This window comes from Pseudoalteromonas sp. NCIMB 1079, from assembly GCF_040567695.1.
Lineage (GTDB): Bacteria > Pseudomonadota > Gammaproteobacteria > Enterobacterales > Alteromonadaceae > Pseudoalteromonas > Pseudoalteromonas distincta.
Genome location: NZ_JBEWZA010000001.1, coordinates 749,731 through 807,401, shown reverse-complemented (window position 1 = coordinate 807,401; position 57,671 = coordinate 749,731). Strand labels below are relative to the sequence as shown.

Genomic DNA, 57,671 nt, shown 5'->3' with positions numbered 1-57,671 from the left:
TTAGTCATTAAAGATCGAACTTCACCTCATCAATTAGCTTAAGTGCTAACGGACGATATTTACTAATCTCATCAAGTGGCAAGCTGTCTTCTTTAAAGCTACCCCAAGAGGCAACCAAATTTGATAATTCAACACCCGACTTAACTGGATACTCCATATTTAATGAGGCATACATGTTTTGTGCTTTGCTGTCGGTCATATATTCTATGAGCTTTAATGCATTTTCAGGGTTTTTAGCGTATTTGGTAATAACCGCACCCGATACATTTATGTGTGAGCCACGATTAACTTGATTCGGAAAGTTAATATTTACGGCCTCTGCCCAACCTTTTTGTTCTTTATCTTCTAGCATTTTGCCAAGGTAGTAACTATTACCTAATGCCAAGTTACATAAACCTTCTTTAACAGCTTTAACTTGAGCACGATCGTTACCTTGAGGCTTGCGTGCTAAATTAGCCTTAACACCTTCAAGCCACTCTTTAGTTTGCGCTTCACCATGGTGTGCAATCATAGAAGCCACTAAACCTAAATTATATGGATGTTTGCCAGAGCGCGTACAAATTTGTCCTTTGTATTTAGGGTCTGCTAAATCTTCATAAGTGAGCTTAGGTAACTCACCAACTCGCTCTTTTGATGAATACACATTACGCACTCGCTTAGTAAGCGCAACCCATTGGCCATCACCGTCACGAAAGGCGGCTGGAACATTATTATTTACACTGTCACTTTTTATAGTTTGTGTTAATTTTAAATCTTCTAATTGAATAAGCGCACTAAAGTTAGAGGTTAATACTAAATCAGCTTTACTGTGCTTGCCTTCGCGTTTAACACGCTCAATTAGCCCTTTTTTAGCAAAAACAACATTGGTTTTTATGCCTGTTTGCTTTGTAAAGTCTTCTAAAATTGGCTGAATTAAAAACGGTTGACGAAAAGAGTAGATGTTAACAACATCGTTTGCAAAGACTGGTGCCGATGCAACTACCCCTAAAACAAGTGCAAATACTTTCTTCATTATTCCACCTAAATAACTGTTATTATCAACGAATTCTACCGTGCTCATTCTAAAAGTGCACACTTTAAATAAATGTAAATATGTAAATAACGCCCAAAAAGGAAATACGGTGTAAGAGATGTCTTACGGATGTGACAGCTAATGAGTAAAAAATAAGATAAAAAAACAACCTAAAAACAATTAAACACATGAATTATATGAAATTTATTTTTATTACTATTGCAAAAACACTAATTGAATGTAGTTTTATCTCTATTTTAGTTGCTCTATTGCACTATAATTTACGCATCAACCAAGCAATGACGCTTATTGAGTAAAAGGAAATGGACTGCTTACTCAACCAACCAATGATTAGGTTATCAGGACAACACGGATTTTAGGACAGGCTCAGGATGAGTATCACAACGCAATGTTGTAAAAAGGACAGCGTCAGGAAGATGCGAAAAGGATAACAACAAGGCTAAGTTGTTCAACAGGATGTTGAAGGAATAAATGGACAGGCCTTTAAGGCAACACAAGGGATTGGTTAAAACAAGGATACACTAAGGAAGTGTAATTAAGGATTTGGTAATAGTATTTACCCTACAGGACGTTTAGGAATTTAAGGATACGGGCCCGGACGGTCTACATTACATAGAACTAAAAAGTAATATAGTAATAAACATGGATTAGTGAAAATTGGAGTTGATTAAGTTCAATTGCAGGATGCAGAAAATTAGAAGATTCCGCAAGCGCGCCTAGAGATAGAGCGCGCTTTTCTTTGTCTAAAATTTGGGTTGAGTAAAGCTCTGAGCAACTATCACTAATTTTTACTGAGTAATATATCGCATCCCTGCCAATCAATGCTAAGACCTTAAAATACTTTATTTATATTTTAAATTTCGCTAAGTTTTTTATTAATTGCGCCGATAACTAAATAACGCAAGGATCATAAATACTCAATGGATATGAATTTTAAAACACCCCAAAGTAATGCCTTTTTATGTAAATTATCAGACGCAAGTACAGCAAAACCAATTGGTGTTTTTAGTGCCCAAACTCCCAACGAAAATCCCTATAAAGCTTTATTTAACCCCAAAGGTTATAACTTTTTAAATATGCCAATGAGTGAGTTTAAAAATATACTTAACGAAATTATTAAGTTAGAACGCGATATTCGTATTAGCAAGTGGGGTGAAGGTGCTCGACCTGATGAGTTTAGCTATCAACTTAATAGAATAGCAGACGCAATTGCAACGACTCAATTTAATGGCAAAATAGACATTAGCTGCTACTTTTTAAAGCGAGTTGAAGAAGCAAAAGAAATGATTGGTGAAGACTGTATCTCGTTTATTCAAGTGCATAATAGTATAAGTCAATTGTATAATACTGTTTTACAATTAACATCTGAAGAAGGCTTCAGAGCTATTCAAAATAAAGCACTTGCTCACTTAAAAAATCAGCAAGCATTTGCTTAACTTCGTAAAATTAATCTTCTAGCGGTCGGCCCTTGTTGCGCTTACCCAATAAATACGCATCACGAAACTTAATAAAATGCTGCTCTAATTTTGTCGATGCATCCATTTCGCCCGCAAGTGCTAATACCATAATAGCCACTTCAGCAGTGCCTAGTTGATGTGCATGAGGGGCTACACGTAATCGGTAATCAGACAGTTTATCAGCAGTAACAGAAAGTACAGGCAAGTTATCTAAATAAGGGCTTTTACGAATCATTTTCTTAGCTTCGCGCCACGTACCATCTAAGAATATAAATAGCGGCTTTTTACCTGATTCAATACTCACTTCTGTAATGGCTCTGCCCTCTTCTACATCTTCTGCGGGAAAGACGACCATAGGCTGATACTGCGAATCATTTATTAAAGCTAAAAGAGCGGGGTTAGGATCTGTTCTATCCCATCTAAATGCGTGGTTATCTGGCACTATTTCAGCAATTAAACGCCCTGTATTAGAAGGTTTAAAGCTTTCATTATGATACATCAGTAAGCATACAGCGGCCTTACAATCTGCGTGCTCAACACCTTTACAAATACAGTAGTGCTTAGCAATCAGGCATTGTTCACAGCGATCTAATTTACCGCCTCGAGCATTAAACTCTCGACGAGATTCACTTATTTGTTGAGCGCGTAATGCTAGAACTGAGTTTTTCACTGTATTTACCTTCAATTAATTAAGCGCGCATTGTAACTATATTTGGTGATAATAGATATGTGAGGGCTGTGAGATGGATATTCTAGCGCTCAGGTTAGGCATTAACAAAGTAGTAAAAAACCGTATGCGGAGTTTACCTCACGCAAATTTTTAATTTAACAAGCGCCCCCGTAGTCGCGAGTTTACCTCGCGCAATTTTTTGAATTTAAAAAACGCGGCATAAAGCCGCACCTACCCATAATTAAAACACTGTAATTTAAAACCTGCTCTTTCACCCATATCGAGTAGGGTGAGGCTTTTGCCTCATCCCTCTCACAGAACCGTACGTACGGGCCTCGTATACGGCTCCTGTATTCTTCTATCCCTTCGGCTTATTTTCTAAACGCCGATTGAGCAAGCCATCCTGTACTTACTTTTTCCATTGAATATAAACCTTGCTCCTCAAACCATTGGTTTGGCATCGCTACATTCGATAATGGACTTAGAGAGTTTCGCCATGAGTTCATTTTGATGAACTTAAATGGCGGCTTTTTCCCTAATTGTTTTAGTCGCTTATGCAACCTCGCTGGGTTTTTCCACAACCTTAACTGAATTGCCCTTAATCGTCGTCTCACCCACCTTGCCAACAAATTTAGCACTCGTTTACAATTGGCTATACTGAAATAATTTACAAAGCCGCGCACCACTGGATTGAGTCTTTTTATTACTTCAATTAAGTTCATGCCACTATTTCGCTTTGTTAATCGTTTAACTCTTTGTTTAAAGCCTTTGAGTTTTGTGGCTTGGATACGCGTCCAATTACTGCCTATCTCCACTCCCAAAAATTTTACGCCTTCACTACTATGCGCTATGTGCGTTTTCTTTTGGTTGACTGTTAACTTTAAGCCTTTTTCGAGTATCTGAGTCGCTACTGTGAGTGCATTCTTGGCTGCTTTTTCTGTGCAGCATAAGATCAATATGTCGTCGGCGTACCTCACTATTCTGTGATTTCGCTTTTTCATTTCTTGATCAAATGCATCTAGGTAGATATTCGCCAACAGTGGACTGATAACACCACCTTGTGGACTTCCTAGCTCACTCGCTTCCCAATTATTGCCTATCATTACTCCGCTTTTTAAAAACTGTTTGAGCAGTTTTAAGATGCTACCGTCTGTCACTTTGCGTTTGACGCTGCTTATGATCAAGTCGTGATCGAGTAGGTCAAAACACTTCGACAGATCCATATCAACCACCCACTCACGGTGATATTTACGAATAAATACCGTGGCTTTGCTGATGGCGTCATGACAACTTCGTTTCGGCCTGTACCCATAACTTGATGGGTGAAAGTCGATGTCGAAGAGCGGTTGGAGAATGTTCAATAGTGTTTGTTGTACTATGCGGTCGCGAACTGTTGGAATTCCCAGCAGTCTCACACCACCATCATCTTTCGGTATTTCTATCCGTTTGACTGGCTGTGCGCGATACTGCTTGCTTTGCAGTTCACCTTGCAGTTGTTTCAAGTTTTCTTCTAAATTCAAGGCGAACGCGGCTATGGACTGCCTATCTATTCCGGCCGCTCCTTTCGCTGCTTTCACTTTTTTGAATCCCTTGTACAGGTTATTAATATCTAATAATTGCCCATACAAGCTGTAGTAAACTGTCATCAATTGCCTTTGCTTACGGTATGTCTGTCGTTTCACATTGATGTATAGTGGTGTTCTTCATGAGGACATTAGGTGTGCTAGCCGAATGGCAATCTGCCTAAGTGGTCGCTCATTACTCCCATGCTCGGCCTTCAGTTCTCAGCGTCCACATTCCTGCTTAGCCGTCATCTATTGCCTATTTCCGTCGAAATACATGTGAGCCTATACGTCGATACTCCTGATTTTCATACACTTAAAGAATACTTCCCCCCTTCGCAATCAATTAAAACTTTTGATTAAAATTGACCCTATCAAACATTCTGTTGATAGTCGGCTTGGTTTTGTCCTCCACACCATTACTGGCTTTCATCGGCCTAGCCTTACTCACTACTACGGGTTCATCTGCCACCTCACACCGACGTTAAACCTTGGGTTTCCCCTTGAGTTTAGGCCACTTATTTACACTAAGTTTAGATGCCAGGCTTCCCCAGTTACTGCACTGGCTCCCTGTTAGAAATCCCACCCTCAAGCACAGTATTGGTCTGACTAAGTATAGGGCGTTGCGCTATTTTGCACGCTGACCCACCAATACTGCCGAAACAGGTTACGGTTAGTTGTGTACCTCTAACTTCTTATGGCTTCCTTCAGACCCCACCGTTGGCCAGTGACGCCCTTGCCATTCAGATTATCTTCCCCTTAGTCAGGGTAATAAGGCATCTTTCAGCCTATCGGGTTTGCCAGCTTCGCTGGGCAAACAAAAAAACCCAACCGAAGTTGGGTTTTTAAAGCAAATACTAAAAAGTTAAATTACTTCTTTTTAGCTGCTTTTTTGTTTGGTAAATCAGTGATTGAACCTTCAAAAATTTCAGCTGCAAGGCCGATTGATTCATTCAATGTTGGGTGAGCATGAATTGTAAGCGCTAAGTCTTCACCATCAGCACCCATTTCAATACCTAAACCGATTTCGCCAAGCATTTCGCCCGCGTTAATACCGATCATAGCACCACCGATTATACGGCCACTTTCTTTATCAAAGATAAGTTTAGTAGAACCTTCAGTACGAGCAGATGCAATTGCACGACCAGATGCTGCCCACGGGAATACCGCAGTTTCAACTTTTAAGCCTTGCTCTTTTGCTTCTTTCTCAGTAACACCTACCCAAGCGATTTCTGGGTCTGTGTACGCAATTGAAGGAATACATTTAGGGTCGAAGAAATGCTTCTGACCAGAAATAACTTCTGCAGCAACATGACCTTCATGAACCGCTTTATGCGCAAGCATAGGCTGGCCAACTAAGTCACCAATTGCAAAAATATGGCTTACGTTAGTACGTAATTGCTTATCAACATTAATAAAGCCACGCTCATCAACGTTTACGCCCGCTTTTTCAGCATCAAGTAAGTTACCGTTTGGAGTACGGCCAACTGCAACAAGTACTTTGTCGTAACGTACTGGTTCTGCTGGTGCGTTTTTACCTTCAAACGTTACGTATAAGCCGTCTTCTTTAGCTTCAACACCAACAACTTTAGTTGAAAGCATTACGTTGAATTTTTTGCTTACGTATTTTTGGTAAATTTTGATAATGTCTTTATCAGCTGCTGGTACTAATTGATCAGCAAATTCTACAACATCAATTGCAGAACCTAGCGCACGGTAAACCGTACCCATTTCAAGACCGATAATACCACCACCCAATACAAGTAGTTTTTCTGGTACGTCTTTAAGTTCTAATGCACCAGTTGAATCAATTACACGGTCATCTTCTGGGATGAAAGGTAAGTTAACTGGTTTAGAACCTGCTGCAATAATCGCGTTATCAAACGTGATAGTTGTAGCGCCGTCTGCGCCTTCAACTACTAAAGTATTGCTGCCAGTGAATTTGCCGTATCCAGATACAACTTTCACTTTACGCATTTTGGCCATGCCTTCTAGTCCACCAGTTAACTGGCCAACTACAGAATCTTTCCAAGTACGAACTTGGTCAAGATCGATTTTTGGTGCGCCAAAAGTAACACCGTGAGATGACATTTCTGCTGCGTCATCAATCACTTTAGCTACGTGTAAAAGTGCTTTAGAAGGAATACAACCAACATTAAGACATACGCCACCTAATGTTTCGCGAGATTCTACTAATGTAACTTCTAAGCCCAAGTCAGCAGCACGGAAAGCCGCAGAATAACCACCAGGACCACCGCCTAGTACAACAACTTGAGTTTTTAATTCGTTGCTCATGCTTTTACCTTAATTGTTTGAACGGGACACTGCCCTAAAATTTAACTGCCATGTTTCTGCAAGGCAGAAAGAGTGAGCAGCGCACAAAGTGATGCAATTCGTACAAAGATTGTATCATTGCAAATGGTAAAAATCCCAGCTAAAAACAACTGGCTGGGATTTGATTCTATTTATTTTATTGCGTATACCAATTTTACTAAACTGGTTACATCACCAACTGGCGAATATCGCTCATGTAACTTGCAAGAGTCACAGTAAAGCGTGCAGCTAATGCTCCGTCAATAACCCTATGGTCGTATGACATAGACAGCGGAACCATTAGTTTTGGTTCAAACTCTTTGCCATTCCATTTAGGTTTCATTTCAGATTTAGATACACCTAAAATAGCAACTTCTGGCGCATTAACAATCGGCGTAAATGCCGTACCGCCGATACCGCCAAGGCTAGAGATAGTAAAACAGCCACCTTGCATATCAGACGATGTAAGCTTACCGTCACGTGCTTTAACAGATACTTCCATTAGTTCACGTGATAATTCAATAATGCCTTTTTTATCAACATCTTTAAACACTGGCACTACTAAACCATTTGGCGTATCAACAGCAACACCAATGTTAATGTACTTCTTAAGAATTAAACTTTCGCCGTCGTTAGACAGTGAAGAGTTAAATGTTGGGAAGTCTGCAAGTGCTTTAGCTGCTGCTTTCATCACAAACACAAGTGGTGTGATTTTAACGCCAAGTTTTTTCTTCTCGCTAAGTGCATTTTGCTCTTTACGGAATACTTCAAGGCTTGTGATATCAGCTTCATCAAATTGTGTAACATGTGGGATTTGTACCCAGTTACGGTGTAAGTTTTTACCTGATAGCTTTTGAATGCGAGACAGCTTTTTCTCTTCAATTTCGCCAAATTTAGCAAAATCTACTTTAGGCCATGGAATAAGACCAAGCTCACTACCACCTGCGCTACTGCCTGCAGATAATTGACCAGATTCAACTTGCTTAACTAGGTTTTTAACATAGTTTTGCACGTCTTCTTTAACTATACGGGCTTTGCGACCGGTGCCTTTAACATTGGCTAGGTTAATACCAAACTCACGCGCTAAACGGCGAACAACTGGCGATGCATGAGCATACGCGCTGTTTTCTGTGAAGCTTTCATTACTTGCTTTTGCAGGTGCTGCTTGAGCCGGTGCTGACTCAGTTTTAGCCGCTGCTGCAGGTGCTGATTTTTCAGCTGGTGCAGATGCCGCTGGCGCACTGCCTGCAACTTCAAATACAAAAATTAATGAACCAGTCGATACTTTATCGCCAGCGGCTACTTTAATTTCTTTAACTGTACCTGCAAATGGAGCTGGTACTTCCATTGCAGCTTTGTCGCCTTCAACGTTTAAGATTGATTGATCTTCTGAAACTTCATCGCCAACGGCAACCATAATTTCAGTTACTTCAACTTCATCGCCACCAATATCAGGTACATTAACTTCTTTAGTGCTTGGTGCTGAACTTGCTGTTGAGCTCTCAGCTGGCGCTTCTACAGGAGCCGACTCTTTAGCCGGTGCTGCAGATTCACTTCCTGCTACTTCAAAAACAAACACTAACGAGCCAGTTTTAACTGTGTCGCCAGCGGCTACTTTAATTTCTTTAACTGTGCCGGCAAATGGAGCTGGAACTTCCATTGCTGCCTTGTCGCCTTCCACGTTTAAGATAGATTGCTCTTCTTCAACGGTGTCACCAACAGCAACCATGATTTCAGTTACTTCAACTTCATCATCGCCAATATCTGGTACAGTTACTTCTTTAATTGAAGAACCTGTAGAAGCAGCTGGTGCTGCCTCTTCAGATTTAGCTGGAGCAGCGGCTGATGTATTTTCCTCATCAGTGCTTTCACTCTCGCCTTCAAACAAAAATACTAAAGAGCCTGTTGTAACGGTGTCGCCAACGTTAACTTTAATCTCTTTTACAGTCCCCGCTTGAGAAGCAGGTATTTCCATTGATGCTTTGTCGCCTTCAACATTTAGTAATGATTGGTCAACATCTACTTTATCGCCAACGCTTACTAATATTTCGGTTACTTCTACTTCGTCGTCACCAATATCAGGTACTTTAATTTCAATACTCATTGCAAACCTCTTATGCGTACAGTGGGTTAAGTTTGTTAGTGTCGATGTTGAACTTTTTAAGTGCTTCAACAACTACTGACTTCTCAACTTCACCGCGTTTAGCAAGTTCAGATAACGTAGCAACAACAACGTAGCTTGCGTTAACTTCAAAGTGACGACGCAGGTTTTCACGGCTATCAGAACGACCGTAACCATCTGTACCTAACACTTTGTAGTTGCTGCTTGGAATGAATGAACGCGCTTGTTCTGCGTAGTTTTTCATGTAATCCGTTGCTGCAACAGTCACAGAGTCGTTTAATACGCTTGTGATAAATGCTGTTTTTTGCTCGCTTTCAGGATTAAGCATGTTGAAACGCTCAACATCTTGACCATCACGCGTTAGCTCATTGAAAGATGTTACTGAGTAAACATCTGATGCAATACCATATTCTTCGCTTAAGATTGAAGCAGCTTTGCGCACTTCAGTCATAATAGTACCTGAGCTTAATAGCTGTACGTTGGCTTTTTTACCTTCGTAACTTTCAAGCTTGTAAATACCTTTACGAATACCTTCTTCAGCGCCTTCTGGCATAGCTGGTTGATGGTAGTTTTCGTTCATAAGCGTTAGGTAGTAGTAAATATTTTCTTGGTCGTCACCGTACATACGACGAATACCGTCTTGTACAATAACAGCAACTTCAAACGCGTAAGTTGGGTCATAAGAAACACAGTTAGGAACCGTGTTTGCAAGAATGTGGCTGTGACCATCTTCGTGTTGTAAGCCTTCACCATTTAGCGTTGTACGACCCGCTGTAGCACCTAATAAGAAACCACGTGCTTGTTGATCGCCCGCCATCCATGCCATGTCGCCAACACGTTGGAAACCAAACATAGAGTAGTAAATGTAGAATGGGATCATTGGTAAATCGTTAGTGCTGTATGAAGTTGCAGCAGCAACCCATGACGACATAGCACCTAACTCATTGATACCTTCTTGCAATACTTGACCTGAGGTTGCTTCTTTATAGTAAGAAACAATATCACGATCCTGTGGCGTGTAGTTTTGGCCATGCGGGTTGTAAATACCGATTTGACGAAATAAACCTTCCATACCAAATGTACGCGCTTCATCTGCAATAATTGGTACGATATTTTTACCAATGCCTTTATCTTTTAATAAGATATTAAGTGCACGAACAAAGCCCATAGTAGTAGAAATATCACGCTTTTGCTCTTCAAGCAGTGGCTTAAATGCATCTACTTCTGGCAACGTAAGTTTTTCACTAAAACGTGGAATACGCTTAGGTGTGTAGCCTTTAAGCTCATCACGACGCGCATGTAGGTACTTGTACTCAGGTGAACCTTCTTCAAGCTCTAGGTATGGTAATTCTTTTAATTGCTCTTCAGATACTAAGTCATCAAGACCAAGGCGTGAACGTAAATGTGCAACATGCGACATGTCCATTTTTTTCACTTGGTGCGCAATGTTTTTACCTTCAGCTGCTTCACCCATGCCGTAACCTTTTACAGTTTTAGCAAGAATTACAGTTGGACGACCTTTTGTCTCTTCTGCTTTTTTAAATGCAGCAAATAGTTTTGATGGCTCATGACCACCACGCTTAAGCGCAAAAATTTCGTCATCTGTCATATCTGCAACAAGGGCAGCTGTTTCAGGGTAGCGACCAAAGAAGTTTTCACGTACGTACGCACCATCTTTAGCTTTGTATGTTTGGTAATCGCCATCAATTGTTTCGTTCATCAATTGTAGTAATTTACCTGTTGTGTCTTTAGCTAGAAGAATATCCCAACCGCTGCCCCACACTAGTTTAATTACGTTCCAGCCAGCGCCTTTAAACAAGCCTTCTAGCTCTTGAATAATTTTACCGTTACCCATAACTGGGCCGTCTAAACGCTGTAAGTTACAGTTAATTAAATAACAAAGGTTATCTAGTTTTTCACGTGCAGCAAAAGAAATAGCACCACGTGATTCTGGCTCATCCATTTCACCGTCACCTAAAAACGCATATACACGTTGGTTTTTAGTGTCTTTTAAGCCACGACCATCTAAGTATTTTAAGAATCGTGCTTGATAAATTGATGAAATAGGACCTAAGCCCATTGATACCGTAGGGAACTGCCAAAATTCAGGCATTAACTTAGGGTGTGGGTACGATGGTAAGCCTTCGCCATCAACTTCTTGGCGGAAGTTATCTAGTTGCGCAGCCGATAAACGACCTTCAACAAATGCACGTGCGTAGATACCTGGAGAAATATGACCTTGGTAATAAACTAAGTCACCACCGTCTACATCATTTGGTGCTTTAAAAAAGTGGTTAAAACATACTTCATAAAATGCAGCAGATGATTGGTAAGACGCCATATGGCCGCCTAAGTCGAGATCTTTTTTAGATGCACGTAGAACGATCATAATCGCGTTCCAACGTATAATTGAACGAATACGACGCTCAAGATTTACATCACCCGGGTAAGCAGGTTCTTGATCTACAGGAATAGTATTAACGTAGTTCGTGGTAATACCCGTTGGCATATCAACGCCGTCTAAACGGGCTTGCTCTAATACTTGCTCAAGTAAAAACTGAGCTCGTTCAACACCTTCTTCGCGCACAACTGATTCAAGAGCTTGTAACCACTCTTGTGTTTCTAGCGCGTCTACGTCAATTTTATTGACTTCAGACATATGGAGGTTTCCTTATGTTTAAAATACGAATATTGTTAATTTAATATCACAGCTACTTAATTTGTGTGTTCAAAGTAGTTATGTACTAACTTAATTTTGTTTAGTGCGTCTTAAACTACGTTCAATTCGCGAATGCTCTTTGCCCGCTTCAAGTAGTGCTTCTTCGATAAATGCTAAGTGCGCATTACTTGCTAAACGGGCTTGTTCTGGATTACCGTCAATAACGGCATCCATTAATAAACGCCTGTGTTGGGCTAACTGACTGCTAATATCTGACTTTTTTAATAGAACAGTTAAATTTTGCAATACATTTTGCTCAAGCAGCGCTTTCATACCTCTAACTAAATGCAGTAACACCACATTGTGCGAGGCTTCTGCCACGCTAAAGTGAAATGCATTAATTGCTTTTGCTTTTTGCTGTAAATCATCATTAACTAAGGCAATTTCATCAAAGCTTTGTTTTACTTTGCTAAAATCGTTGCTGGTCCCGCGCAGTGCTGCGTAGTAAGCAGCAATCCCTTCTAATGCATGACGAAATTCAAGTAAATCAAACTGCGACTCAGGGTGTTTACTAATCAAATCAAAAAGTGGATCAGTAAGCCCTTCTTCGAGCTGATTTTTTACAAACGTGCCGCCACCTTGGCGACGCGTAACTAAACCTTTCGCTTCTAATTTTTGAATTGCCTCACGCAGTGACGGGCGAGACACTTCAAACTGCTTTGCTAGTTCACGCTCTGGTGGCAACTTTTCACCTGGTGCTAACGAGCCTTCAAGAATCATATTCTCAAGTTGCTGTAAAATAACATCAGATAATTTTGCCGCTTTAATCTTTAAAGACATGAATCAACGTCCGCGTTGTATAAATACCAAGAGCCCATAAAACGGGGCTTTAAGTAGTATGATTTACCCAAAAGGTAAATTGGTCATACCAAAAATTTTCAATACGGTATCAAAAACACTATTAGCTGTCAATTTACAGGTAGTTTGAGCAATTAAAGTAGCGTAACGCATTTTGAACGAAGATCAAACAATGCGCAATTTACAAAAATTGTTATAACGTTAATAGGATGAAAACAATTGGTCTGACCAGAAAAATAGAGTGTTAACTCTAGTTGAATTTATTAAAGAAATTAATAACAGGATAAAAGTACCAAAGAAATAGCTGCAATTTACACACGATCAGTCCACTAAATATAAAACACAATGCGCGATATAAAATTTCGATCACGCAATATCGTAGCAGCGGGTTTACCCCGCGACATTTGGCAACTAATCTCCCAACCAAAAAAACACGATGCGCGATATAAAATCGCGACTACGCAATATCGTAGCAGCGGGTTTACCCCGCGACTATTGTGCAAGTAATTACCTAAACGTAAAACACAATGCGCGATGTAAAATCGCGACTACGCAAATTTATAAAAATTGCATATGCTTTAAATTCGTGGGTCTGTGATTGCTAAAATACGGGTATGTTATGCATCGTTCATATTTATTACGAAAGGGAAGAGTATCAAAAGCAAACCAATATTATGCTATTACACTGGTTTGTCATGAGCGAAACAACCTATTCACAAGCTTAATAATTAATAGAGCTATTATCAATGAAATGAGGGGATTAGAAAGAGAGCAACTAATTAAATCAAATACTTTCGTGATAATGCCAAACCATATTCATTGGTTATTACAATTATCCGATAGCGCAACATTAAGTGAGGTAATTAGAAGCTTCAAAGGACGCTCAGCCACGGTGTATAGACAATTTGGCAGACAAAAGCTTTGGCAAAAAGGGTTTTATGATCACTTAATAAGAAATACCGAAGACTTAAATAGCTGTGCTAGATACATAGTCGCAAACCCTTTGCGTGCAAATTTAATAGAAAATATTGCAGACTACCCATATTGGGATAGTATTTATCTAAACTCGTAGCAGCGGGTTTATCCCGCGACATTTGGCAACTAACCTCCCAACCGAAAAACACAATGCGCGATGTAAAATCGCGACTACGACAGCCCGCCAAATAATGTCAGCAACGCTATAAGTACTAAGTAAAAGAGCACATTACGCTTAACCAGCTTAATCATACAAGTGGCCTCGTAGGTACAGCCGTAATAACGCTTTTCAACTTGCTCTGCAGCAAGTGCAGTACATGTTACTACTTCTCGGTTTGGAGATTTAAAGTTAAGTACGTAACGTAGCCAACAGCTTGTGCCTTTATTAAAGTTACCTATTACTAAATAACCAAAGCTGGTGATGCGCGCAGGCAACCAGTCAAGCCAGAACAGTAGTTTATGTATAAGTTTAAAACGCTTAGCAAATATTACTTTATGATCATCTCGTACTAAATCAACTAAAGTACGTACCAGTGCATATAAAACGGCGCCCGGCGCGCCTAAAACAACAAACCAAAAAATCACCGCACAGTAAAATCTAAAGTTTACCCATGCCAATGTTTGCCCAAAAGTTTCGCCACCCTCTTGATCATCAGTACGCTTTTGACCTATTTGCAACGCATATAAAGATGCAGCAGTACCGTCATCTCGCGTTAAAGCATTTAAGTAAGACTTATATAAAGCACGCTGTTTGGCACAACCAAAGCAAACCAAAAGCACAGCAATATTAATAGCTAACTGCCATAGTACAAAATCAGATAAACAATAAATAAACGCTATTGCTATTACTGGGAGTAAAAGCCAAATTAAAAAGCCCAGTACAGAACTAAATAAGCCTTTGTCACCTAGTAGCTTATTAGAGCGATTTAAATAAGCATTTGTGTAGTAGCTTATCTGCCAGTAATTAGACCGAGCCCCTAAACGCTCCAGAATTAATGCAATTATTATAGAAACTAAAATCATGGGAATAACTCTCTTAACTTAGTTGTTCAAGCATATTAAAAAACAATGGCCAATTAAAGCTACTACCAGGATCGGTTTTACGCCCTGGAGCAATATCGCAATGCCCCACAATACGCGAAGGGGTAATTTTTGGATAGCGTTGTATTATAGATTTACTAAGTGTAGTTAATACTTCGTATTGCGCTAAAGAGTATGGCGTGGTGTCGGTACCTTCAAGCTCAATGCCAATGCTAAAGTTATTACAAGCAGATACGCCCTCAAACTCAGATTGGCCAGCATGCCAAGCACGCTTTTCAAAAGGCACGTATTGTATAACCTCACCGGTGCGCTTTATAAAGCAATGGGCCGATACACGTAAATTTTTTAAGTCACTAAAACTCGAGTGAGCATTGCAGTCAATGCTACCTATAAATAACTCATCAACAAAAGATGTACCAAACTGCCCCGCTGGCAATGATATATTGTGAATCACCAATAAAGAAATATCAGCCTCATCAGGTCGCTCATCAAAATGCGAACAAGGCCGCTGCGCTACCGTACTTAAAACACCGTTTAAATCTATTTTCATGATACGTTTATTATATAAATATCAAGAGATACATAGTACTGATGCTAAAGGATTTATTAAAACAATGATAGTAACAAGCGAGGTATAAAACCTCACATACAAATAATTCAAACCCACACGTAGGTGCGAATTTACATCCGCTCATGTAACATAACTTTTGAAATTAAAAGCGAGGTATAAAACCTCACCTACAGATAATTCAAACCCACACGTAGGTGCGAATTTACATCCGCTCATGTAACGTAACTGTTGAAATTAAAAGCGAGGCATAAAACCTCACCTATAGACAATTTAAACCCACACGTAGGTGTGAATTTACTTCAAGCGCTTATCTTTATATTGGTGAAAAGGCAATCGCTTCTCTTTCTTTTATAAACATAGTAAAATTTGCTTAATTTATTAACGCTTATGAGCTTTTATTATGTCTATCCCGCACTCTTTAGTTAGCCAACTTGTCACTCTTGCACTCGACGAAGATCTAAATTATCAAACCGCACAAGAAGGCGATATTACCGCGCAATTGATCCCACAAAATGAGCAAGCAAGCGCCAAAGTAATCACTCGCGAAGACTGCATTTTTTGCGGAAAAGACATCATCCTTGAAGTATTCAAACAAGTAGACCCAAGCGTTAAGGTTAACGTACTTATAAATGATGGCGACGCAGTTAAAGCAAACTGCACATTATTTACCGCTATTGGCTCGGCTCGTTCAATATTAACTGCCGAACGTACAGCACTTAACTTTGTGCAAACGTTATCAGGCACTGCAACTACTACAGCACATTATGTAAAAGAGTTAAGTGGTACAACTACGCAACTACTCGATACACGCAAAACCATACCTGGTCTGCGCGCTCTTCAAAAATACGCAGTAAAATGTGGCGGGGGTGCAAACCATCGTATTGGGTTATTTGATGCTTTTTTAATTAAAGAAAATCACATAGCGGCATGTGGCACAATAAACAAAGCCGTAGCTCAAGCTAAACAAAACCACCCAAACAAACCTGTTGAAGTAGAAGTAGAATCACTCCCTGAACTTAAGCAAGCGATTGAGGCTGGTGCCGACATAATCATGCTCGACAATTTTAGCGTAGAGCAAATTAAACAAGCTGTAATTTTGACCAACAAACGTGCAAAACTAGAGGTTTCAGGCAATATGACCCTAGAAACGCTCAAAACTTATTCACAAGCCGGCGTCGATTTTATATCAAGCGGAGCGTTAACAAAAAACTTACAATCAATCGATTTATCGATGCGTTTTGAACAATTTTAAAGCAACAACTGCCAATTAATACCGCTAATCGATTGACAAGTTAAGTAAAAAAGCATTAAATAACCCGAAAGGCTTACTTTGTAACATTTTGTTAAATAAAATCGCTTTTTTATAAGAAGATACGTGCTAAATACTAAAATAAAATGGTAGACTAATTCTGTTGTACTATTTTATTTTAAAAAGTAGTCGTAAATAACTAGTACCTTTAGTTTTTAAAGACATAATTAAAAACTAAAGCAACTAAACTACTTACTTTATGCCTATACTATTTGTTGCTACAACATGTAGTGCACTTAGTAAACTTTTATAGTTAGTACTAAACATAATGAATTCACATACGGCTTTTGTGTTTCATACTCTAAAGCTAAAGTGTAATAAAATTAATTTTAAGTAAAACTGTAAAGTAAATCAGTTAAATTAAGTGAGGCATTTGCCGCTTAAGTGATTTAAGTTACAAAAATCTATCCTTTAGGAGAGGAAACATGAAAACAATGACTCAAAAACAACAGGGTTTCACCCTAATTGAATTAATGATTGTAGTAGCAATCATCGGTATTCTTGCTGCAATCGCATTGCCTGCATACTCAAATTATCAAGCAACATCTAAACTAACTGCTGGTTTAGCTGAAATATCAGCTGGTAGAACTGGTTTTGAAATAGCAAAAAACAATGGACTTGCAACTGCTCCTCCTGTTGCTGACATAGGCCTAACCACCCCGACTAAAAATTGTACTATCACTACAACAGCAACTTCTATTACTTGTGCAATTTTAAGTGCTCCAACACAAGTAGCTGGCGCAAAACTCACTTGGAATAGAAGTGATGCTGGAGAATGGTCATGTGTAACATCGGACATTTCATCTGAAGATGGTCAAGCCCTAGCACCTAAAAGCTGCCCTCATTCTTAATCATTTATTGATTACTAAAAGCGCCTAATTTGGCGCTTTTTTAATGCGTAAGAATCAGCATTCATGAATATAATAAAATCATCGCTTATCAGCTTGTTTTTTCTATGTACGCTAATACCTTTAGTACCTGTAATTTCCTACGATTATCATAATCACCAGCGTATCATCCAAATAGCTTTTTTGCTTAGTATAAGCCTTCTAGTGCTTACTGCTTTTTTAGGTAATAAAAAACCTACTTTTAAGCTTTCACTAAATAAAAAAAGCAGTGTGTTGTACTTGATTTTTATTTTCAGTGGTTGCTTATCTGCATTAATGAGTATGGAGCAAAGCTTTAGTTTGCTTTATACGTTTCATATAAGTCTACTTATTTTAACTATGTGCTATGTAGGTACTATAAATAATAAAAAATCTATTTTATTTATCATTTATGCATTATTGATAACTCATACGAGCTTGATTTTAATATGTTTGCTAAATATTACTTTTACGCTATCAGAGCAACAACCATTAAACCCATACATAATCTACTCCGGTTTTATTAACATTCGCTTTTTTAATCAAGTACAAGTGTTTGTTCTTCCATTTTTGGTGCTACTCCTAAAATTTAAAAGCATTCAGCGTATTGTATTTATTATTTTATTTTTAAACTTATTACTTATATTTATTGGGCAAGCTCGTGGGGCATTACTCTCATTTTTAGCTTTCTCTATTTTTGCTCTTGCTTTAAAAACCACATTAAAAAAACAAGTACTTATTGGATTAGCTTGCTTTATATTAAGTTGTATTGCTTTTTATGCTCTGGACTCATTAAATAAGGGAGGGGCCGAAATACTACGCACATCCTCCTCGGGACGTATTGATTTATGGTTTAATACCCTTTCTAATCTATCTTTAAAGCATTTATTTATCGGCAATGGTCCTGGAGTGTTTGAAATGTCACTTGGCAGCTCAGCTCCTTTTAGCCATCCTCATAATTCGTTAATTGAAATTTTAAATGAGTGGGGCTTAATCGCCCTTATGTGTATTTTAGCCGTTGTTTTTACAACACTTCAAAAAGCTATAACACATTTGAAATGTCATAAAAAAGATATCATTACTGAAAGTCTCTTTTATTCTTTTGCTATAGGAATTACATACTCACTATTCTCTGGTGTGCATGTAATGCCGGTTTCGCAAACACTCTTATTTATCATGTGGGGGTTGCTACTTGGAAGAATTAATAAAAAAAATAACCAAAGCATTTCCATAAATAAATACTTAAAAGCTTTAATAGCCATTTTATTTATCTTTGCATGGTACCTTTACTTACAAAAAGCGATAAGTATTTATAATAATATTGATCCTGATAAAGGGTATATTTACGGACCTAGGTTTTGGTCCGTTGGGCAACGATTTTAAAGCGCCCAACTTTTCTACCAAGAATCATTAGTTTAAGTTATGCTTATAATAATGAAGTTTTAAAGCAAATTCAGCTGGGTACTCTTAATGGCAAAAAAACAACAAGATAAAGGCCTCGATACTTTTCAGTGGGTCGGTGTAAGTGCACGAGGGAAAAAACTTGAAGGCGAGCTTACTGGTAATAGTATTGCGTTAGTAAAAGCCCAACTTCGTAAGCAAGGTATAACTCCCTCAAAAGTAAAGCGTAAAGCAAAACCGTTATTTGGCATTCAAAGTGTTCAAAAGGTAACCCCTAAAGATATAGCACTACTTACTCGCCAAATTGCGACTATGTTGATGGCGGGAGTTCCTTTAATACAGGCCATTGAAATGATTGGCTCTGGCTCGACCAATAAAAGTGTCGTCAAATTAATGGAAACTATTGCCGATGAAGTAAAAGCAGGCCAACCATTATCTACAGCGCTTAGAAAACACCCCCGCTATTTTGATGATTTATATTGTGACCTAGTAGCCTCAGGTGAGCAGTCAGGTGCGCTTGATAGAATATTTGATCGTGTCGCTATTTATAAAGAAAAGTCTGAAGCACTAAAGTCAAAAATTAAAAAGGCGATGTTTTACCCTATTTCGGTATTAGTAATTGCCGGTATTGTTACCTCAATATTACTAATATTTGTAGTGCCACAGTTTCAAGATATTTTTGCAGGCTTTGGTGCTGAACTTCCTGCATTTACTTTATTTGTAATTGGTATATCTAACTTTATGCAAGCATATTGGTGGATGATTCTTGTTGGGATGTTTGCCTTTGGATACGCGTTTAAAGAAGCCAAGCTCAGAAGTTTAAAACTAAGAGATGCAACCGACAGAGCAATACTAAAACTCCCTGTGATTGGCATGATTTTAAATAAAGCGGCTGTTGCTCGCTATGCACGTACTCTTTCGACCACGTTTGCCGCTGGTGTGCCGCTGGTTGATGCACTTGATTCAGCCGCAGGCGCTTCAGGTAATGCCGTTTACCGTTATGCCATTTTAGATATTAAAGTAGAAGTAAGCTCTGGTAATCAGATGAACTGGGCAATGCGTAACTCAAAAATATTCCCTGATATGGTAATACAAATGGTCGCGATTGGTGAGGAGTCAGGCTCATTAGATGGCATGCTTGCGAAAGTTGCAACTATTTACGAGCAAGAAGTTGATGATGCAGTAGACGGCCTTTCAAGCCTACTTGAGCCACTTATTATGGCCGTACTGGGTGTACTTGTTGGTGGCTTGATTGTTGCGATGTACTTACCTATTTTCCAACTTGGCTCTGTTATTTAATTACCAAAAATAACAATTTACAGGAAATAAAAGAGAGGCTTACTTTTTGGTAAGGCATAGCTATTAATGTTTTCTCATTTACTCTCTTTCACTTCTCTTTGTGATAATAATTTCACTTAATTTTTAAACGCTTAATTTTTAAAATAATTTTCAGGTAATATGATGCAAAGTATTATTGAAGTAATGCAAAGCCAATTGTGGTTTTATTTAACCACAGTTGGCTTAATTAGTTTATGTATCGGTAGCTTTTTAAATGTGGTTATTTATCGCTTACCGCTGATGATGCAACGTGAGTGGCAAAGTGAATGTAGACTACTGTTAGAAGATGAGCTTACAGCTAATAAATCTAAACAAGCTAATATCAATGAGCCTTTTAACTTAGTAAGGCCCAATTCTACCTGCCCTAAATGTAAAACAGCCATAAAGCCTTGGCAGAATATCCCTATAATTAGTTGGTTAATACTTAAAGGTAAATGCGCGAGTTGCAGTAACCCTATTTCTGCTCGCTACCCTGCTGTAGAGCTAATTACTGCCCTATTAAGTTTAATTGTTGCCTATAGCTTTGGTGCGACCGAGCAAGCCCTTTTATATATTTTTGTAACGTGGATTTTAGTCGCACTGACCTTTATTGATATTGATCACATGTTACTGCCAGACCAGCTTACATTACCGCTTGTATGGCTTGCACTTATTGCCTCGGTATTAGGTTACACAATTACGCCTACTGATGCCATTATTGGCGCTGCTTGTGGTTATTTAAGCTTATGGAGCGTATTTTGGTTATTTAAGCTATTAACCGGCAAAGAAGGGATGGGCTATGGCGATTTTAAATTGCTTGCTGTATTTGGGGCATTACTTGGCTGGCAGTCATTACTTACTATTATTCTGCTTTCGAGCGTAGTGGGTGCCATTATAGGTATTGCACTGTTGAGCATACAAGGTAAAGACAAAGCGACCCCTATCCCTTTTGGCCCTTATTTAGCGATAGCAGGCTGGATCACTATGCTTTGGGGCAACCAAATTCAAGGCGCTTATTTTAATTTAATAGGTTATTAAAATGAGTGAGCAAATAACTAAAGTAAACAGCTGGGTATTAGGCTTAACAGGCGGTATTGGCTGTGGTAAAACGGCCATCAGTAACATGTTTGAAGAGCTTGGTATTACAATAGTTGATGCCGATATAATTGCGCGTGAAGTCGTACTCCCAAATAGCAAAGGGCTAAAAGCGATTACAGCACACTTTGGCAAAGGTATTTTATTGCCAGATGGCACATTAAATAGAGCAGCGCTGCGCGCAAAAATATTTACTAACAACAGTGACAAAGAATGGCTTAATGCGTTGCTGCACCCTCTTATTCGGTCAAAAATACTAAACGATTTAAATAATGCAACTAGCCCTTATGTTGTTTTAGTAGCGCCTTTATTGTTTGAGAATAATCTTGATAAGTATTGCGACCATACCCTACTTATTGATGTACCAACCTCTGTACAAATAGTGCGTACAGTAAAACGTGACAGCACAAATATTGAGCAAGTTAAAAGTATTATTGCCTCACAAATGTCACGTGCCGATAAACAGCAAAAAGCGAATGATATTTTAAATAACGACCGTAGTTTAAACCTAGTGCATATAGAACTTGTTGATCTTCATAAAAAGTACCTACAATATGCATTACACAACAAAACTAACTCATGTTAACACTGTCCTAACTCACACAAACTCGTATTTTAGTTAGTAAAATCACAACAAAGAATGAAAGGAGATGTAATCCCCTTCTTTTTTCTGATAAATTGCTAACTATTGAAGGAATAAAACAGGTGCGCAATGAATATTAACTCACCGTTATTGAGAAAATTTATAACCCTTGGCCGCATTGATGCCGACACGGTTAAAAACAAACAAAATGAATTTGCCTCAACAGCTGAGCTTATTTCTAAATGTGGAAAAATCGATAGTAAAGATTTAGCTGAACAATGTATTGATTTGTTTCGCGTACCTTATTTTGATTTAAAAGACTTTGATCTTACAAAAATCCCGGCCGATCTCGTAAAAGAAAAACTCATACGTAAACATCACATTTTGCCGCTTGTTCAAAAAGATCGAAAAGTTTATATAGCAGCATCAGACCCAACAGATTACGGCGCATTCGAAAACTTTGAGTTTAGTACCGGTCTTTCATGCGAAATTGTTGTTGTTGATTATATTCAACTCGATAACAAAATTGAGCAGTTACTAGATGCCACTGGTAGCTTAAATCTAACTGATGACGAGTTTCAAGAATTTGCTGATTTAGACTCAGAAAGCCAAAGAGATACAGCACCACAAGATGACGATAAAGATGATGCGCCTATCATCGTTTACATCAACAAAATTTTAATGGATGCCATTAAAAAAGGGGCGTCTGATTTACACTTTGAACCGTATGAGCACAAGTACCGTATTCGTTTTCGTATTGACGGCATTTTGCATGAAGTGGCAAGCCCACCTAATACATTAGCAACCAAGCTTTCTGCGCGCATTAAGGTTATGTCGAGACTCGATATCGCCGAAAAACGTAAACCACAGGATGGCCGTATAAAACTAAAAATTACTGAACGCAAAAGTATCGACTTTCGTGTAAGTACCATGCCTACCTTGTGGGGCGAAAAAATAGTAATGCGTATCCTTGATTCATCAAGCGCTATGTTAGGCATTGATGTATTAGGCTATGAGCCTGAGCAGAAAAAATTGTATATGGATGCGCTTGCCCAGCCTCAAGGGATGATACTTGTAACAGGGCCAACGGGTTCTGGTAAAACAGTATCGCTATACACAGGTTTAAATATATTAAACCAGCCTGAGCGTAATATTAGTACTGCGGAAGATCCGGTTGAGATTAACCTTGAAGGTGTAAACCAAGTACAAATTAATATTAAAGCCGATATGACTTTTGCCAACGCATTGCGTGCATTTTTACGTCAAGATCCTGATGTAGTTATGGTAGGTGAAATACGTGACCTAGAAACCGCAGAAATATCAATAAAAGCGGCGCAAACAGGTCACTTGGTTTTATCAACATTGCATACAAACTCAGCACCAGAAACAATCACCCGTTTATTAAATATGGGTGTGCCGGCTTATAACGTAGCAAGTTCGATCAGCTTAATAATAGCCCAACGCTTAGCACGTCGTTTGTGCCCCAAGTGTAAAACGCCGGAACAACTTCCGAGTGAAGAACTGACTCGCCAGGGGTTTAGTTCCGAGCAAATTGAAGAAATGACATTATATACACCTAAAGGGTGTGATAGCTGTACCGATGGTTATAAAGGCCGAGTGGGTATTTACGAAGTAATGCAAATTACCCCTGAAATTGCCCAAATTATTATGCGCGGTGGTAACTCGCTTGAAATAGCAGATGTATCACTTAAAGCCGGATTTAATAATTTACGTTTATCGGGTTTACGCAAAGCAGCCGATGGTCTTACATCCCTTGGTGAAATTAATCGCGTGACTAATTTTTAAAGGTCCATAGTAAAAGTGACAAGGTTCTGAACACTAAACTCAGAGCCTTACTTATACCTAGAGACTCATATCTAAGTAATGTAAAATGCAGAAAAAGATTGTAAAGAGTAAATTATGCCTACTGTTGTAAACTGCCCGACCTGCAAAACTAAAGTTGAATGGTCAGAGCAAAGCCCATTTCGCCCTTTTTGCTCCAAGCGCTGTCAGCTAATTGATTTGGGTGAATGGTCGTTTGAAAATAATAAAATTTCTGCGCCAATCACCTCAGCAGAAGAGTTTAGCCAATACATGATTGAAGATATTGAAGCTATGCTGGCTAAAAATGAAGATGACTTTTTTAAGTAAACGCTGAATTTTTCATTTAAAAGCACAAAAGCCAGCGCGATGCTGGCTTTTTAGTGTTCAATATAATTGAACGATTAGTCTTTTTGCTTACGATGCTTTTTATTCATACGCTTTTGCATTTTAGCAAACTTCTCTTTTTGCTCAGCGTTGAGAACTTGCATTACTTGGTGCTGCGTTTTTAGTTTAATTAAACCAAATTGCTCACCTTTTTCGCGGCGTTCGTTTAATAGCTCTTTAGCTGCATTTTCGTCAAATGTTGCCGCCGAAAGTAACGCATCCATTTTTGCTTTGTGCGCTTCACGCATTGCTTTACGGGCTTCTTTATCGTCGCCGCGCAATGCTTTCATTTGTGTTTTTTGTGCTTCAAAAATAGCTTTTAGCTTAGTTTGCTGCTCATCTGTTAGGTTTAATTTTTCAACGCCGCGCTCAGAAAGTAAAAAACGAGCTTGAGAATGGCCTTGCTTATGTCCGTCGCCTTTAGCTAACACGCTACCAGCACCAAGCGTTGCTGTTGCTAAGCCACAGATAAGTACTAATTTTGAAAGTGTGTTTACTTTAGTCATAATCATTACCTTAATATTGAATTGGTTGGTTGAGCGATTGTGGCTGCTAAGCCAGTGAGTTAACTATACCTAACTCAACGCAAAGTAACGCAAAGCAGTGTAAAGGTTGTGTAAAGATTCACCTTTGCACTATTTAGCGGGTAAAATAACGCTATAAACAACTCTAAGGGTTTGTAAATGAAACTATTAATGATTGATGACGATACGGGCCTTTGTGAGCTATTAAGTGAATATTTAACTGCTCAAGGCTTTGAAATACAAAGCGTACACGACGGTGAGCAGGGCCTTAAACTAGCACAAGCAAACGACTACGCACTTATACTGCTTGATGTAATGCTACCAACGCTTGATGGCTTTGAAGTACTCAAACAACTTAGGCAAACAAAGCTCACCCCTGTAATAATGCTTACTGCAAAAGGTGAAGACTTTGACCGTATTTTTGGTTTAGAGCTAGGCGCTGACGATTATATTCCAAAGCCTTTTAATCATCGTGAATTACTAGCCCGCGTAAAAGCGATAACACGCCGTATAGAGCACATTAATAGCTTAAATGCAGCTACAACGAGTAAGTTACTCGTTAATGGTATTACTGTTAACCTTGCAGCGCGAGAGGCCTCAATAGACAGCTCTACACTAACCCTTACCGGTACAGAGTACGAAATACTCACGCTATTGTGTAAAAATGCAGGCGAAGTTGTTAGTAAAGAGCAAATTAGCGAAGAAGTGCTAGGCAGGCGTTTAGCTTCTTTTGATCGCTCTATCGATATGCATGTAAGTAATATCCGTAAAAAAATTGCGGAGCATATTCCAGGCGAGCGAATTAAAACAATGCGAGGTACAGGTTATGTCTTTATCCAAGGCGAATAAAAGCACTTATTTTGCTTGGTTAAAGCACCCTGGGCACTACCTATTTTTTAAAATATTTATTTGGTTTTGGTTAACTATAATCGGCACCGTTGCAGCGCTTATATTTTTAAGTAACATTACCGCTATTAACGCGGTAACTAACAAGCCGCTTTATGGCCCTATGAAAAAAAACTTAATATATACCGCCAAAAGTATTGAGCGCACTGCTATTAAACATAAGCGCAGCCTAAGCGATGTATTAGTACACCCTCGCCTATCAAAGCGTAAACTTTTATACTTAAGCGCAGCTCAAAGCGAAGACTCCCTTAGTAGTAAAGAGGTGCCAGAGAGCATCGACTTAAGTTTATTAAACTTTACTCAAAATATGTCACCACAAATTATTTTTACTGAAAAATATCAAGCCTTCGGCCCTGTTAACATAAACGTGCCTGAAGGGAGTTTTTATCTTTATGAAATAGATATTAACCATCAACCGCCGCTATTAATGCGCTTTAAGCTTATGCCTAATTGGATGAAAATAGTCATCGCAATTGTTGCCTCTCTTATTTTAAGCTTTGTATTTAGCCGTAACTTAATAGCCCCTATAAATAGTCTTAAAAAAGCAGCTATTAAACTATCAGCGGGCAACCTAAGCGCAAGAGCCGACATTTCTGTAAACCGAAAAGATGAGCTGGGAATACTTGGGCGAGACTTTAACAGCATGGCCAATCAGCTAGAGCTTTTAATTAGTTCACAAAAACGCTTATTAGCCGACATATCACATGAGTTACGCTCGCCCCTTACGCGTTTAAAAATGGCTACCGGTCTTGCGCAAATGCAAGCTAACGACGCTAGCCAGTCGTATTTATTACGCATAGAAAAAGAAGCAAACCAACTTGATAAGATGATTGCCGACGTGCTGCAAGTTTCTCGCTTAGAAGCAAAAAGCCAAGCGCTTTCACTGCAAAAACAATCATTACAAATAATTGTAGATCACGTTATTAACGATGCGCAGTTTGAAGCAAAACAAAATAATAAGCAGCTTAATATAGTGGGCGCTGTAGACGTAAATATTAATTGCGACGAAACACTTATTGCCAGTGCGCTTGAAAATCTACTTCGTAACGCTATTAAATACGCAAACAATACAATTAGCATTACTCTAAAGCACACAGATGCCATTTATATAGAAATATGTGATGATGGCTCTGGTGTGCCCGATGATCAACTGAGCAAGCTTTGTGAGCCCTTTTTTAGGCAATCAGATGCGCGGGATCGCGTAAGTGGCGGTACGGGTTTAGGGCTGGCGATTGCAAAAAATGCTATTACTGCGCATGGCGGCAGTTTAGTATTATCAAATAAAGAACTAGGTGGCTTGTGTGCTAATATAACCTTGCCATTAATAAAAGAGTAAAGCATGTTTTATAGTTCAGAAGCCCAGCTTGAGAGCAACCAAGAGGCCATTAATGTTTTTTATACTGAAAATTTAATTAAAAGCTACTTAGATACGCCATCAGGAAAGCTATTTTACGCATACGCAATACCTAAAAACGCGACAACCGCAATAGTAGTAAGTACAGGGCGTATTGAAGGCCTAGAAAAATATAAAGAACTGCTATGGGAGCTGTATTGTAATAATTTTGCTGTGTTTATTATGGATCATCAAGGTCAAGGCCGCTCTTACAGGCACCTTAAAAATAAACATAAAGGCTTTGTAAAACATTATAATAACTACAGCAGTGACCTAAATAACTTTGATCAGCAAATAGTTTCAAAACATTGGCAAGGTAAAAAAGTCATGCTGGCTCATTCAATGGGTGGCGCCATTGCTATTGATTATTTAGCAAAATTTGAAAATAGCTATAAAGGCGTGTTTTTGTCTGCCCCTATGTTTGATATTTTTACAAAAGACGTACCAAAAATACCAACGAAGTTTATTGTTAAATTAGCCACTTTACTTGGTTTACACTCTTGCTATGCATTTGGACAAGGCAACTACAACCCGATCCCATTTACCGAAAACGTACTTACTAGCAGCGAGAAGCGTTACACTTACTTTAGGCAAACCTATAAATTAGAACCTAACATACAATTAGGTGGCGTTACGTTTGGCTGGCTAGCAGCTACAATATCGTTTTTAAAGTCTATTGATAACCTAAACGTACCAATCCCTTTGTTTATAGCAAGTGCAGCTAGCGATACAGTGGTAAACAACGAAGCACAGTACGGTCTTGCAAAAAGGCATGCTCATGCAACGATTGAGAGTTTTGAAGGCGCTAAACACGAGCTACTTTTTGAACGTGACGAAATTCGAAAGCCGCTATTAACTAACTTTTATCAATTTTGTGAGTCGGTGACGGCTTAACAAGTACTGACAAGGGGTCGAGGTGGATCAGTATATCTACCTCAGACTCAAAACGTTCTTTGAGCATTGCCTCTACTTCATCAGCCACATTGTGCGCGCGAATCAAGCTTAAATGATCATCAAGCTCTAAGTGCATTTGAATAAACTTAACTTTTCCGCCTTGGCGAGTACGAATATCATGCACGCCATGCACATCAGCATGGGCTCTGGCTATATCAAATATGCTTTGTTTTTCATCATCAGGGAGCTCTTTATCCATTAAATGATCGGCACTATCGCGAGCTATATCCCAACTGTTATAAAGTAAGTAACCCGCTACACCTATTGCAAAAATAGGATCTGCATACAACACGCCATAATAAGCTAACAAAATAGCTAACAGCACAGCAGCGTTTAATATTAAATCGCCTTTGTAATGTACTGAGTCGGCTTTTATAGCAATTGAATCGGTATACTTAACCACTTTATTTTGTACAAATACAATGACGAGCGTACACACAATAGCAAAAATACTTACCCACACACCTAATAAAGAATGGCTTAACTGTATAGGGTTAAATAATCGCTCAATACCATGAAAAGCAAGTAGGCAACCTGAGCCTGCAATAAATGCGGCTTGGCCTAGTCCTGCAAGTGCTTCAGCTTTTCCGTGCCCAAACCTATGGTCATCATCCGCTGGGCGCAGTGCGTAACCCAACACTAAAAAGCTCATAGCGGTGGCAGTAATATCCATTAACGAATCAGTTAACGAGCCAAGCATTGAAGCCGAGCTAGAGGCCAGCCAGGCCCATGTTTTTGCGCCGATCATTAAACTAACCATGACCATGGTAACAATGCTGGAAGTTTTAACCCAAAATTCGTAGCTACGGTTATGCACGCGTGTACCCATTAATCACTGTATTGAATGTGTTGAGTATATCATTTTTTTAAAAGGTTTCGTGTATACTGCCCTTCGTCAAACTACAGATTATTTTATAAGGCTCATTATGCTGGATATTGTTTTATACCAACCTGAAATACCGCCTAACACAGGTAATATTATTCGCCTATGTGCCAATACTGGCTATGCATTACATTTAATTGAGCCGTTAGGTTTTGAATGGGACGATAAACGCGTGAAACGTGCGGGCCTTGATTACCATGAATTTAGCCATGTTCAACGCCATGCCTCATTTGAGGACTACCTTGAAAAATGCAAACCTAAAAAAGTGTATGCCTGTACAACAAAAGGCAGTCAATTTCATCATGAAGCAAGTTACGAAGCTGGCGACTGCTTGGTATTTGGTCCTGAAACACGCGGCCTGCCTGATGAAATGATTCAAGCATTACCAAACGATCAGCGTGTACGTATTCCTATGCAAGCAAATAGCCGTAGTATGAACCTTTCAAATGCAGTCGCCGTGTTTGTCTACGAGTCGTGGCGTCAGTTGGGCTTCCCTAACGCCCAGTAAATATAATCCGTTAGGCAATAAAAAACCGACATAATGTCGGTTTTTTATTTAAGGCCTAGCTCAAGCGCTTATTCAGCGCGTTGTTCTCGTCCTAAAAGAGCCATAGCAGCTTCTTTCATGTCTTTATTTTCATAAAGTACTTTATAAATTTGCTCAGTGATTGGCATTTCTACGCCAGCACGCTGCGCTAGTAAATACACTTCTTTAGTATTTCTAAAGCCTTCAACTACTTGGCCAATAGACTCAATAGCAGCATCAACACTCTCGCCTTTACCTAACGCCAAACCAAACCGACGATTACGTGATTGGTTATCTGTACAGGTTAGTATTAAATCACCAAGGCCTGCCATTCCCATAAAGGTTTCTGGCTTAGCACCCAGAGCACAACCTAAACGAGTGAGCTCTGCAAGGCCTCGGGTAATGAGCGCGGTACGCGCATTAGCACCAAAACCTACACCGTCCGAAATACCGGCACCAATTGCAATTACATTTTTAACCGCACCACCGAGCTGTATACCAATAAAGTCATCATTGTTATACACACGGAATGAGCGACCACAATGAAGTAAATCGGCCAGCTGCTGAGCAAATTCAGGTGACGTTGAAGACACTGAAATAGCTGTAGGTGACCCCATCGCCATTTCTTTTGCAAACGTAGGACCCGAAAGTACCGCAAGTGGAATGTCATCACCCAATTCTTGCAAAGCAACTTCTTGTAACAAACGTCCAGTATTAGGCTCAAGCCCTTTAGTTGCCCACGCTACTTTAGCACCCTCTTGCAATGCAGGTTTTATCTGCGCAAGCGTGTCGCCAAAAGCATGGCTTGGCACAACAACAAGTACAATAGCACTGCTAGCAACGGCATGTTGTAAGTTAGCTTCAAGAGTAAGAGTATCTGGGAAAGGAGCATCAGGTAAGTAACGTTGATTTTTCCGCTCAGCTGCAAGCGTGGCAACGTCGTCGCTATTTCTTCCCCAAAGTGTCACCTGGTGACCATTTCGGGCTAAACAAATAGCAAGGGCGGTGCCGTAAGACCCCGCCCCTAATACAGTAACAGCTGTAGTTGCTGTACTCATAAGTTATGCGTCTGCTGAAGCCTGGTCAGCTTGCGCAGTACGTTGTTGCATGTATTGTGCAAATAACGCATCAAAATTAACTGGCGCAAGGTTAAGCTGTGGGAACGTACCACGATTAACAAGGTTTGAAACAGCTTCACGTGCATATGGGAATAATACGTTAGGACAAAATGCACCTAGCATGTGCGCAAGTTGCACTTCTTCAACTTCAGCAATAGTAAAAATACCTGCTTGTTGAATTTCACATAAGAACGCAGTTTCTTCACCAATAGATGCAGTTACAGTTAGCGCTAAAACAACTTCAAATACACCTTCGTCCAACTTGTTTGAGCGTGTATCTAGGTCTAGCTTAACTTCTGGCGTCCATTCTTTTTGAAAGATGGCCGGGGAGTTTGGCGTTTCAAACGATACATCTTTAGTGTAAATACGTTGAATAGTAAATTGTGCGCCGTCTTGTGCAGCGGCCGCGTTTTGATTTTCTTCGTTCATTGTTATTCCTAACTTGTTCGTTATTATAATTAAATTAAGCGTTTAACTTAGCGTCAAGTTTACCTTGCGCTTCAATAGCCATCATGTCGTCGCAGCCACCGATATGTTCATCATTAATAAAAATTTGCGGTACTGTGCTTGCGCCACCTGCTTTGGCAATCATTTCATCGCGTAGTTCAGGCTGTACACCAATATCATAATTAGTGTATTCAACGCCTTTGCTATTTAAAAGCGAAAGAGCACGCTGACAAAATGGACAATACGCCTTGGTGTATAAAACAACATTACTCATAATAAATCCTCTATCGGCCTAGCTAAATTGATTAGCGACCTGTTGTAGTTGGTAAGCTGGCAGATTGCCACGCACCCATGCCACCTGCTAATAAGTAAACTCTTTCAAAACCAGCTTTACTCATAGCGGCTGCAGTACCTTGGGCAGTCATACCTGTAGTACATACAACTATAATGGGTTTAGTCTTGTACTTTTCAAGGCTTGAAAAGTCAGATTTTTTCGCATTCTCTGGGCTCAAATGCTCAGCACCAGAAATACGCCCTGCATTAAACTCTTTTTGCGCACGTATATCGATTACTTGACCGTCATCACGGTTAATAAGTAACGTAAGCTGCTGAGGATTTATTTGACGAACAGCCGAAAGCTTACTCTTTATCCAGCCACTAACAATAAGGAAAACAATACCAACCCAAGCAAGGCTTAAAATGGGATGATTTGTAATAAATTCAATATATTGATCCATTCTACTTCCACTATGAAATTATGTTTTAAAACGTGATGTTTTAATTATTTTGTACTTTAGCCACGCAAGTATACCCAAACCAACCTAAAATGCGAGTTTAGGAGCACTTAGAGACGTTTAAAAAACGATAAAGCCCCCCATATATAGTTAACAGAACTCTGGATAATAAATCTATCTCAAGCAGAGTTCATGTTAGTCAATAAGGTATAAGTAAAAATATTTAATATCTTGTTTTCAATGCTGATCCTAGCTTAAAAACACGGTATGCTAAAACCACGCTAATAAACCTTTTTAGGTGCACAGTATCCATCAACAGATACTAATTTTCAGGAGCTATTATGACAGAGCATAAAAAACCACTGGTATTAATGATTTTAGACGGTTGGGGATACCGCGAAGATACGCAAAGTAATGCTATTCTTGCAGCTAACACACCTGTATTAGACAACTTATGGGCCACCCGCCCACACACATTAATATCTGCTTCGGGTTTAGATGTTGGTCTTCCTGATGGTCAAATGGGTAACTCAGAAGTTGGCCATGTAAACTTAGGTGCAGGGCGCATTGTGTATCAAGATTTTACCCGTATCACCAAAGCAATTAACGATGGCGAGTTTGATTCAACCCCAGCCTTAGTTGAAAACATAGACAAAGCAGTAAGTGCTGGTAAAGCGGTTCACATAATGGGTCTTTTAAGCCCAGGTGGTGTGCATAGCCATGAAGATCATATAGTTGCAAGTATCGAGCTGGCGGCAAAACGTGGTGCTAAAGAAGTCTATTTCCATGCATTTTTAGATGGCCGTGACACACCTCCACGTAGCGCAAAAGCATCAATCGAACGAATTGAAGCGTTATTTAGTAAACTTAAGTGCGGACGTTTAGCATCACTTATTGGCCGTTACTACGCAATGGACAGAGACAACCGTTGGAACCGTGTAGAAAAAGCTTACAACGTAATGACGCTCGCCGAAGGCGACTTTAATTTTGATAATGGTGTTGAAGCACTTAATGCAGCGTACGAGCGCGACGAAAACGACGAGTTTGTAGCAGCTACGACTATTACGCCAACAGGTGCCACTCCGGCTTCAATAAACGATGGCGACACCGTTATTTTTGCTAACTTTAGAGCAGATAGAGCCCGCGAAATTACCCGCGCTTTTGTTGAGCCTGAATTTGATGGTTTTACTAAAAAAAGAACACCAGAGCTTAGCGCATTTGTAATGATGACAGAGTATGCAGCCGATATAGACGCACCTGTTGCATTTGGACCTACACCACTAATAAACGTACTTGGTGAATGGTTTGAAAAAAATAATAAAACACAGCTTCGTATTTCAGAAACCGAAAAATACGCACACGTTACGTTTTTCTTTAGTGGCGGACGTGAAAGCGAATTTAAAGGTGAAACACGCGAGCTAATTCCTTCGCCGCAAGTAGCAACCTACGACCTACAACCTGAAATGAACTCAGAAATGCTAACCGACAAACTAGTAGAAGCAATTAAAAGCGGTAAATACGATGCTATTATTTGTAACTACCCTAATGGCGATATGGTTGGTCACTCAGGTGTATTTGAAGCCGCTGTTAAAGCTTGTGAAGCTGTAGATAGCTGTATCGGACGTGTCGTTGATGCACTAGAAGAGTTTGGTGGTGAAGCACTAATTACAGCCGATCATGGTAATGCTGAGCAAATGGCTGATCTCAAAACAGGCCAAGCACATACTGCCCACACTAGCGAACCGGTGCATTTTATTTATGTTGGTCGTGATGCAGAGCCAATGCAAGGTAAAGCCTTGAGTGATGTAGCCCCAACAATGCTTCACTTAATGGGTATGGAGCAACCAAAAGAAATGACTGGTACGCCTATCATGATGTTGAAATAACACATGAATAAACGTATTAACCGGTTAATTAAGTGCGGTTTGATACTAACTTCATTAGTGGCTGCATCTGCAGTTGCTAATGAAGATCGTACTAAAAAAGACTTATCAGAGGTTCAAAATGCACTTGAGCAAAGCCAAGCTGAATATAACGCCCAAAGAAAAAAAATAGCGTCGCTACAAAAAAATCTAAAAAGCCATGAACTCGATATAGCTAAAAATGCTAAAGCACTTAACATGGCAGAGCAATCTGTAAAAGAGACTAAAACACAGCAAAAAGAGTTACAAAGTAAAGCCGATGAGCTTGATAAAAAGCACACTCAGTTTCAGAAAATTTTAGCCGCGCAACTCAAAAGTGCCTATATGGCCGGTGGCGACGACTACTCTAAAATGCTGTTGAATCAAGAAGACACAGCCAAGTTTGAGCGCACACTTAGCTATTACAATTACTTAAATAAAGCCCGTATTGAACAAATCGAAGATCTAAAAGATCTTCAACAGCAAATAGTACAAAACCAAAAAGAGCTCGTTAAAACACAAGAAAAACTAGCGCTTTTATTTGATGAACAAAAAAGGCGTCAAACTGCATTACTTAATGCACAAAGTGAACGCCAAGCTAATCTTAAAAACTTACAAGCTCAGCTTAGCAGCACTAAAAGCTCAATAAATTATTTAAAAGAAAACCAACAAACTTTAGTAACAACGATTAAAGAGCTCGAAAAAGAAAAAACACAAAAAATAGAATTACTTGGCCTAAATAAGAGCAAGGGAAAATTAGACTGGCCGAGCAAAGGCAAGTTAGAGCACACATTCGGCCAACGTAAGCATGGTGGTATTGATTGGAAAGGCGTATTAATTGGTGCAAAAGAAGGCACTAATATTAATAGCGTGCACAACGGGCAAGTTGTATTTGCCGATTGGCTAAAAGGTTATGGATGGGTAATTGTTGTAGACCATGGTGAAGGTTTTATGAGCCTATATGGCCACGCTCAAACGCTACTAAGAGATGTAGGGGATATGGTACGTGAAGGCGAAATCCTCGCTTTGGTAGGCCAAAGCGGCGGACAGGCAAGTTCTGGTCTATACTTTGAAATACGCCACAAAGGACGCGCAGTAAATCCTGTAAAATGGTGCAAACGTATTTAATTAGATAAATCGCTGCACCGCCCTGGAGCAGCTGATGACAACTAAAAAACACACAATAAATACCGTTCATAAAAAAAGTGCAGACTTTTATATAAGTCTGTACTTACTTGTATTACTAACCCTAATTACCTTTACTAGTAATGCACTAGCAAGCTCAATTAAAGATCTTAAAAGACAACAAATAGACGAAATACTCTTTAACATTCATACCTATTACGTTGAAGATCTCACCTTACAAAATAGCCACCATATTAAATATAACAACCAGCAGTTTGAGCGTTTATATTCAAAACTCGACTCCTATTCTAAGTACTTAAATGAGTATGAATTAACCTCATTATTTGATAACACAAATGGTCGTTACACAGGTATTGGTATAGAAGTTAAGAACATAGACGAGAATATGACTATTGTTAACGTGGTTAATAATTCGCCCGCAAAAGCAGCAGGTATTTTACCAGGCGATATTATTGTAAGTGTAAACAACAACGCAGCCCAAAACCGTACTATCGACGAAGTAGCAACACTAATAAGAGACAGTGAATTTTCGAATATAGATATAATTGTAAATCGCGATAACAATAATAACCCACTCACTTTTCATGTCACACGTCGCCAAATAAACCTCGAAAGTGTAACAAGCGAACGTTTAGATTTTGGAACTGGCTACATAGCTATCAATAACTTCTCTAACCACACATTACATGAAGTTGCACTACAAGTTGCCGCCCTGCAAAGCCATTTTGGCTACCCACTTAAAGGCTTAGTAATTGATTTACGTGATAACCCAGGGGGGACATTACAAAGCGCAGTGGCGGTATCAGACCTATTTTTACAAAGTGGCACTATAGTGACGACTAAAGGACGTTTTTACGATGCTAACCAAGCATTTTATGCAAAGCGTGGAGACATTCTAAAAAATGCGCCCATAGTTGTGCTTATAAACGAAAATTCAGCCTCTGCAGCCGAAATACTTGCAGCAGCACTTAAAGATAATAAACGAGCAACCATTGTTGGCAGCCAATCTTTTGGGAAAGGCTCTGTACAATCACTCATTCCACTCGGTGATGGCAATACCGCATTAAAGCTCACCACAGCGAAATACTTCACACCGTTAGGTAAATCGATTGATGGAATAGGAATAACCCCAGATGTGGCGGTTAATCAAACAAACCTTTCACAAAGTAATAAAGCCGTTATAATAAAAAATGAACACACTAACAATAATGCGCAATTACTTACTGGTAATCTAACCGATTTACAGTTGGTTAAAGCCAAACAATTACTTAGCATGCAATAGCTTGTATAAGCTGTATAAATAAAGCTAAAAAGATAATAAAAACTATAAACGTGAAAATAATAAAATGGCTAACATTAGTTATTTGTTTTAGCTCTGCAACAATTAGCGCCAAGCAAATAGCAATAGTGATAGACGATATAGGCTATCATCAACGGGACTTAGAGTTCCTTTCCTTACCTGGGCAATTGTCGTATTCAATTTTGCCCCATACCCCTTATTCGCAAATTTTTGCAACACTTGCCAGTCAATCAAATAAAGAGTTATTGCTTCATGTACCTATGCAAGCACTTAACGGTAAAGAACTAGGGCCTGGTGCGCTTACTTTAAATATGAATAAAGAGCAGCTTCAGCAAACTCTTGGAACCGCTCTCGCTAGTTTACCGCAAGTTAAAGGCGTTAATAACCACATGGGCTCAGCGCTTACGCAAAAAAGCCAAGCTATGAACTGGACAATGGAAGTACTTAAAAAGCGTCATTTATATTTTTTAGATAGTCGCACAACCGATTTGAGCCAGGCACAAAATGCCGCTAACTTTTTGGGTGTTGCTAATATTAGTCGCCAAGTGTTTTTAGACAACATAACTACACCAGAACAACTGCAACTAAGGCTTGAAGAGTTAAAACAATTAGCCATTTCCCATAGCTTTGCCATTGCAATTGCTCATCCCTACCCTGAAACCATCGAATTTTTACGCCATGCCTTACCAGAGCTAACTAAGCAAGGTTTTGAACTCGTACCGGTTTCGCAATTAGTTGAACGTAAGTACATTCAGTTAGCGCATGCTGAGGGAAAAGGAGTGAGTGCTCGGTAATATAAGCTTTAAATAATGCTATATCCGAATAATAAACTAATACCAATTCGCTTAATTAAGTGGTCTATTTTAAGGGCGGAAAAACGTGTTAATAGCTAGGCAAAAAATTCGCTATTTAGTTGCTCTAAATGAGAATTTTTTAACGCAGGTAGCGACACGTTTAGCCCCGTAAAATCATTAAGTATTATTGCGGATTGGTATAACCATTCAATAATGCAGAATATCGGTATTACTTAATTAGATATTTTATCGTTGGGTTTCGCTTCGCTCAAACCAACCTACTCAAAAGCAAAAAGCCCCGCATTTTCATGCAGGGCTTTTTAAATTTTGCTGCTTGAGCAATATTAGCTCATAGCGCTTTGTAATTTTTTCATCGCTGTTTTTTCAAGCTGACGAACACGCTCAGCAGATACACTGTACTTTTGTGCAAGCTCCTGAAGGGTTGCTTTATCATCAGACAACCAACGCGCGCTAACAATATCTTGTGAACGTTCATCTAGTGTTTTAAGTGCGCTAAATAAACGAGTATGCGCTTGCTCTTTCCACTGCTCTTGTTCAACGTCGTCAGCTAAGTCAGCTGCGCCATCTGTTAAATACTGTACTGGAGAGTATGTACTTGTTGGTGCATCGTCGTTATCGTCACCAGTTAGGTCAAAGCCCATGTCTTGGCCGCTCATGCGCGATTCCATTTCACGTACTTCTTTTTCGCTCACACCTAGCTCGCTAGCAACAGTGCTAACCTCAGCTTGGTTGAACCAGCCTAAACGCTTTTTGTTTTTACGAAGATTAAAAAACAATTTACGTTGCGCTTTAGTGGTTGCAACTTTAACTATGCGCCAGTTTTTAAGAACAAACTCGTGAATTTCGGCTTTAATCCAATGCACTGCAAACGACACTAAACGTACACCCACTGTAGGGTCAAAACGTTTAACCGCTTTCATCAGGCCTATATTACCTTCTTGAATAAGGTCAGCTTGTGGTAAGCCGTATCCCGAGTAGCTTTTAGCAATATGTGCTACAAAGCGTAAATGCGACATAATGAGTTGCTTGGCAGCACTAAGATCGCCTTCTTCCTGAAGTCTTTTAGCAAGTTCTTGCTCTTGTTCAACTTTAAGCATAGGAATAGTGCTTACCGCTTGAAGGTAACCGTCCATGCTTGCGCTTTGTTGTCCGACTGTAAGTGCCATTGCGTATAAATCTTTACTCATTTTTCACCTCGGTGATAAACATTTTAAACTATCTTAGCACTCTTTCTCTAAGAGTGCTAACCCCAATTTAAAACTTTTTAAAAGTATAAATCAAGCAGTTTTTAGTATGTGTTTAGTCTACTACAAGCGACTGAATAAGTGATGAATTGAGGGATTGCAGCCAATTAACCTAACCGCATCACCTTATTTACAACTCATTACTTTATGGGAGGATAGTACACAAATATGACAGTTTTAATAACGGGAGGTACAACCCAGTCCGATACGTTACGCATATCAAGCTGGGTTGGTTCACTTATAGTTTGCAGGGGTTTTTATACTTTATCGGGTTCTATTTCTTTAATATATCGATTTACAGAAAGGTACGATCCTACAAATCCTAAGCTTGTTGCTAGTAACACTAAAAAGCCGAGTTCATTAAGCGATAATCCTATTAACGAAAAACTTGTTTGATACACCCCCGCCACACTGCTCACTGCGCTTGAAAGCCACCACATCATCAAACCTACGCATATGAAGGCAAACAAACCACCTATTACACCATACCAAATACCGGTCCACAAAAATGGGGCATGTATAAAGGTGTTCGTTGCGCCTACTAGCTTCATTACTTGTATTTCTTCTTTTTTATCCATGATCGACAAACGAATGGTGTTACCAATAATAAGTGTCACTGAGGTAAGTAGTAATAATGCGATGGTTATTACACTTTCTTTAAGTAAATCTAGTAATGCATTTAAACGCTCTAACCAGGCTATATCGAGCTTACCAAAATCAACTTCACGTTCACTTTCTAATTTAGTTAGCAGTACTTTAGCGGCATTTGGGTGTCTGTGACGTTTTGTTGGAGTAACGAGCACCACATCCGGTAATGGATTTTTATCTAAATACTCCAAAGCTTGCCCAAAGCCAGATACGTCTTTAAATTCAGTTAATGCCTGTTGTTTTGAAATAAACTCAACACTTTCCACTTCTGGGTAAAGTGCTAAACGCTTTACTAATGTTTGCGTTTCTTGCTCGTTCATACTTTCTTTAACGAACAGCGATATTTCACTCGCCTCTTCAAAGCCACTACTCACTTGCTGTACGTTTTTAACGACTAAGTAAAGTGTTGCAGGTAACGTTAGGCTCAAACCAAGTACAGCGATAGTCATCATAGATGCAAGCGGCGTGCGCCACATTTCACCTAAGCTATGCACACCTTGGCGAAAAATATTAATAATAAAAAAATAACTGCCAGCTAATACTGATTTTTTTTGCTTGTCATTACTATTTTGGCGACCTTTAAAAAGTAAACTCATAGTGCCCCCTCAGCAAGCGGGTCTTGAAGCATACGGCCATCTTTTAAGGTTAAGCTACGATACTTCATACGTGCAACCAAACCCAAATCATGCGTTGCGATAAGAACAGTGGTACCGTGTTTATTAAAGTCTTCAAACAACTTGAGTATTTCCATTGAAAGCTCTGGGTCAAGATTACCTGTTGGTTCATCAGCTAGTAAAATTGGTGGGGAGTTTACAATAGCTCTGGCAATACCAACACGTTGTTGCTCGCCTCCAGATAGCATTGAAGGATGACATTTCACTTTGTCAATTAGGCCTACCTTGTCAAGCGCGCCATGGACCCGTTTAGCTATTTGCTTATGGTGAGTCCCCTCAATAATGAGAGGTAATGCCACGTTATCAAAAATAGTATAGCGCTCTAATAACCTATGGTTTTGAAAAATAATACCTATATCACGACGAGCATAAGGAATTTGACGCGAGTTTACTTTGTTTAAATCAACACCGTTGATAAATACACTACCTGCTGAAGGACGTTCCATTAAGCTAATTAACTTAAGCAACGTACTTTTACCCGCACCACTGTGGCCAGTTAAAAAGGCAAGTTCACCCGGTTTAATATGAAAATTAACTTTTTCGAGGGCGCGGTGCCCTCCAGGATAGGTCTTACTTACTTGCTGAAAATTTATCATTTTTTTATTATGCCAACTCCATTAACACATTAATGAAATTAGTATTCCTCGCAATTAAAAAGGGAGCTAGCTCCCTTTTTTGGTAAATTAAACGTCGTCCTCATCTTGGCTAAATAACGCATCAATAAAATCATCGCTTTTAAAAGCGCGTAAATCATCAATACCTTCACCAACACCAATGTAACGAATTGGAATATTAAACTTATCTGCAACCGCAAAAATAACACCACCCTTTGCAGTTCCATCAAGTTTTGAAAGCGTAATACCAGTTAAACCAACACATTGATTAAACAGGTTTACTTGGCTAATTGCATTTTGCCCTGTGCCTGCATCGATAGTTAGCATCACTTCGTGCGGCGCATCAGGATCAATCTTTTTCATTACACGAGCTATTTTTTCAAGCTCTTGCATTAAATTATCTTTATTTTGCAAGCGCCCAGCTGTATCAGCAATTAACACATCTATATTACGTGCTTTAGCCGCTTGGAATGCATCAAACACAACTGATGCACTATCTGCACCTGTATGCTGTGCAATAACGGGAATGCTGTTACGTTCACCCCAAACCTGAAGCTGCTCAACAGCTGCCGCTCTAAACGTATCACCAGCAGCCAGCATAACCGACTTACCTTCGTTTTGAAATTGCTTAGCCATTTTACCAATAGTCGTTGTTTTACCAACACCATTTACGCCTACCATTAAAATAACAAACGGCTTTTTATCTTCGCTTATGACTAAAGGCTGTTCTGCCGTTTTAAGCATCGCAGCCATTTCTTGTTTCATTAACTCATAAAGCGCATCACCATCTTTTAACTGTTTACGGTTCGCTGCATCAGTTAAACGATCAATCAACTTCATGGTAGTATCAACGCCTAAATCGGCGGTGAGTAATTGAGTTTCAAGATCTTCAAATAATTCGTCGTCTATTTTTTTTCCACTAAAAATAGACGCAAAACCAGAACCTATATTAACGCGAGTCTTTAACAAGCCTTTTTTAAGGCGAGAGAAAAACCCTTCTTTTTTTGGCTTTTCGGCTTTTTTAGCTTCTTCAATTGCAAGTTCTGCTGTGATACGTTCTTGTTCTAAACGCTCATTTTCTGCTTCTTCAGCTGTAAGGCGTTCTTGCTCTAAGCGTTCATTCTCTGCTTTTTCAGCTGCAAGGCGTTCTTGTTCTAAACGCTCATTTTCTACTTCTTCAGCTGCAATACGTTCTTGCTCTAAACGCTCATTTTCTGCTTGTTCAGCTGCAAGGCGTTCTTGCTCTAATCGTTCATTCTCTGCTTGTTCAGCTGCAAGGCGTTCTTGCTCTAAACGTTCATTTTCTGCTTTTTCAGCTGCAAGGCGTTCTTGCTCTAAACGTTCATTTTCTGCTTTTTCAGCTGCAATACGTACTTGCTCTAAGCGCTCATTTTCTGCTTTTTCAGCCGCAATGCGTTCTTGCTCTAAAAGCATCTGCGCTTCTTGTTCTGCTAAGCGCTTCGCTTGCTCTTGCCTTTGAGCTTCAGCATCTGCTTGTTCTTTTGCTAATAACTCAGCATTCGCTTGCTCTATTGCAAGCTTTTCGGCTTTGATTGCCTCATCTTGTTTTTCAAGGCGTATTTGCTCTAGTCGCTCAGCCTCTACTTTTTCTGCCGCTAATCGTTCTTGCTCTAAGCGCATCTCTTTTTCTTGATCGGCTAAACGTTGCGCATGTTCTTGTCTTTGCACCTCGGCATCTGCTTGCTGTTTTGCAAGCAATTCAGCATTGGCCTGCTCAATGGCAATCTTTTCCGCGTTTTCAGCACGCTGGCGTTCTTGTTCTAAACGCTCTGTTTCAGCCTCTGCTTTTAACCGTTCAGCTTCAGCTTGCTCCTGCGCTAGTTTTTCTTGCTCTAAGCGCTCTGTTTCAGCCTTAGCTTTTATACGTTCAGCTTCAGCTTGCTGCGCTAGTTTTTCTTGCTCTAGCTTCTGCGCCTCTTCTTGCGCTAATACTTGTTGTTTATCAGCTGCTGCTTTTTGCTCTGCTTCTTTTTTATCTGACTTGCCAAAACCGAGCCACGACATGAATTTACTTTTTTTTGTCATACTTGCTAATAACCACTTATAAAAATCTGATAAACTAAAATTTGAAATAGCTTGGCAATGCCCAGCAATAGTTGCTAATAAATACAACCATTCAAAACGTAAGTGTTCAATAGTAACACTTTTAATGCGGTTGAAAAATGAAGCTACACGTAATCGCCCATAATATTATCTGAGCTAGATACCATATACCATTTTTTAGTGAGCTAAATGAGAAAAAAAACAACGCAAAATAAAGCTACTAACAAGCCCAGTGATGGCTTTATTAGAGTGATTAGTGGTCAGTTTCGAGGCCGTAAACTCCCTGTTAAAAACGTAGAAGGCTTGAGACCTACTACCGATCGAATTAAAGAAACTGTATTTAATTGGCTAATGCAAGATACGCGTGACGCAAATGTACTTGATTGTTTTGCCGGTTCTGGTGGATTGGGATTTGAAGCGCTATCACGATTTGCTAAAAGCGCTACATTTATCGAGCTCGACTCATTAGCTGCTAAGCAATTAGAACAAAATATTAGCACTTTAAAGCTCGACAACGCATACGTTAAACATACCAATTCGCTCTCCTTTTTAGAGCAAAAAAACACAAACGAAGCCTTTAATCTTGTATTTGTTGACCCACCATTTCGCAAAGATTTAGCGCAAACAACCTGCGATTTATTAGAAAAAAACCAATGGTTAAGCAACGACGCATTAATTTATGTTGAAGTAGAGGCAGAGCTAGCTACCTTGGAAACGCCAACCAACTGGTTGTTAATTAAAGAAAAAAAGGCGGGGCAAGTACTTTGCCAACTGTACCAGCGCCAAGCAAATTAATACTGTTTAACGTAATGCGTTTCTGTTAATATTGTCCTTTACATGTGGTGTTGCTTCGGATTACAATACCGCACCATTTTTGAACCACTTGATCAATGTTTGATCAACTTGAGCAACGCTCATAATTTAGGTAGGTGAATTTTTAATGCCAGTAATTAAAGTAAGAGAGAACGAACCGTTTGACGTAGCACTTCGTCGCTTCAAGCGTTCATGTGAAAAAGCAGGAATCCTTTCAGAAGTTCGTCGTCGCGAGCACTATGAAAAACCAACAGCTGAGCGTAAGCGTAAAAAAGCTGCTGCAGTTAAACGTCACATGAAAAAACTTTCTCGTGATAACGCTCGTCGCGTTAAATTATACTAATATATTAGGTCTTGTATAAATGAGCCTTTTAATAACGCTAAAAGATGCGCAAAAAGATGCGATGAGAGCTAAAGACAAGCAACGTCTTAACCCTATTCGTATGGTACTTGCTGCAATCAAGCAACGTGAAATTGACGAGCAAATAACACTAGACGACGCAGGTATTACCTCCGTTATAGTGAAGCTTGTTAAACAACGTCGTGACTCTTACACTCAGTACAAAGATGCTGGGCGTGATGATTTAGCTGATATTGAAGCCAATGAAATAGTAGCGCTTGAAACTTTTTTACCTCAACAATTGAGTGAAGAAGAAATAATTGCTCTCATTGACGCGGCTATTGCTGATACTAATGCAGCAGGTATGCAAGACATGGGTAAAGTAATGGGTATAATCAAAAGCAAAGCTGAAGGTCGAGCCGATTTGGGTAAGATTTCTGGTTTAATTAAGCAACGATTAACTGCCTAATACTCCCACATACATTAAAGTATGATTGAAGTAAACCGAGCCTAGCGCTCGGTTTCTTTGTTTTTAACTTTAATAAAAAGTACACCGATTAGGTTACTTTAAAATGAAATTTTTTATAGCTTCCCTATTTATTTCGCTGTCATTTTGGTAAGTTAAAGCACACTATATTTTGCATCAAGCAAGTATAAAAAGTAAATTTCATATTCGTTCTTCTTCTTATTATTTCAGGACTGTATTTTACTAATGGCCGGAAAGATCCCACGTAACTTTATAGACGATTTACTTGCCAGAACCGATATTGTCGACCTGATAGACTCAAAAGTAGGTCTAAAAAAAGCAGGTAAGGATTATCAAGCTTGCTGCCCATTTCATAACGAAAAATCTCCCTCATTTACTGTATCGCAAGACAAACAGTTTTATCACTGCTTTGGGTGTGGCGCTAATGGTAATGCAATTTCGTTTGTAATGGAGTACGAAAAGCTAGAGTTTGTAGATGCTATTGAAGAAATAGCTAGCATGCTTAACTTAGAAGTACCTCGAGAACAAGGCGCAAACTCAGCACCAGAGCGTACGGCTGCGCAAAAGCGCTCCGATTACGACTTAATGCTTCATACTGCTCGCTTTTATCAGCACCAATTAAAACACCATAGTAATTCTGCTGCTGTTATTGAGTATGTTAAAGGCCGTGGTTTAAGCGGTGAAACTGTTAAAAAATTTATGATTGGCTACGCTCCTAGCGAATGGGATGGGCTATGCCTACAGCTTGGTCGTAATAAAGAACAAAAAGAGCAATTGGTTGAGCTAAAGCTAGCTTCAGAAAAAACACCAGGCAGACAATTTGATTTTTTCCGCGATCGCCTAATGTTCCCTATTCGCGATAAACGCGGACGCGTTATTGCATTTGGTGGGCGTGTAATGCAAGCCGACCAAGGGCCAAAATATCTAAACTCGCCAGAAACCCGAATTTTCCATAAAGGCTTTGAGCTTTATGGGCTTTACGAAGCAAAGCAAGCCCATAAAAAACTTGATCATGTAATGATTGTTGAAGGTTATATGGATGTTGTTGCCTTAGCTGAACAAGGGATTGAATATGCAGTTGCATCACTGGGGACAGCAACAACAAGCGAGCACATGCACACTTTATTTAGAACTACTGATAAAGTAATCTGTTGTTACGATGGCGACAGGGCTGGCCGTGACGCTGCTTGGCGGGCACTTGAAAATGCACTCCCTTATTTAAACGATGGTAAAGCACTACAATTTGCATTTTTACCAGATGGCGAAGACCCTGACTCGCTTGTACAAAAAGAAGGTAAGGAGCAATTCGAATTGCGCCTAAGCCAAGCAGATGACTTTACCAAAGTATTGTTTAATAAATTAAGCCAAGAGGTTGATTTAACACTCGATTCAGGAAAAGCTAAACTTCTTAGTGCAGCACTTCCACTAATTGAAAAAATTCCAAGTGAGTTTTATCAAGAAAACATTCTTGAACAATTAGGACGCTTAATTGGCAGAACGCGTGAGCAGTTGAATAGCCGTTTAAAAACGCCTAAACAACAACACTCTATTGAACGTAAATTTAAAATAACACCTATGCGCCAAGCTATCGGTATATTGATCCAGCACCCTAATTTAGCTAAAAGTGTGCCGTATTTACCTGAGCTTGCACAAATGAACATTGCTGGCATAGGGCTGTTATTACGATTACAAGAACAAGCTTTAGAAAAAGAAAATGTGACCACTGCGCAACTGCTCGAGTTTTTTCGAGGAACTGAAGATTACGAGCCATTAATCAAGCTTGCAACGTGGCAACATGAAATAAATGAAGAACGTTTAGAGACGGTTTTTAAAAATACTTTCAAGTTTATTGAAGATCAGTGTTTAAATTATCGACTCGAGACCCTATTAATAAAGGACAAGACGCAAGGCCTTAGTAGCGATGAAAGGCTTGAGTGTCATTTGTTAATGACAGCGTTAAAAGCGACTAACAGCTAGGGTCTGTTTATCTTTCGAGGTTAAGTTTACAGCAGTGTGTTTGGTATTTAGGCAAGACAGAGCCTATGTAGTGTGGTTATTCCACATAAATAGGCGATAACGCAGCATAAATGCCAAACACGCGCTGCCCTTTGGGTTCGACCCAAGGGAGGTTTATTCTTTGTTGCTCGGTTTTTACTTAGCCCACTAGGTTACAAACCTCGCGCCGCGATTAAACCACCCTTGGATAGAACAAACTTTAATCCTGAAAGACCAACAGACCCTAGTCAAAATTGATTTAAACTGTTATACTGTGCTATTCACTGCGTCACATTATTCTAGTTAGCTTTAATGCAAACTACATGATGGCGCCTGTTGTATCAACTTATCAGAGTGGAAGAAACAATCTCTATGGATCCAACTCCTCAGTCACAATTAAAACTTCTGATTCAGAAAGGTAAAGAGCAAGGCTACTTAACTTTTGCAGAAGTAAATGATCACCTTCCACAAGACATTATAGACTCAGATCAAGTAGAAGATATCATAAGCATGATTAATGACATGGGTATCAAGGTTAGCGAAAACGCGCCTGATGCTGATGAATTAATGATGCAAGAAACAACGACAGACGAAGACGCAGCTGAAGCTGCCGCTGCAGCCCTTGCGACTGTAGAAAAAGAAATCGGCCGTACAACAGATCCAGTTCGCATGTACATGCGTGAAATGGGTACTGTTGAACTTCTTACACGTGAAGGCGAAATTGTAATCGCTAAACGTATTGAAGAAGGCATTAATCAAGTACAGATTTCTGTTGCAGAGTACCCTGAAGCAATCACTTACCTACTAGAGCAGTGGGATAAGTTTGAAGCTGAAGAAATGCGTTTAAGCGATATTATCGTTGGCTTTATCGATCCTAATGAAGATACAGCGCCAATTTCAGCAACTAACATCGGTTCAGAATTAAGTGCTAAGCAACTTGAGGACGACGATAAAGATGACAAAGATGATGCTGATAGCGATGATGAAGATGAAGAAGAGATAGACACAGGGCCAGATCCTGAAGAAGCTCGTATTCATTTTGAAAATTTACGTGATTTGTATAATAAAGCACGTGATACGTTTGAAGCTAAAGGTCGTTCGCATCCTGAATCACAAGCAGCCATTTTTGAAATTGGTGAGCTTTTCAGAACATTTAAATTAATACCTAAACAGTTTGACCGCATGGTAAATAACATGCGTGAAATGATGGATCGTGTTCGTGTTCAAGAACGCCTAATCATGAAGCAAGCTGTTCAAATTGCTAAATTACCAAAGAAAACATTCGTTAAGCATTTTGCTAATAACGAAACTGACGCTTCTTGGGTTGATTTAGAAATTTCAGGTAACGAAAAGTATTCAGCTAAACTTGAAGAAGTTAAGCCAGAAATCATTCGTAGCATTAATAAATTATCTGTTATTGAACAAACAACAGGTTTAAGCATTGAGCGTATTAAAGACATCAACCGTCGAATGAGCATAGGTGAAGCGAAAGCACGCCGTGCGAAAAAAGAAATGGTTGAAGCTAACTTACGTCTTGTAATCTCAATTGCTAAAAAATACACAAACCGTGGCTTACAATTCTTAGATTTAATCCAAGAAGGTAACATTGGTCTGATGAAAGCGGTTGATAAGTTTGAATATCGCCGTGGTTATAAGTTCTCTACTTATGCTACGTGGTGGATACGTCAAGCAATAACACGCTCTATTGCTGACCAAGCAAGAACAATCCGTATCCCTGTACATATGATTGAAACGATTAATAAACTTAACCGTATCTCTCGTCAAATGTTACAAGAAATGGGTCGTGAGCCAAATCCAGAAGAATTAGCAGAACGCATGATGATGCCTGAGGATAAAATCCGTAAGGTACTTAAGATTGCTAAAGAGCCAATTTCAATGGAAACACCAATCGGTGATGATGAAGATTCTCACTTAGGTGACTTTATCGAAGATACAACTATTGATTCGCCAATCGATTCGGCAACAATGGAATCTCTTCGTGGCGCAACTAACGATGTACTTGCAGGCTTAACAGCTCGTGAAGCTAAAGTACTACGTATGCGTTTTGGTATTGATATGAATACCGACCACACCTTAGAAGAAGTAGGTAAACAGTTTGACGTAACACGTGAACGTATTCGTCAAATAGAAGCGAAAGCACTGCGTAAATTACGCCACCCTTCTCGCTCAGATTTACTGAAAAGCTTTTTAGACGCTAAATAATTTAGCGCTACTATATAAACTAAAAAGGCCGCTATAGCGGCCTTTTTTCTATTTGAAGGAAATAACCATGGCTTGGATCCAAATTCGTATTAATGCCAATTCTGCAACAGCTGATGCCGTAAGCGATCTATTAATGGAAGCGGGTAGCGCTTCAGTAACCTTTATTGACGCAAAAGACACCCCTATTTACGAGCCTAAAATTGGCACCGTTGTGTTCTGGGCTGATACCACAGTTATTGGCTTGTTCGAAGCTAATCATGATATGAACGCAGTCGTTGCGTTATTAAAGCGCCATGATGAGCTAAAAGACAATTTAGTATACAAAATCGAGCAACTTGAAGATAAAGACTGGGAACGTGAATGGATGGATAACTTCCACCCTATTCAATTTGGCGAAAAACTATGGATTTGCCCAAGCTGGCGCGATATTCCTGACCCTGATGCTGTAAATGTATTGCTAGACCCTGGCCTTGCTTTTGGCACGGGCACACATGCAACAACGGCCTTGTGCCTTAAATGGTTAGAAAGCCAAGATCTGACGGGTAAAACGGTTGTTGATTTTGGTTGTGGTTCAGGCATTTTAGGTATTGCAGCTATAAAACTAGGTGCAGAGCGTATGATTGGGATAGATATTGACCCTCAAGCGCTTGAAGCAAGCCTTGATAACGCGAACCGAAATGGTGTTGCAGACAAACTCGAAGTATACCTTCCAGAAAACCAACCTGAGTTTAGTGCAGATATAGTAGTGGCTAATATTTTAGCCCAGCCACTTCGCGAATTACATAGTGTGATTTTAGGGTTATTAAAGCCAGGTGGTAAAATTGCCATGTCGGGTATTTTAGAAGAACAAGCGCAATCGGTTGCTGACATTTATGCACCGTTCATTGAACTAGATGACATTGCCGTTGAAGGTGATTGGACTCGAGTAAGTGGCACTAAAAAAGCGTAATAAATCGAACAATCAAATCTAGAGCATTAACTCAAAACATGCATGTAAAGCCTGTATTTAACAGGCTTTACTATTTTTTTACATATCCAAAAATTTTCTAGTTATCTTGTAAAAAATAAAATCTGTATGAATTTCAAACAAATCAACCTACTTGTCATGTGGTTATCAAATGTCAATACGAAAAGGGCAAAAAAAAGTTACTTTTGTTCAATTTATAGCCTTTGATTTTTGTGAAAAAAACCGTAAACTTAGCGCCCCTTGAAAAGAGGCCTATTGAATATAGTGCGTATCGGTAAATACCAACTTGAGAATAATGTAATTGTCGCGCCAATGGCAGGCATTACAGACAGACCATTTAGACAACTTTGTCGACGCTTAGGTGCGGGCTTAGCTGTGTCTGAAATGCTATCGTCAAATCCTAAGGTTTGGAAAACAGAAAAGTCGATGAACCGTATGGATCACAGCGGTGAGTCGGGTATACGCGCGGTGCAAATTGCAGGAGCAGATCCTGAGCTTATGGCGCAGGCCGCACAATTCAATGTTGCTAATGGTGCACAGATCATAGATATCAATATGGGGTGCCCAGCAAAAAAAGTGAACAAGAAACTCGCAGGCTCTGCCTTATTACAGTTTCCTGAACTTGTGGAAGAGATTATTGATGCAGTCGTTAATGCTGTTGATATACCTGTGACACTTAAAATCCGTACAGGATGGGATCCGGATAACCGTAATGGTGTAGAGATTGCGAGAATAGCTGAACGTTATGGCATTGCATCACTTGCTGTACATGGGCGTACGCGCGCATGTATGTACAAAGGTGATGCTGAGTACGCCACGATTAGGGATATAAAACGTTCAGTGTCGATTCCTGTTGTTGCCAATGGTGATATTACATCACCAGAAAAAGCAAAACAGGTTTTAGACTATACGGGTGCAGATGCCATTATGATTGGCCGAGCCGCCCAAGGTCGCCCTTGGATATTTAGGGAGATAGACCACTATTTGCGAACTGGGGAACATTTACAGCCACCTGCTATTGCAGAGGTGCGCAGTATATTAATGGAGCATTTAACAAACCTCCATATGTTTTACGGTGAGCCAATGGGAGCGCGAATTGCTCGCAAACATGTATCTTGGTATTTGCAAACCCATGACAGTGATGGTCAGTTTAGGCGAGTATTTAATGCGCTCGACAACCCACAGGCACAGGTCGTCGCATTAGAGCAATACTTTAAAACACTAGCAGCTAACTAAGAAAGAAAGAGACTTAATAATGTTCGAACAAAACGTGACTTCTCCATTTATCACTAACCCTCATGTTCAGTCACACGAGAAACCGCAGCCATTGCGTGATGCAGTAAAAAAAGCTGTTCACCACTATTTAAAGCAGCTTAACGGTCAAGATGTGCAAGACGTTTACGACCTTGTTCTTTCAGAGCTAGAAGCGCCATTACTTGAAGAAGTAATGACATATACACGTGGTAACCAAACTCGTGCAGCAATTTTACTAGGTATCAACCGTGGTACTTTACGTAAAAAGCTTAAAAAATACGGCATGAACTAATACCAATTATATTGAAAGCGTAAGTATTCTAACGAGCTAAACAAGCCCATAACGTCGTCAAAAGTTTTTTATGTAGAATAACTACACTGCAAAATTTTTGCCTTGTTATAGACTTGTTTTTCTATCGTTATTACTACTTACTAATCCAATACAACTGGTATTATGCAAAAAAAGCACCTTAGGGTGCTTTTTTTATGCCTACAGTTTATTAACTAAATTGCAAAATGCTCACGCTTATTGAGCCTTTATAAGTCGTTTTTTGAGTAGTAATCAGTTAAAATGCCCGCTTCTAAGCTAGCTCATTAACTGAGGAAATCAAACTACAATGGATACTCATCGTCCCATTCGTCGCGCACTATTAAGTGTGTCTGATAAAACCGGTATTGTTGAATTTGCCCGCGCACTTGAAGCGCAAGGCGTTGATATTTTATCAACTGGCGGCACATGTAAACTACTTGCTGATAACGCCATAAAAGTGACTGAAGTATCAGATCACACAGGCCACCCTGAAATCATGGATGGTCGCGTAAAAACTCTTCACCCAAAAATTCACGGCGGCATATTAGCCCGTCGCGGACAAGATGAAAGCGTAATGGCAGATAACAACATTTCTGCTATCGACATAGTTGTAGTTAACTTATACCCCTTTGCGAATACAGTCGCTCAAGAAAACTGCAGCCTTGAAGATGCCATTGAAAACATTGATATTGGCGGCCCTACAATGGTTCGTGCAGCAGCTAAAAACCACAAAGATGTAACAATCGTGGTAAACGCGAGCGACTACGACCGTGTTATTAGCGAAATGCAAAACAACAATGGTTCAACAACGTACAAAACACGTTTTGATTTAGCGATTGCCGCCTACGAGCACACTGCACAATACGATGGCATGATTGCTAACTACTTCGGTAAAATGGTGCCTGATTACACCGAGGAAGCTGCTGTAGAGACTAAATTCCCACGCACTATCAATATGCAGTTCACTAAAAAGCAAGATATGCGTTACGGTGAAAACTCACATCAAGATGCTGCTTTTTATGTTGAAAGTGACATTGCTGAAGCATCAGTTGCAACAGCAACTCAATTGCAAGGTAAGGCCCTTTCGTTTAACAACATTGCAGATACCGATGCAGCACTTGAATGTGTTAAAGAATTTGACGTACCTGCGTGCGTAATTGTAAAACATGCTAATCCGTGTGGTGTTTCAATTGGCGACAACATTCTACAAGCATACGAGCGCGCTTTTAAAACAGACCCTACATCAGCATTTGGTGGCATTATTGCCTTTAACAGAGAGCTAGATGCAGCAACTGCACAAGCAATTGTTGACCGTCAGTTTGTTGAAGTAATTATTGCACCTAGTATTTCGAGCGACGCTGCAAAAATTGTTGAAGCTAAAAAGAACGTTCGTTTATTAGAATGTGGACAGTGGACAGGTAAAGCAGCTGGCCAAGATATTAAACGCGTTAACGGCGGTATTTTAGTTCAAGACCGCGACTTAGGCATGGTAACGCAAGGCGACTTAAAAGTTGTTTCTAAGCGCCAGCCTTCTGAGCAAGAACTTAAAGATTTACTGTTTTGCTGGAAAGTAGCTAAATTTGTTAAATCAAACGCAATTGTTTATGCCCGTGACGGTATGACCATTGGTGTAGGCGCAGGCCAAATGAGCCGCGTATACTCAGCTAAAATTGCAGGTATAAAAGCCGCCGACGAAAACCTTGAAGTTAAAGGTTCAGTTATGGCGTCTGACGCATTCTTCCCATTCCGTGATGGCATTGACGCAGCCGCAGCCGCTGGCATTACAGCGGTAATTCAGCCTGGTGGCTCAATGCGTGATGAAGAAGTGATTGCAGCTGCTGATGAAGCTGGCATGGCAATGGTACTAACTGGTATGCGCCATTTCCGCCACTAATCACACAAAGGGTTAAACGTTGGTTTAACCCTTTTTGTTTGCTATAAATTCACGTATTCTGATTATTCAATAACCTATTTAAAATTATAATGTGAAGGAACAAACAATGAAATTTGCGCTAAAATCGCTACTTGTAGCCACACTAACAATGACATCGACTATGGCGCTTAGCCATAACCATGAATCAAGCCTTGAACATGCACTTCAATCAAGCGAACGCAATGCTAAAAACAGCGCTCGTGATGAATATCGTCACCCAGCTCAAACACTTGCATTTTTTGGCTTTAAACCAACCATGACAGTTGTTGAAATTGCACCCGGTGGTGGTTGGTATAGTGAAATTTTAGCGCCAGCATTAAAAGAGCAAGGCACTTATTATGCCGCGCACTTTCCTGCTGATTCATCAGTTGGCTACTACCAGCGCTCTCTTGCAGGCTTTAAACAAAAAGTAGCTGAAGATGAGCGCTTTAGTAGCGTTAAAATTACTGAATTTGCACCTGTAACACATTTAGATATTGCGCCAGCTGGCAGTGCCGATATGGTTTTAACATTTCGTAATGTACATAACTGGTATATGGGCAAAGATAAAAGCGGTGCATTAAGTGCATTCCAAGCTTTTTATAAAGCCCTTAAACCAGGTGGTACATTAGGTTTAGTTGAACACCGTTTAGCTGAAGAACGTGCTGATGAAGATCAAAAAACATCAGGTTATATGAAGCAGAGCTACGTAGTAGACCTTGCTGAACAAGCTGGGTTTGAATTAGTAGCAAGCAGTGAAATAAATGCAAATCCAAAAGATACAGCCGATCACCCAAAAGGTGTATGGACGCTACCACCAAGCTTAAGACTCGGCGAACAAGATGCTGACAAATATAAAGCCATTGGTGAAAGCGACCGCATGACGCTGAAATTTAAGAAACCGCTTTAAATAGGAATTTTCGCCATGAATGTTTTAGTCATTGGCAGCGGCGGCCGCGAACACGCACTTGCGTTTAAAGCCGCTCAAAACACCAAAGTAAATACTGTATTTGTAGCCCCTGGTAATGCAGGTACTGCACTTGAACCAAAACTTGAAAACGTAGCAATAAACGTTGACGACTTAGATGGTTTACTTAATTTTGCACAGCAAAATAAGGTAGAGCTTACTATTGTAGGTCCTGAAATACCGTTAGTACTGGGTGTTGTTGATAAGTTTCGTGAACATAACATGGCTATTTTTGGACCAACGGCGGGCGCAGCTCAGCTTGAAGGTTCGAAATCGTTTACTAAAGACTTTTTAGCACGTCATAAAATCCCTACGGGCGATTACCAAACGTTTGAACAAATTGAGCCTGCCCTTGCTTATTTAAAAGAGAAAGGCGCGCCAATTGTTGTAAAAGCAGATGGTTTGGCTGCGGGTAAAGGCGTAATTGTAGCCATGACGGAGGCCGATGCCGAAGAAGCGATTCGCGATATGCTTGCGGGTAATGCTTTTGGCGATGCGGGAAGTCGTGTTGTTATTGAAGAGTTTTTAGACGGTGAAGAAGCGTCTTTCATCGTAATGGTTGATGGTAAAAACGTATTACCATTTGCAACCAGTCAAGATCATAAACGCGCTTACAATGGCGATGCGGGTCCTAACACGGGTGGCATGGGTGCATACTCACCCGCGCCAGTTGTTACTGATGAAATCCACCAGCGTATTATGAACGAAGTGATCTACCCTACGGTAGAAGGCATGGCAAACGAAGGCCATCCGTACACCGGCTTTTTATATGCAGGTTTAATGATTGACGAAACAGGCACCCCTAAAGTAATTGAGTACAATTGTCGCTTTGGCGATCCTGAAACTCAACCAATGATGCTACGTTTGCAATCAGATTTGGTTGAATTGATTGAAGCTGCTAACCGTGTAGAACTTGATAAAACAACAATTGAGTTTGACCCACGCGCAGCCGTTGGTGTTGTACTTGCCGCTAAAGGCTACCCTGGTGATTACCCTAAAGGTGACGCTATTTCGGGGCTAAAAGTGGATTACCCTGCAGGTGAAAAAGTGTTTCATGCGGGTACTAAACAAAGTGGCAATGACGTTGTAACCGCAGGCGGTCGCGTATTATGCGCAACAGCACTTGGTAACACTGTTACGCAAGCGCAGCAACGCGCCTATGAGCTTGTTAAACAAATTAGCTGGGATGGTATGGAATATCGTACAGATATAGCTTACCGTGCTATTGCACGCGAGCAATAGCCTATAATACCTATTCACTGGTATAACCAATTAATTTAACTAAAAAAGCGCAGTTTCCCTGCGCTTTTTTAGTGCTACACTAATTAAAAGGTTTTTTAAAAGTAAATTAACGTTGGAACTAAGAACTTTACGTTACCATGCAATTGCTGTTGCCATACTGATTTTTATATTTTTTATAATCAGTACATTGGCATCAAACCTCGTCGTGCCTACACGATATACAATTGATAAAACGGCTCCAATGTACCTCGATTACGCCTACTATATTGACGAAACCAAAACTAAAACATTCGATACCATCATTAACCAACCTGAATTACTTACTCATCAACCATTTTCAGGTGTTCCATGGAGCTTTAGCCAACAAAATTATTGGTTGTTTCTTGATTTAGAAAATAAAAGTCTTAACAAGCAAAATGTTGTGGCACATTTTGACAACCCTATGGTCGATCACCTTACGGTTTATCGCCTCGATAAAAATAACAAACTAGTTGAAACATACAAACTCGGCGATAAAGAAGAAGCCCTCTCTTTGTTTGAATACAGCGTACCGCATATTCGCTTTTTAGTAGAAAGAAAATCATCACAACGCCTAGTAATAAAAATAGACACAATCGGCATAAGTAAAACACCTGTAAACTTGTATCGTGATAAAGAGTTTATTGACTTAGTGCGATCTCAAACTGGGATCTGGGGTATTTTTGTAGGCGTGCTATTGATGGCTGCGCTTTACAACTTGGTGCTTTATTTTGGTATAAAAGACCGTGTTTATTTAATTTATATTGGCTACATCGTCAGCGCTATTACGCTAATGGGTGCAGTACTGGGCTTTGGTTTTTATTTATGGCCTAAGCAATGGCAGCTCTTTATTCACGAACAAATTGTATTTAGTAATTATGGGGTCGCCTTTTTCACCCTTGCTTTTTGCACCATGTTTTTGCGCTATCATAAAGATAAATGTTGGCGTTACAAAATGAGCATAGCTCTACTTTGGCTAATGTTTACTCTTGCTGTATGTAGCTTGTTTATTCCTGAAAATATAGCGGCTCCTATATTTTTTGGTGTAATGGTACTGCTTTATATTACTTGTATTATTTTAATATATAACAAGTTACGCAGTGGTTTTAGGTGGGCTAAGTTTTATGTTTTATCATGGATACCGCTAATTTTTGGTGCGGCAATTCAGCCTATGGAACTCACTGGTGTTTTACCGTATACCTTTGCAACCCGCCATGCCTTTTTAGTCGCTATTTTGTGTGAAGTTATTTTAATGGCGATGGCATTAGCAGACAGGGTAAGGTATCAGCGAGAACGTGCGCTTTATCATGCCACGCATACACAACAAACACGATTACTTAATAGCTCCAAGCTAAAACAAGCATTTATGGCACTACAAAGCCAAAACCGCTCAACAACGTTGTGTTTAATAAAAATACGTCACTTTAATTCACTCAATACAATTATTACCTCTTCTCAGGGCTACACACTTATGAAGCATATAGCCAAAGAGCTTGAATTAGAACTCAGCCATGAACGTGAATTTACAAACCTCGAAACAGATTTAAACACCAGTCCTCGCTTAGCCGATTTAAGCAGTGGTGTATTTGCCTGTATTTCTACAAAAACACAAAACCAAGAAATGCTAGAAGCACTACTGACTAAAATAATTAGTAGCCTACCAAAACAATATGAAATTAAAGGGCTAAACCTGCAGCTTAGTTACAGTATAGGTATTAGTAGTGCAGGCAAGACTAACGACTTTGAATATTGGTTAAAGCATGGTTATTTAGCGCTTAAAAAAGCAAAAGGTAGCGTTAATCAAGTTGGGTCATCGTCAAACGGTAATAATCTGATGATGGACGTTGCTCTAGCCGCTAAGCTGCAACAAGCAATCAAAACAAATCAACTGGCGCTTTATTACCAACCTCAAATAAACTTATTAAGTAACCACGTAAGTGGTGCTGAAGCTTTATTACGTTGGCCCGACCCAACTTACAGCAACTTATCAATTGAAGAGCTAATAATACTTGCTGAACACACAGGTATTATTAACGAGCTAACACTGTGGGTAATAGAGCAAGCTTGTAAAGACATAGTTGAGCTTACTAAAAATGGCTATAACGAGCACACAATTAGCGTAAATTTAAGTGCTAAAAACTTAACCATAAATAATTTAGCCGAAAAAGTAGAAAATATTTTAATTAAATACCAAGTGCCGGCACACTTACTTAAATTTGAACTAACCGAATCAGCCTTCGTAGATAGTCAAGATGCACTTTTAGAGTTAATTGATGAGTTAACCGCATTAGGTATTAAAGTGGTACTAGATGACTTTGGGACAGGCTACGCGTCACTTAGCTACTTAGTTAATTATCACTTTAGTGAGCTTAAAATAGATAAGTCATTTGTTTTTGATTTGCCTAACAACCCAACTCACCAAGTTATTGTACAAACAGCCATTGATATGGCGCATAACCTCAATTTATCAATAACAATTGAGGGGGTAGAAACCCAAGAAATCCATCACTTGCTCAAAGATATGAACGCTGATTCCGCCCAAGGTTATTTATACGCAAAAGCACTGCCTTACACCGACTATTTACACTTCTTAAAAAGCCAATATAGCTTAAAAATGTTAGACTCCTCTTTTTAACATCTTTAGGGGCCAAGTAAAGATGCAAGGCACACTGCGTAAACTAAAATCGAGCTTAACCGAACCAGTACAATATCACTTACCTGTAGGTGAACACTTAGTAGACTTAAATGCATTTATAGGTAAGGAGCTTACGCTTACCTTTAGTGGCACTATTTTATGTTCTAACTGCGGTAAAAAAACCAAAAAAAGCTATTCTCAAGGTCACTGTTTTGTATGTATGCGCAAGCTTGCTAGTTGCGATATGTGCATAATGAAACCAGAAACCTGCCACTACGATCAAGGCACTTGCCGAGAGCCGCAGTGGGGCGAAGAAAACTGCATGATCCCACACTATGTATATCTCGCTAACACCTCAGGTTTAAAGGTAGGTATTACCCGCCACACACAAATACCGACTCGCTGGGTTGATCAAGGCGCCACTCAGGCATTACCTATTTTTAAAGTGCAAACTCGCCTGCAATCTGGTTTAGTAGAAGTTGCATTGGCTGAATTTATTGCCGACAAAACTAATTGGCGCAATATGCTAAAAGGTCAAAACGACGCAATTGACTTAAAGGCAGCGGCAGCCGAGCTG

The 57,671-nt window shown here is 39.6% G+C and carries 51 protein-coding genes (2 of these 51 only partly in view); 31 read left to right on the top strand and 20 right to left on the bottom strand.

Features of this window, described 5'->3' with window-relative positions; genetic code table 11:
- Both ABX891_RS03755 and ABX891_RS03750 read right to left on the bottom strand, forming a co-directional pair.
- Positions 1 to 8: the 5' portion of an ABC transporter permease gene (locus tag ABX891_RS03755; protein WP_354628941.1), read on the bottom strand. It extends 1,624 nt beyond the left edge of the window; the window shows 8 of its 1,632 coding nt (coding positions 1-8); it begins with the start codon at positions 6 to 8; the stop codon falls past the left edge of the window.
- Positions 8 to 1,012: a Fe(3+) ABC transporter substrate-binding protein gene (locus ABX891_RS03750; RefSeq protein WP_309167682.1), complete on the bottom strand. Its 1,005-nt coding sequence runs from the start codon at positions 1,010 to 1,012 to the stop codon at positions 8 to 10. Before ABX891_RS03750 ends, ABX891_RS03755 begins: the two co-directional genes overlap by 1 nt.
- Positions 1,013 to 1,953: 941 nt before the next feature.
- Here ABX891_RS03750 and ABX891_RS03745 point away from each other — a divergent pair.
- Positions 1,954 to 2,469, top strand: coding sequence for a hypothetical protein (locus tag ABX891_RS03745; RefSeq protein ID WP_165744814.1), 516 nt, complete (start codon positions 1,954 to 1,956; stop codon positions 2,467 to 2,469).
- Between the two features lie 10 nt (positions 2,470 to 2,479).
- On the opposite strand, the gene ABX891_RS03740 is transcribed toward ABX891_RS03745, so the two are convergent.
- The 6 genes from ABX891_RS03740 to pdhR form a co-directional block, all read right to left on the bottom strand.
- Positions 2,480 to 3,160 carry a tRNA-uridine aminocarboxypropyltransferase gene (locus ABX891_RS03740; protein ID WP_138489694.1) on the bottom strand — a complete coding sequence of 227 codons (681 nt, stop codon included), beginning with the start codon at positions 3,158 to 3,160 and terminating at the stop codon, positions 2,480 to 2,482.
- Between the two features lie 371 nt (positions 3,161 to 3,531).
- The gene (gene ltrA / locus ABX891_RS03735) at positions 3,532 to 4,806 is read right to left on the bottom strand and encodes a group II intron reverse transcriptase/maturase (protein WP_354628940.1); all 1,275 of its coding nucleotides are present in this window, start codon (positions 4,804 to 4,806) and stop codon (positions 3,532 to 3,534) included.
- Between the two features lie 786 nt (positions 4,807 to 5,592).
- Entirely contained in the window at positions 5,593 to 7,017 is a 1,425-nt protein-coding gene (gene lpdA, locus ABX891_RS03730; protein ID WP_002957761.1) for a dihydrolipoyl dehydrogenase, read from the bottom strand.
- Positions 7,018 to 7,222: 205 nt separating this feature from the next.
- Positions 7,223 to 9,139: a pyruvate dehydrogenase complex dihydrolipoyllysine-residue acetyltransferase gene (aceF, locus tag ABX891_RS03725; RefSeq protein WP_354628939.1), complete on the bottom strand. Its 1,917-nt coding sequence runs from the start codon at positions 9,137 to 9,139 to the stop codon at positions 7,223 to 7,225.
- Positions 9,140 to 9,149: 10 nt separating this feature from the next.
- On the bottom strand, positions 9,150 to 11,816 hold the full coding sequence (gene aceE, locus ABX891_RS03720) for a pyruvate dehydrogenase (acetyl-transferring), homodimeric type (RefSeq protein WP_354628938.1): 2,667 nt from the start codon (positions 11,814 to 11,816) through the stop codon (positions 9,150 to 9,152).
- Between the two features lie 90 nt (positions 11,817 to 11,906).
- Positions 11,907 to 12,656 (bottom strand): pyruvate dehydrogenase complex transcriptional repressor PdhR, encoded by a 750-nt coding sequence (pdhR, locus tag ABX891_RS03715; protein ID WP_002957764.1) that lies wholly within the window; start codon positions 12,654 to 12,656, stop codon positions 11,907 to 11,909.
- Between the two features lie 637 nt (positions 12,657 to 13,293).
- On the opposite strand from pdhR, the gene ABX891_RS03710 reads away from it, so the two are divergent.
- A complete protein-coding gene (locus ABX891_RS03710) occupies positions 13,294 to 13,746 on the top strand; it encodes an REP-associated tyrosine transposase (protein ID WP_197236623.1) in 453 nt (150 codons plus the stop codon).
- A 74-nt stretch (positions 13,747 to 13,820) separates the two neighbouring features.
- Here the strand turns inward: ABX891_RS03710 and ampE are convergent, their stop codons facing one another.
- Complete coding sequence (gene ampE, locus ABX891_RS03705) at positions 13,821 to 14,672, bottom strand: beta-lactamase regulator AmpE (protein WP_354628937.1); 852 nt, start codon at positions 14,670 to 14,672, stop codon at positions 13,821 to 13,823.
- Positions 14,673 to 14,685: 13 nt separating this feature from the next.
- The gene (gene ampD, locus ABX891_RS03700) at positions 14,686 to 15,240 is read right to left on the bottom strand and encodes a 1,6-anhydro-N-acetylmuramyl-L-alanine amidase AmpD (RefSeq protein ID WP_354628936.1); all 555 of its coding nucleotides are present in this window, start codon (positions 15,238 to 15,240) and stop codon (positions 14,686 to 14,688) included.
- 421 nt (positions 15,241 to 15,661) lie between these two features.
- On the opposite strand from ampD, the gene nadC reads away from it, so the two are divergent.
- The 8 genes from nadC to yacG all read left to right on the top strand — a co-directional run bounded on the left by nadC (position 15,662) and on the right by yacG (position 23,983).
- On the top strand, positions 15,662 to 16,513 hold the full coding sequence (gene nadC / locus ABX891_RS03695; RefSeq protein ID WP_354628935.1) for a carboxylating nicotinate-nucleotide diphosphorylase: 852 nt from the start codon (positions 15,662 to 15,664) through the stop codon (positions 16,511 to 16,513).
- A 482-nt stretch (positions 16,514 to 16,995) separates the two neighbouring features.
- Positions 16,996 to 17,421 (top strand): pilin, encoded by a 426-nt coding sequence (locus tag ABX891_RS03690; protein ID WP_354628934.1) that lies wholly within the window; start codon positions 16,996 to 16,998, stop codon positions 17,419 to 17,421.
- 63 nt (positions 17,422 to 17,484) lie between these two features.
- Entirely contained in the window at positions 17,485 to 18,819 is a 1,335-nt protein-coding gene (locus tag ABX891_RS03685) for an O-antigen ligase family protein (RefSeq protein ID WP_354628933.1), read from the top strand.
- 87 nt (positions 18,820 to 18,906) lie between these two features.
- Positions 18,907 to 20,136: a type II secretion system F family protein gene (locus tag ABX891_RS03680; RefSeq protein WP_354628932.1), complete on the top strand. Its 1,230-nt coding sequence runs from the start codon at positions 18,907 to 18,909 to the stop codon at positions 20,134 to 20,136.
- A 162-nt stretch (positions 20,137 to 20,298) separates the two neighbouring features.
- Positions 20,299 to 21,192 (top strand): prepilin peptidase, encoded by an 894-nt coding sequence (locus ABX891_RS03675; RefSeq protein ID WP_354630105.1) that lies wholly within the window; start codon positions 20,299 to 20,301, stop codon positions 21,190 to 21,192.
- Between the two features lies 1 nt (position 21,193).
- Positions 21,194 to 21,835 carry a dephospho-CoA kinase gene (gene coaE / locus ABX891_RS03670; RefSeq protein WP_354628931.1) on the top strand — a complete coding sequence of 214 codons (642 nt, stop codon included), beginning with the start codon at positions 21,194 to 21,196 and terminating at the stop codon, positions 21,833 to 21,835.
- A gap of 126 nt (positions 21,836 to 21,961) precedes the next feature.
- A complete protein-coding gene (gene pilB, locus ABX891_RS03665) occupies positions 21,962 to 23,638 on the top strand; it encodes a type IV-A pilus assembly ATPase PilB (protein ID WP_354628930.1) in 1,677 nt (558 codons plus the stop codon).
- 114 nt (positions 23,639 to 23,752) lie between these two features.
- Positions 23,753 to 23,983, top strand: coding sequence for a DNA gyrase inhibitor YacG (gene yacG, locus ABX891_RS03660; RefSeq protein WP_354628929.1), 231 nt, complete (start codon positions 23,753 to 23,755; stop codon positions 23,981 to 23,983).
- Positions 23,984 to 24,057: 74 nt separating this feature from the next.
- Here the strand turns inward: yacG and ABX891_RS03655 are convergent, their stop codons facing one another.
- A complete protein-coding gene (locus ABX891_RS03655; protein ID WP_354628928.1) occupies positions 24,058 to 24,546 on the bottom strand; it encodes a Spy/CpxP family protein refolding chaperone in 489 nt (162 codons plus the stop codon).
- Positions 24,547 to 24,723: 177 nt separating this feature from the next.
- On the opposite strand from ABX891_RS03655, the gene ABX891_RS03650 reads away from it, so the two are divergent.
- Genes ABX891_RS03650 through ABX891_RS03640 form a run of 3 tightly spaced genes read left to right on the top strand, consistent with a single transcriptional unit; the run spans position 24,724 to position 27,757 of the window.
- A complete protein-coding gene (locus ABX891_RS03650; protein ID WP_024600142.1) occupies positions 24,724 to 25,413 on the top strand; it encodes a response regulator in 690 nt (229 codons plus the stop codon).
- Positions 25,391 to 26,806: an ATP-binding protein gene (locus ABX891_RS03645; RefSeq protein ID WP_354628927.1), complete on the top strand. Its 1,416-nt coding sequence runs from the start codon at positions 25,391 to 25,393 to the stop codon at positions 26,804 to 26,806. Before ABX891_RS03650 ends, ABX891_RS03645 begins: the two co-directional genes overlap by 23 nt.
- Before the next feature lie 3 nt (positions 26,807 to 26,809).
- Positions 26,810 to 27,757, top strand: coding sequence for an alpha/beta fold hydrolase (locus ABX891_RS03640; protein WP_354628926.1), 948 nt, complete (start codon positions 26,810 to 26,812; stop codon positions 27,755 to 27,757).
- On the opposite strand, the gene ABX891_RS03635 is transcribed toward ABX891_RS03640, so the two are convergent.
- Positions 27,720 to 28,634: a cation diffusion facilitator family transporter gene (locus ABX891_RS03635; protein WP_502936042.1), complete on the bottom strand. Its 915-nt coding sequence runs from the start codon at positions 28,632 to 28,634 to the stop codon at positions 27,720 to 27,722. The two genes, ABX891_RS03640 and ABX891_RS03635, sit on opposite strands and share 38 nt — an antisense overlap.
- A gap of 109 nt (positions 28,635 to 28,743) precedes the next feature.
- On the opposite strand from ABX891_RS03635, the gene trmL reads away from it, so the two are divergent.
- Positions 28,744 to 29,208 (top strand): tRNA (uridine(34)/cytosine(34)/5-carboxymethylaminomethyluridine(34)-2'-O)-methyltransferase TrmL, encoded by a 465-nt coding sequence (gene trmL / locus ABX891_RS03630; protein WP_002957780.1) that lies wholly within the window; start codon positions 28,744 to 28,746, stop codon positions 29,206 to 29,208.
- 68 nt (positions 29,209 to 29,276) lie between these two features.
- On the opposite strand, the gene gpsA is transcribed toward trmL, so the two are convergent.
- The 4 genes from gpsA to ABX891_RS03610 are packed head-to-tail and all read right to left on the bottom strand — an operon-like array spanning position 29,277 to position 31,528.
- Positions 29,277 to 30,284 (bottom strand): NAD(P)H-dependent glycerol-3-phosphate dehydrogenase, encoded by a 1,008-nt coding sequence (gene gpsA / locus ABX891_RS03625; protein ID WP_024597561.1) that lies wholly within the window; start codon positions 30,282 to 30,284, stop codon positions 29,277 to 29,279.
- Between the two features lie 3 nt (positions 30,285 to 30,287).
- Positions 30,288 to 30,773, bottom strand: coding sequence for a protein-export chaperone SecB (gene secB, locus ABX891_RS03620; RefSeq protein ID WP_342875287.1), 486 nt, complete (start codon positions 30,771 to 30,773; stop codon positions 30,288 to 30,290).
- A 34-nt stretch (positions 30,774 to 30,807) separates the two neighbouring features.
- Positions 30,808 to 31,065, bottom strand: coding sequence for a glutaredoxin 3 (gene grxC, locus ABX891_RS03615; protein WP_002957783.1), 258 nt, complete (start codon positions 31,063 to 31,065; stop codon positions 30,808 to 30,810).
- Positions 31,066 to 31,096: 31 nt separating this feature from the next.
- Entirely contained in the window at positions 31,097 to 31,528 is a 432-nt protein-coding gene (locus ABX891_RS03610) for a rhodanese-like domain-containing protein (protein ID WP_002957784.1), read from the bottom strand.
- Between the two features lie 338 nt (positions 31,529 to 31,866).
- Here ABX891_RS03610 and gpmM point away from each other — a divergent pair, with 338 nt between their 5' ends.
- The 4 genes from gpmM to ABX891_RS03590 are packed head-to-tail and all read left to right on the top strand — an operon-like array spanning position 31,867 to position 36,666.
- On the top strand, positions 31,867 to 33,411 hold the full coding sequence (gpmM, locus tag ABX891_RS03605; RefSeq protein WP_039488258.1) for a 2,3-bisphosphoglycerate-independent phosphoglycerate mutase: 1,545 nt from the start codon (positions 31,867 to 31,869) through the stop codon (positions 33,409 to 33,411).
- Between the two features lie 3 nt (positions 33,412 to 33,414).
- Positions 33,415 to 34,554: a murein hydrolase activator EnvC family protein gene (locus tag ABX891_RS03600; RefSeq protein WP_354628925.1), complete on the top strand. Its 1,140-nt coding sequence runs from the start codon at positions 33,415 to 33,417 to the stop codon at positions 34,552 to 34,554.
- Positions 34,555 to 34,588: 34 nt separating this feature from the next.
- A complete protein-coding gene (locus ABX891_RS03595; protein WP_354628924.1) occupies positions 34,589 to 35,854 on the top strand; it encodes a S41 family peptidase in 1,266 nt (421 codons plus the stop codon).
- Positions 35,855 to 35,904: 50 nt separating this feature from the next.
- Positions 35,905 to 36,666: a divergent polysaccharide deacetylase family protein gene (locus ABX891_RS03590; RefSeq protein ID WP_354628923.1), complete on the top strand. Its 762-nt coding sequence runs from the start codon at positions 35,905 to 35,907 to the stop codon at positions 36,664 to 36,666.
- Between the two features lie 344 nt (positions 36,667 to 37,010).
- Here the strand turns inward: ABX891_RS03590 and rpoH are convergent, their stop codons facing one another.
- The 4 genes from rpoH to ftsY all read right to left on the bottom strand — a co-directional run bounded on the left by rpoH (position 37,011) and on the right by ftsY (position 41,913).
- Entirely contained in the window at positions 37,011 to 37,874 is an 864-nt protein-coding gene (gene rpoH, locus ABX891_RS03585) for an RNA polymerase sigma factor RpoH (protein ID WP_002957791.1), read from the bottom strand.
- A 314-nt stretch (positions 37,875 to 38,188) separates the two neighbouring features.
- Complete coding sequence (ftsX, locus tag ABX891_RS03580; RefSeq protein ID WP_165744576.1) at positions 38,189 to 39,175, bottom strand: permease-like cell division protein FtsX; 987 nt, start codon at positions 39,173 to 39,175, stop codon at positions 38,189 to 38,191.
- Positions 39,172 to 39,849 (bottom strand): cell division ATP-binding protein FtsE, encoded by a 678-nt coding sequence (gene ftsE / locus ABX891_RS03575; protein WP_002957793.1) that lies wholly within the window; start codon positions 39,847 to 39,849, stop codon positions 39,172 to 39,174. Before ftsE ends, ftsX begins: the two co-directional genes overlap by 4 nt.
- A gap of 87 nt (positions 39,850 to 39,936) precedes the next feature.
- The gene (gene ftsY, locus ABX891_RS03570; RefSeq protein ID WP_354628922.1) at positions 39,937 to 41,913 is read right to left on the bottom strand and encodes a signal recognition particle-docking protein FtsY; all 1,977 of its coding nucleotides are present in this window, start codon (positions 41,911 to 41,913) and stop codon (positions 39,937 to 39,939) included.
- A gap of 207 nt (positions 41,914 to 42,120) precedes the next feature.
- Between ftsY and rsmD the strand changes: the two genes are divergently transcribed.
- The 13 genes from rsmD to ABX891_RS03505 form a co-directional block, all read left to right on the top strand.
- Positions 42,121 to 42,726, top strand: coding sequence for a 16S rRNA (guanine(966)-N(2))-methyltransferase RsmD (rsmD, locus tag ABX891_RS03565; protein WP_165744710.1), 606 nt, complete (start codon positions 42,121 to 42,123; stop codon positions 42,724 to 42,726).
- Positions 42,727 to 42,871: 145 nt separating this feature from the next.
- Positions 42,872 to 43,087, top strand: a complete 216-nt coding sequence (gene rpsU / locus ABX891_RS03560; protein ID WP_002957797.1) for a 30S ribosomal protein S21 — start codon at positions 42,872 to 42,874, stop codon at positions 43,085 to 43,087.
- 19 nt (positions 43,088 to 43,106) lie between these two features.
- A complete protein-coding gene (locus tag ABX891_RS03555; RefSeq protein ID WP_354628921.1) occupies positions 43,107 to 43,553 on the top strand; it encodes a GatB/YqeY domain-containing protein in 447 nt (148 codons plus the stop codon).
- 243 nt (positions 43,554 to 43,796) lie between these two features.
- The gene (dnaG, locus tag ABX891_RS03550; protein ID WP_165744708.1) at positions 43,797 to 45,548 is read left to right on the top strand and encodes a DNA primase; all 1,752 of its coding nucleotides are present in this window, start codon (positions 43,797 to 43,799) and stop codon (positions 45,546 to 45,548) included.
- A 390-nt stretch (positions 45,549 to 45,938) separates the two neighbouring features.
- A complete protein-coding gene (gene rpoD, locus ABX891_RS03545) occupies positions 45,939 to 47,789 on the top strand; it encodes an RNA polymerase sigma factor RpoD (protein WP_002957800.1) in 1,851 nt (616 codons plus the stop codon).
- Between the two features lie 67 nt (positions 47,790 to 47,856).
- Complete coding sequence (gene prmA / locus ABX891_RS03540) at positions 47,857 to 48,738, top strand: 50S ribosomal protein L11 methyltransferase (protein WP_354628920.1); 882 nt, start codon at positions 47,857 to 47,859, stop codon at positions 48,736 to 48,738.
- A gap of 282 nt (positions 48,739 to 49,020) precedes the next feature.
- The gene (gene dusB / locus ABX891_RS03535) at positions 49,021 to 49,992 is read left to right on the top strand and encodes a tRNA dihydrouridine synthase DusB (protein WP_024603689.1); all 972 of its coding nucleotides are present in this window, start codon (positions 49,021 to 49,023) and stop codon (positions 49,990 to 49,992) included.
- A gap of 19 nt (positions 49,993 to 50,011) precedes the next feature.
- Positions 50,012 to 50,302, top strand: a complete 291-nt coding sequence (gene fis / locus ABX891_RS03530) for a DNA-binding transcriptional regulator Fis (RefSeq protein ID WP_002957804.1) — start codon at positions 50,012 to 50,014, stop codon at positions 50,300 to 50,302.
- A 325-nt stretch (positions 50,303 to 50,627) separates the two neighbouring features.
- The gene (purH, locus tag ABX891_RS03525; protein WP_309167707.1) at positions 50,628 to 52,214 is read left to right on the top strand and encodes a bifunctional phosphoribosylaminoimidazolecarboxamide formyltransferase/IMP cyclohydrolase; all 1,587 of its coding nucleotides are present in this window, start codon (positions 50,628 to 50,630) and stop codon (positions 52,212 to 52,214) included.
- Positions 52,215 to 52,320: 106 nt separating this feature from the next.
- Positions 52,321 to 53,142, top strand: coding sequence for a class I SAM-dependent methyltransferase (locus ABX891_RS03520; protein WP_182671440.1), 822 nt, complete (start codon positions 52,321 to 52,323; stop codon positions 53,140 to 53,142).
- A gap of 15 nt (positions 53,143 to 53,157) precedes the next feature.
- Positions 53,158 to 54,441 (top strand): phosphoribosylamine--glycine ligase, encoded by a 1,284-nt coding sequence (gene purD, locus ABX891_RS03515; RefSeq protein ID WP_354628919.1) that lies wholly within the window; start codon positions 53,158 to 53,160, stop codon positions 54,439 to 54,441.
- A gap of 112 nt (positions 54,442 to 54,553) precedes the next feature.
- Positions 54,554 to 57,094 carry an EAL domain-containing protein gene (locus tag ABX891_RS03510; RefSeq protein ID WP_354628918.1) on the top strand — a complete coding sequence of 847 codons (2,541 nt, stop codon included), beginning with the start codon at positions 54,554 to 54,556 and terminating at the stop codon, positions 57,092 to 57,094.
- A 22-nt stretch (positions 57,095 to 57,116) separates the two neighbouring features.
- Positions 57,117 to 57,671: the 5' portion of a DUF2797 domain-containing protein gene (locus ABX891_RS03505; protein WP_354628917.1), read on the top strand. The gene runs 255 nt beyond the window's last position; 555 of the gene's 810 nt are visible here — the first part of the coding sequence; the start codon lies at positions 57,117 to 57,119; its stop codon lies off the right edge, out of view.

Bases quoted from the DNA above. Each gene is read 5' to 3' on its own strand.
- ABX891_RS03750 (WP_309167682.1), bottom strand. From the start codon at position 1,012: ATGAAGAAAGTATTTGCACTTGTTTTAGGGGTAGTTGCATCGGCACCA.
- ABX891_RS03745 (WP_165744814.1), top strand. From the start codon at position 1,954: ATGGATATGAATTTTAAAACACCCCAAAGTAATGCCTTTTTATGTAAA.
- ltrA (WP_354628940.1), bottom strand. From the start codon at position 4,806: ATGACAGTTTACTACAGCTTGTATGGGCAATTATTAGATATTAATAAC.
- lpdA (WP_002957761.1), bottom strand. From the start codon at position 7,017: ATGAGCAACGAATTAAAAACTCAAGTTGTTGTACTAGGCGGTGGTCCT.
- aceF (WP_354628939.1), bottom strand. From the start codon at position 9,139: ATGAGTATTGAAATTAAAGTACCTGATATTGGTGACGACGAAGTAGAA.
- aceE (WP_354628938.1), bottom strand. From the start codon at position 11,816: ATGTCTGAAGTCAATAAAATTGACGTAGACGCGCTAGAAACACAAGAG.
- pdhR (WP_002957764.1), bottom strand. From the start codon at position 12,656: ATGTCTTTAAAGATTAAAGCGGCAAAATTATCTGATGTTATTTTACAG.
- ABX891_RS03710 (WP_197236623.1), top strand. From the start codon at position 13,294: ATGCATCGTTCATATTTATTACGAAAGGGAAGAGTATCAAAAGCAAAC.
- ampE (WP_354628937.1), bottom strand. From the start codon at position 14,672: ATGATTTTAGTTTCTATAATAATTGCATTAATTCTGGAGCGTTTAGGG.
- ampD (WP_354628936.1), bottom strand. From the start codon at position 15,240: ATGAAAATAGATTTAAACGGTGTTTTAAGTACGGTAGCGCAGCGGCCT.
- nadC (WP_354628935.1), top strand. From the start codon at position 15,662: ATGTCTATCCCGCACTCTTTAGTTAGCCAACTTGTCACTCTTGCACTC.
- ABX891_RS03690 (WP_354628934.1), top strand. From the start codon at position 16,996: ATGAAAACAATGACTCAAAAACAACAGGGTTTCACCCTAATTGAATTA.
- ABX891_RS03685 (WP_354628933.1), top strand. From the start codon at position 17,485: ATGAATATAATAAAATCATCGCTTATCAGCTTGTTTTTTCTATGTACG.
- ABX891_RS03680 (WP_354628932.1), top strand. From the start codon at position 18,907: ATGGCAAAAAAACAACAAGATAAAGGCCTCGATACTTTTCAGTGGGTC.
- ABX891_RS03675 (WP_354630105.1), top strand. From the start codon at position 20,299: ATGCAAAGTATTATTGAAGTAATGCAAAGCCAATTGTGGTTTTATTTA.
- coaE (WP_354628931.1), top strand. From the start codon at position 21,194: ATGAGTGAGCAAATAACTAAAGTAAACAGCTGGGTATTAGGCTTAACA.
- pilB (WP_354628930.1), top strand. From the start codon at position 21,962: ATGAATATTAACTCACCGTTATTGAGAAAATTTATAACCCTTGGCCGC.
- yacG (WP_354628929.1), top strand. From the start codon at position 23,753: ATGCCTACTGTTGTAAACTGCCCGACCTGCAAAACTAAAGTTGAATGG.
- ABX891_RS03655 (WP_354628928.1), bottom strand. From the start codon at position 24,546: ATGACTAAAGTAAACACACTTTCAAAATTAGTACTTATCTGTGGCTTA.
- ABX891_RS03650 (WP_024600142.1), top strand. From the start codon at position 24,724: ATGAAACTATTAATGATTGATGACGATACGGGCCTTTGTGAGCTATTA.
- ABX891_RS03645 (WP_354628927.1), top strand. From the start codon at position 25,391: ATGTCTTTATCCAAGGCGAATAAAAGCACTTATTTTGCTTGGTTAAAG.
- ABX891_RS03640 (WP_354628926.1), top strand. From the start codon at position 26,810: ATGTTTTATAGTTCAGAAGCCCAGCTTGAGAGCAACCAAGAGGCCATT.
- trmL (WP_002957780.1), top strand. From the start codon at position 28,744: ATGCTGGATATTGTTTTATACCAACCTGAAATACCGCCTAACACAGGT.
- gpsA (WP_024597561.1), bottom strand. From the start codon at position 30,284: ATGAGTACAGCAACTACAGCTGTTACTGTATTAGGGGCGGGGTCTTAC.
- secB (WP_342875287.1), bottom strand. From the start codon at position 30,773: ATGAACGAAGAAAATCAAAACGCGGCCGCTGCACAAGACGGCGCACAA.
- grxC (WP_002957783.1), bottom strand. From the start codon at position 31,065: ATGAGTAATGTTGTTTTATACACCAAGGCGTATTGTCCATTTTGTCAG.
- ABX891_RS03610 (WP_002957784.1), bottom strand. From the start codon at position 31,528: ATGGATCAATATATTGAATTTATTACAAATCATCCCATTTTAAGCCTT.
- gpmM (WP_039488258.1), top strand. From the start codon at position 31,867: ATGACAGAGCATAAAAAACCACTGGTATTAATGATTTTAGACGGTTGG.
- ABX891_RS03600 (WP_354628925.1), top strand. From the start codon at position 33,415: ATGAATAAACGTATTAACCGGTTAATTAAGTGCGGTTTGATACTAACT.
- ABX891_RS03595 (WP_354628924.1), top strand. From the start codon at position 34,589: ATGACAACTAAAAAACACACAATAAATACCGTTCATAAAAAAAGTGCA.
- rpoH (WP_002957791.1), bottom strand. From the start codon at position 37,874: ATGAGTAAAGATTTATACGCAATGGCACTTACAGTCGGACAACAAAGC.
- ftsX (WP_165744576.1), bottom strand. From the start codon at position 39,175: ATGAGTTTACTTTTTAAAGGTCGCCAAAATAGTAATGACAAGCAAAAA.
- ftsE (WP_002957793.1), bottom strand. From the start codon at position 39,849: ATGATAAATTTTCAGCAAGTAAGTAAGACCTATCCTGGAGGGCACCGC.
- ftsY (WP_354628922.1), bottom strand. From the start codon at position 41,913: ATGACAAAAAAAAGTAAATTCATGTCGTGGCTCGGTTTTGGCAAGTCA.
- rsmD (WP_165744710.1), top strand. From the start codon at position 42,121: ATGAGAAAAAAAACAACGCAAAATAAAGCTACTAACAAGCCCAGTGAT.
- rpsU (WP_002957797.1), top strand. From the start codon at position 42,872: ATGCCAGTAATTAAAGTAAGAGAGAACGAACCGTTTGACGTAGCACTT.
- ABX891_RS03555 (WP_354628921.1), top strand. From the start codon at position 43,107: ATGAGCCTTTTAATAACGCTAAAAGATGCGCAAAAAGATGCGATGAGA.
- dnaG (WP_165744708.1), top strand. From the start codon at position 43,797: ATGGCCGGAAAGATCCCACGTAACTTTATAGACGATTTACTTGCCAGA.
- rpoD (WP_002957800.1), top strand. From the start codon at position 45,939: ATGGATCCAACTCCTCAGTCACAATTAAAACTTCTGATTCAGAAAGGT.
- prmA (WP_354628920.1), top strand. From the start codon at position 47,857: ATGGCTTGGATCCAAATTCGTATTAATGCCAATTCTGCAACAGCTGAT.
- fis (WP_002957804.1), top strand. From the start codon at position 50,012: ATGTTCGAACAAAACGTGACTTCTCCATTTATCACTAACCCTCATGTT.
- purH (WP_309167707.1), top strand. From the start codon at position 50,628: ATGGATACTCATCGTCCCATTCGTCGCGCACTATTAAGTGTGTCTGAT.
- ABX891_RS03520 (WP_182671440.1), top strand. From the start codon at position 52,321: ATGAAATTTGCGCTAAAATCGCTACTTGTAGCCACACTAACAATGACA.
- purD (WP_354628919.1), top strand. From the start codon at position 53,158: ATGAATGTTTTAGTCATTGGCAGCGGCGGCCGCGAACACGCACTTGCG.